Origin of the sequence: Stenotrophomonas sp. TWI1409, assembly GCF_039673015.1 — a bacterium.
In the GTDB taxonomy this organism is placed as follows: Bacteria; Pseudomonadota; Gammaproteobacteria; order Xanthomonadales; family Xanthomonadaceae; genus Stenotrophomonas; species Stenotrophomonas maltophilia_A.
The window spans coordinates 1-51202 of the sequence record NZ_JBDJKU010000030.1 but is presented as its reverse complement, the minus strand read 5'-3'; the positions used below and the strand labels follow the sequence as shown (position 1 = coordinate 51202).

Below are 51202 nucleotides of genomic sequence, written 5' to 3'. Positions count from 1 at the left end.
GTCCGGTTGCGGTGGCGTGAGCGCCATGGATGGCGCGACCGAGCCTCCATGGACGGATTCACGGCGTCCCCCGCAACCGGACCCACCCCGCCATCCCTCAGTAAACCCGCTGTTGCTCCGGCTCTTGCTGTAGCTCTGGCCTCTGCGGGTGCAGGGCGCCGCCCTGCCGAACTAAACTACCCGCCGTTGTCCCTGCAGGATTGCCCATGTTCGATACCTCGCCCCAGCTCGATTGCGCCGGCCGCATCCTGCGCCTCGACCGTGCCCGGGTCATGGGCATCGTCAATGTCACCCCGGACTCGTTCTCCGATGGCGGCGCGCACGACACCACCGAGGCCGCGGTCGCACATGGCCTGAAACTGGTCGAGGACGGCGCGGACCTGCTCGATATCGGTGGCGAATCCACCCGCCCCGGCGCCGCGCCGGTATCGGTCGAGGACGAGCTGCGCCGGGTGCTTCCGGTGATCGAGCAGCTGGCCGCCCGTACGCAGGTTCCGATTAGTATCGATACCTTCAAGCCGGAGGTGATGCGTGCGGCCGTGGCCGCCGGCGCGGGCATGATCAATGACATCTTCGGCCTGCGCCAGGACGGGGCGCTGGACGCCGCCGCTGCAACCGGCGTGCCGGTGGTGCTGATGCACATGCAGGGCGAGCCGGGCCACATGCAGGCTGACCCACACTACGATGACGTGGTCGCCGAGGTGCACGGTTTCCTGGTGCAGCGCCTGTTCGCTGCAGAAATGGCCGGCATCGCGAAGAAGAACCTGCTGGTCGACCTCGGTTTCGGCTTCGGCAAGACCACGGCCCACAACATGACCCTGCTGGCGCGCTCGGAACGCTTCCTGGAACTGGGCGTGCCGATGCTGGCTGGCTTGTCGCGCAAGCGCAGCCTGGGCGAACTGACCGGCCGCGACACGCCGTCCGAACGCGTGGCCGCGTCGGTGGCCGCGCACCTGATTGCGGTGCAGCGTGGTGCGCGCATCGTGCGCGTGCATGACGTGGCGGCCACCGTCGATGCGCTGAAGATCTGGCAAGCGGTCGAGGCGGTGCCGACGCCGCGCGCCGACGCCACGCCGACGATCCGCTGGCCGGACGAAGACTGATGGGCATCGACCGGCGGCCGCTGGCGATCGCCGTGATGGGGCCGACCGCCAGTGGCAAGACCGCCACCGCGATCGCTCTGGCACAGCAGCTGGATGGCGAAATCGTCAGCGTCGATTCGGCGCTGGTGTACCGCCACCTGGATATCGGTTCGGCCAAGCCCGATGCGGCAGAGCGTGCGCAGGCGCCGCACCATCTGCTGGACCTGCGCGATCCCTGGCAGACCTACTCGGCAGCCGAATTCGCCGCCGATGCCGGCCGGGTCGTGGCCGACATCGTGGCACGTGGCAAGATGCCGATCCTGGCCGGTGGCACTGGCCTGTACTTCCGCGCCCTGTTACAGGGCCTGTCGCCGATGCCCGAGGCCGATCCGGCGACGCGCGAAGCGCTCAGCGCCGAGGCGGCCGAGCGTGGCTGGGCGGCGCTGCACGCAGAGTTGGCCAAGGTCGATCCAGCAGCAGCGGCACGCATCCATGCCACCGACCCGCAGCGCATCCAGCGGGCGCTGGAGGTCTATCGCCTGACCGGCACCCCCATCACTGAATGGCAGCGCCGGCCGGGCGTGGCGCCGTTGCCGGTGCGCACCCTCAAGCTGATCCTGGCGCCGCGTGACCGCGCGGTGCTGCACCAGCGCATCGAGGCGCGCTTCGACGCCATGCTGGCGCAGGGCTTCCTCGACGAGGTGCGGGCGTTGCGCGCGATGCCGGAAATGGCTGCCGTGGAGGCGCCGCTGGACCTGCCGGCAGTGCGCGCGGTCGGCTATCGGCAGGCCTGGGAATACCTGGAGGGGGAGGGCGATGCCGCCCGCTTCCGTGACAAGGCGATCTTCGCCACCCGCCAGCTGGCCAAGCGCCAGCTGACCTGGCTGCGCGGCGAGCTTGATGCGCGCTGGTTCGACCCCCATATCGACCACGAGCGCCTGGCCGGCGCGGTGTCGACCTTCGTCGCACGCTGAACCCCCGCCAGCCGTGTAACATCATCGGTCGGCGGGCGGCTCGGGGGCCGTGGCAACCGTCGGCAACCCAATAAGAACAATAATCAGGAGTGTGCAATGTCCAAGGGGCAATCGCTGCAGGATCCTTTCTTGAATGCACTGCGGCGCGAACGCGTGCCGGTTTCGGTGTACCTGGTGAACGGCATCAAGCTGCAGGGCACGATCGAGTCGTTCGACCAGTTCGTGGTCCTGCTGCGCAACACGGTCAGTCAGATGGTCTACAAGCACGCCATTTCCACGGTCGTTCCGGCACGCAACGTGAAGGTCGGTCCGGGCGGTGGTTATGTGCAGTCGGGTGAAGGTGGTCAGGCAGGTGATGAAGCAGACGAATAATACCGGAGCGGTGAATGTTTGACCGCTCGAAGAAGGGCGAACACGCCCTGTTGATCCAGCCCCATTTCGGCAAGCTGGAAGACGATGTGCTTGAAGAGTTCGGTGATCTGGCCCGCTCGGCTGGGGCCAGCATCGCCGCGACGATCACCGCACGCCTGGATCGTCCGAATCCGTCGACCCTGATCGGCAGCGGCAAGCTGGACGAGATCAAGGCCGCGGCCGATGCCAGCGGTGCCGACCTGATCCTGGTCAACCATGCGTTGAGCCCGGGCCAGGAGCGCAACCTGGAACGCTTCCTCGAGCGCCGGGTGATCGACCGTACCGGCCTGATCCTGGACATCTTCGCCCAGCGTGCGCACAGCCACGAAGGCAAGCTGCAGGTCGAGCTGGCGCAGCTGCGTCACCTGGCCACGCGGCTGGTGCGCGGCTGGACCCACCTGGAGCGCCAGCGCGGTGGTTCGATCGGCCTGCGTGGCCCGGGTGAAACCCAGCTGGAAACCGACCGCCGCCTGTTGCAGAAGCGTGTCGAGCAGCTGCAGAAGCGGCTGGAAAAGGTCGAGGTGCAGCGCACCCAGATGCGCCGTGCGCGCGTGCGCAGCGAGCTGCCGCGCGTGGCCCTGGTCGGCTACACCAACGCCGGCAAGTCGACCCTGTTCAACGCCATGACCGGCGCCGAGGCGTACGCCGCCGACCAGCTGTTCGCGACGCTGGACCCGACCGTGCGCCGCATCGCGGTGCCGGGCGGCAACGTGGTGCTGGCCGACACCGTCGGCTTCGTCCGTGATCTGCCGCATGACCTGGTCGCTGCGTTCCGCTCGACCCTGTCCGAGGCGCGCGAGGCCGATTTCCTGCTGCACGTGGTCGACGCCGCCGATCCGCACCGCGAGGAGCGCATCGCCCAGGTGGACGAGGTACTGACCGCGGTCGGTGCCGGTGACCTGCCGCAGTTGCTGGTGTTCAACAAGATTGACCGGATCGAGGGCGCCGACGTTCGCCACGATGGCCAGGACGGTATCCCGGATGAGTCGCGTCGCGAGCGGGTGTGGATTTCCGCGCGTGACGGGCAGGGCCTGGAGCTGCTGCAGGCAGTGCTGGGCAAGCGCCTGGGCCTGCAGCATGTCACCGGCGAACTGCGCCTGCCGCCGGATGCCGGCCGCCTGCGTGCGCGCCTGCACCAGCTGGAAGTGATCCGCAGCGAGCAGGCCGACGAAGACGGCTGGCTGCTGCAGGTCGACCTGCCGATCGCAGAAGCCGAAAAGCTGGCTGCCAGTGCCGACGGCGCGCCGATCCGGGCGCTGCTGCCGGAGAAACTGCCGGAGTGGTGAGGTAGCGGCCCATGCCCGGTGGTGCCGGCCGCTGGCCGGCAGCGCAACCGTGCCGGAGGGGCGCGACATCCAGCTGTCATCTGCGGTACAACGTGCAGGTTCTTCACCCCACCGTCATGCCGATGTCCATTCCCACCGACGCTGAACTCAATGCCCAGTCCGCCGCGCTCGGGCAGCGCCTGCAGCAGGCTTCGCTGCAGCTGGTGACCGCTGAAAGCTGCAGTGGTGGCTGGATCGCCAAGTGCATGACTGATATCGCCGGTTCCTCGGCGTTCTTCGACTGCGGCATGGTGGTCTACAGCTACGAGGCCAAGCAGCGCCTGCTGGGCGTGCGTGCGCAGACCCTGGAGCAGTTCGGCGCGGTCAGCCGCGAAACCGTGCTGGAAATGGTGTCCGGCGCGCTGGTCAATTCCGGCGCCGGTATCGCCGTGGCGGTGACCGGCATTGCCGGACCCGGCGGTGGCAGCCCGGACAAGCCCGTCGGCAGTGTCTGGATCGGCTGGAAGCGCCGCGGTGGCTACGCCCGTGCCGAGCTGTTCCAGTTCGATGGCGACCGCGAAGCCATCCGCCGGCAAACCGTGGCGGCGGCATTGCGCGGTATCGACGCCCAGCTGTGACATGCTGATCCGGTAATCGTCCGGAGCACGCATGATGTGGGAAACGCTGGGCACGGTCCGTGACCTGGGCCGACTGCAGGAAATCGCCGTCGTCCTGATCCGCTATGGCTTCGGCGATGTGGTGCGGCGCATCGGCCTGGCCAGCACGCTGGAGCGGGCAGGGCGCCTGCTGCACTGGAACGAGGAGCGGCAGGAACTGTTGCGGATGACCGCGCCGGTGCGCGTGCGCAGCGCGATGCAGGATCTCGGCCCGACCTTCGTCAAGCTCGGCCAGGTGCTGGCGACGCGCGTCGACCTGCTGCCGCCGGAATGGATCGCCGAGCTCTCTGAACTGCAGAACGCAGTACCGGCGCTGCCGTACGCGGATATCCGTGAGCAGCTCGAGGCCGATCTTGGCGCATCGCCTTCAGAAGTGTTCGCCTTCCTTGATGAAACCCCGATGGCCGCCGCCTCGCTGGCGCAGGCCCATCGCGCGCGCCTGCATGACGGTCGCGAGGTGGTGCTGAAGGTGCGTCGCCCCGGCATCCGCGATGTGGTCGAAGCGGACCTGCGGCTGCTGGCCCGCCTGGCCGAAATCGTTGAAGCCCGGCTTCCGGACCTGCGTCGTTACCGCCCGGCCGAGGTGGTGCAGCAGTTCACGGTGTCGCTGCGCCGCGAGCTGGATTTCGCCGCCGAGTGCCGCAATGCCGAGCGCATCGCGCGCAACTTCAAGGGCCGCGACGACATCCTGATTCCCGACGTGCACTGGCAGTGGACCTGCGAAAGCCTGAACGTGCAGGACTTCGTCGACGGCATTCCAGGGCGTGATCTGGCCGGCGTCGATGCGGCGGGGCTGGACCGGCGCGAACTGGCGCGACGCGGTGCGGACATCGTGCTGAAGATGGTGCTGGAGGACGGCAGCTTCCACGCCGATCCGCATCCCGGCAACATCATCTACCTGCGCGACGGCCGTATCGGCGTGATCGATTTCGGCATGGTCGGTGCGCTGTCCGAAGTGCGTCGTTTCCAGGTTGCGCAGCTGCTGCACGGGCTGGTCGAGCAGGACCCGCAGGGTGTGGCCGACGTGCTGCTGGACTGGGCCGGCGGCGTGGAAGTGGACGAGAACCGGCTGCAGCACGACATCAGCCAGTTCGTCGACCAGTACCGTGGCGTGCCGCTGAAGGACCTGCGCATCGGTCTGATGCTGGGCGACATCACCCAGCTGCTGCGCAGCTACAGCCTGACCCTGCCGGCCGACCTGGCGCTGATGATCAAGGCGTTCCTGACACTGGAAGGGATGGGGCGGCAGCTGGACCCGGATTTCGACATGGCCAGCGCCGCGCGCCCGTTCCTGGAACGGGTGGTACTGCAGCGCTATGCGCCCAAGGCCCTGCTCAAGCGCGGCCGCCGCAGCTTGCTGGGCCTGGTCGACTTCGCCGGTGAACTGCCCCGCGACCTGCGCAAGCTGGTCCAGGCCGCCCGCCGTGGGCGCCTGCAGCTGAAGGTGGAAACCACGGCGCTGCAGGGCTTCGGCGAGCAGGTGAACCGTGCGGCGAACCGGCTGGTGATGGGCATCGTCACTGCTGCCCTGATCATCGGCTCATCCATCGTGATGCACAGTGTAGGTGGCGTCTCCAGCCGCTGGCTGCTGGCGCTGGGCGTATGCGGCTTCATCGGCGCCGGCTTCTGCGGCGTCTGGATCCTGTTTTCGATCTGGAGAAGCGGCAAACACACATAGTGTGCTTGCCGCAGCGGTTCCCAACGGGAACCGCGGAATCGCTGCGCGATTCCTGTAGAGCCGACCGCTGGTCGGCTGCTTTTGCTCCGCCTTTGTCTCTGCCAGCCAGGCCAAGCCCAGCGACGATCGCCGAGCACGGCTCGGCACCACAGATGCCGCCGTGTCGCCCCCGGCACTTGCAGTCCTGCTCATTAGTAGTAATACTACTAACCATGGACCTGACCGACACCCAGCAGGCGATCCTGCAGTTGATCGCCGAGCGTATCGAGAGCGAAGGCGCGCCGCCGTCGCAGACTGAAATCGCACGTGCGTTCGGCTTCAAGGGCGTGCGCGCGGCCCAGTACCACCTGGAGGCCCTGGAGCAGGCCGGTGCGATCCGTCGCATCCCGGGCCAGGCCCGCGGCATCCGCCTGGTACAGGCGCCACCGGTCGAGAAGCTGGCCGAGCCGGGCCTGCCCGACAGCGTCCTGCGCCTGCCGGTATTGGGCCGTGTCGCAGCCGGCCTGCCGATCGGTGCCGATATCGGCTCGGACGACTTCGTGGTGCTGGACCGGGTGTTCTTCTCGCCGGCACCGGATTACCTGTTGAAGGTGCAGGGCGATTCGATGATCGACGAGGGCATCTTCGACGGTGACCTGATCGGCGTGCACCGCACCCGCGATGCTCATTCCGGACAGATCGTCGTGGCCCGCATCGATGACGAGATCACCGTCAAGCTGCTGAAGATCGCCAAGGATCGTATCCGCCTGCTGCCGCGCAATCCCGACTACAAGCCGATCGAGGTGCTGCCTGACCAGGACTTCTCGATTGAGGGCCTCTATTGCGGCCTGTTGCGACCCAACCGTTGACCCGTTCCATAGCGCATTACCCCGCGGTCTTTTGTGGCGATTCTCTGGTTCCACTGAGGTTGGTACGGATGTCCGATAATTCTTTTCAGAGCGCCGGGCAGAATCTCAGCCTGTGCGATACGTCCGACTTAAAGTGAACCCATGGCAAAGAAGACCCCCAAAGACAGCACCTCCAACGACACGACCTCTGCAAGGACCAATCCGATGGACGAGAACAAGAAGCGCGCCCTCGCTGCAGCTCTGGGCCAGATCGAAAAGCAGTTCGGCAAGGGCTCGGTGATGCGCATGGGCGACCGCGTGGTCGAGCCCGTCGAAGCCATCCCGACCGGTTCGCTGATGCTCGACATCGCGCTGGGCATTGGCGGTCTGCCGAAGGGCCGTGTCGTTGAAATCTACGGGCCGGAATCCTCGGGCAAGACCACGCTGACCCTGCAGGCCATCGCTGAATGCCAGAAGATGGGCGGCACCGCGGCCTTCATCGACGCCGAGCACGCGCTGGACCCGATCTACGCCGCCAAGCTGGGCGTGAACGTGGACGACCTGCTGCTGTCGCAGCCGGATACCGGCGAGCAGGCGCTGGAAATCGCCGACATGCTGGTCCGTTCGGGTTCGGTGGACATCCTGGTGATCGACTCGGTCGCCGCGCTGACCCCGAAGGCCGAAATCGAAGGCGAGATGGGCGACCAGCTGCCGGGCCTGCAGGCCCGCCTGATGAGCCAGGCGCTGCGCAAGCTGACCGGCAACATCAAGCGCTCCAACACCCTGGTGGTCTTCATCAACCAGCTGCGCATGAAGATCGGCGTGATGATGCCGGGCCAGAGCCCGGAAACCACCACCGGCGGCAACGCGCTGAAGTTCTACGCTTCGGTGCGCCTGGACATCCGCCGTATCGGCGCGATCAAGAAGGGCGACGAGATCATTGGCAACCAGACCAAGATCAAGGTCGTCAAGAACAAGCTGGCGCCTCCGTTCAAGCAGGTCATCACCGAGATCCTGTACGGCGAAGGCATCAGCCGCGAGGGCGAGCTGATCGACATGGGTGTGGACGCCAAGCTGGTCGAGAAGGCCGGCGCCTGGTACAGCTACGGTGAGGAGCGCATCGGCCAGGGCAAGGACAACGCCCGTGGCTACCTGCGCGACAACCCGACGGTCGCTGCCAAGCTTGAAGCCGAGCTGCGCGAGAAGTTCCAGCCGACCGAAGCCAGCCGTGAGGAAGGCGACGACGAAGGCGACGACGAATAAGGCTTGCTGTGGGGCAGGGCGGCGCCGTCAGTGACGTCGCCCTGTCCCGCAGGTTCGAATCGCCCAGGGATGGGCAGGGCGCCACGGATGGCGCCACCCTTGGAGCACCGATGTCCGACGCCGACGACATTCCCACCGGCCGCAAGCGCCGGCCGCGCGAGCAGACGCCCGTGCAACGCGCTCTGGGCCTGCTGGTCCGCCGCGAGCACTCGCGCAAGGAGCTCACCCGCAAGCTGACCTCACGCGGTATCGAAGACGAAGCCGCGCAGGCGGCTGTGGCCAAGTTGACAGAGGCCGGCTGGCAGGACGACACCCGTTTCGCCGAGAACCTGGTGCGGATGCGCGCCAACACCGGTTATGGGCCGATCCATGTCCGCGCCGAGCTGGGCACTCACGGCCTGGACAGTGCCGCGATTGCCGCGGCGATGGACAGCTACGAAGGCGACTGGCAGGAAAATGCCCGTGATCTGGTCCGCCGACGCTTTGGCGAGGCCGGTCCGCAGGACCTGACGCAGCGGCGCAAGGCCGCCGATCTGCTGGCCCGACGGGGCTTCGACGGCGACAGCATCCGCCGTGCGACCCGCTACGACCCGGATGACTGAGACTGGCGGCGCCGGGCCTGATACCCTTTAGGTTTTCGGCGGTCCCTCGCGACCCTGGCCAACGCGGCCGGTGGTCCGGGCCCGCCGGCCCGCAGACTGCCAGCCCCCAATGAACGCATCCGCCAAATTCACGACTTCCCAGATCCGCAGCGACTTCCTTGAATTCTTCAAGGGCAAAGGCCACACCATCGTGCCGTCGGCGCCGCTGGTGCCGGGCAATGATCCGACCCTGCTGTTCACCAACTCCGGCATGGTGCAGTTCAAGGACGTGTTCCTTGGCGCGGAGAAGCGCAGCTACGTGCGCGCGGCCGACGTGCAGCGCTGCCTGCGCGCGGGCGGCAAACACAACGACCTCGACCAGGTCGGCTACACCGCACGCCACCACACTTTCTTCGAAATGCTGGGCAACTGGTCGTTCGGCGACTACTTCAAGAAGGATGCGATCGCCTGGGCCTGGGAACTACTGACCCAGGTCTGGAAGCTGCCGGCCGAGCGCCTGCTGGTCACCGTCTACCAGACCGATGACGAAGCGTACGCACTGTGGCGCGACATGGTCGGCGTGCCGGAAGAGCGCATCGTGCGCATTGGCGACAACAAGGGCGCACCGTTCGCTTCGGACAACTTCTGGCAGATGGCCGACACCGGTCCGTGCGGCCCGTGCACCGAGATCTTCTACGACCACGGCGACCATATCGCCGGCGGCCCCCCGGGCTCCCCGGATGAGGACGGCGACCGCTTCATCGAAATCTGGAACCTGGTGTTCATGCAGTTTGACCGCCAGCCCGACGGCACCCTGGTGCCGCTGCCGGCGCCGTGCGTGGATACCGGCATGGGCCTGGAGCGCCTGGCGGCGATCCTGCAGCACGTGCACACCAACTACGAGATCGACCTGTTCCAGGCGCTGATCCGCAAGGCGTCCGAGCTGACCGGCACCGCCGACCTGGAAAACAAGTCGCTGCGCGTGATCGCCGACCACATCCGTGCCTGTTCGTTCCTGATCGTCGACGGCGTGCTGCCGTCCAACGAAGGCCGCGGCTACGTGCTGCGCCGTATCATCCGCCGCGCCCTGCGCCACGGCTGGATGCTGGGTGTGCGCCAGCCGTTCTTCAGCAAGCTGGTGCCGACCCTGGTCGAGCAGATGGGCGAGGCCTATCCGGAACTGCCGGCGGCGGTCGATACCGTCACCCGTGCGCTGCAGGCCGAAGAAGAGCGTTTCGCTGAAACCCTCGACGCCGGCATGAAGATCTTCGAAGACGTTGCCGGCAAGGCCAGCAATGGCGTGATCCCCGGCGTTGATGCGTTCCGCCTGTACGACACCTATGGCTTCCCGCTCGACCTGACCCAGGACATCGCCCGCGAGCGCGACCTGACCGTCGACATCGCCGGCTTCGATGCGGCGATGGAGCAGCAGCGCGAGACCGCGCGCGCGGCCGGCAAGTTCGGTGGCGGCGTGACCCTGCCGGCCGAGCTGGTGGCGACCCTCAGCCCGACCGTGTTCCTGGGGTATGACCGCCTGCAGGCCGACGGCCTGACCGTGCTGGCCCTGCTCAAGGACGGTCGTCCGGTGCAGTCGGCCGATGCCGGTGATGCGGTCATCGTGATCACCAACCAGACCCCGTTCTACGCCGAGTCCGGCGGCCAGGTCGGCGACACCGGCGTGCTCACCGGCAACGGCGTGCGCCTGGCGGTAGAAGACACCCAGAAGTTCGCCGGCCAGTTCCATGGCCACGTCGGCACCCTGTCCGAAGGCGGCCTGAAGGTCGGTGATGTGCTGTCCGGCCAGGTCGATGGCGAGCGCCGTGGCGCCACCATCCTCAACCACTCCGCCACCCACCTGCTGCATGCCGCCCTGCGCGAAGTGCTGGGCACCCACGTGCAGCAGAAGGGCTCGCTGGTGGCGCCGGACCGCCTGCGCTTCGACTTCTCGCACTTCCAGCCGATCAGCGCGGAAGAGCTGGCCGTGATCGAGCGCAAGGTCAACCAGCAGGTGCGTGCCAACAACGCTGCCGAAGTGCACAACATGGGCATGCAGGAAGCGCTGGACTTCGGCGCGATGGCCCTGTTCGGCGAGAAGTACGGCGAACACGTGCGCGTGCTGAAGATGGGTGACTACTCCACCGAGCTGTGCGGCGGTACCCACGTCAACCGCACCGGCGACATCGGCCTGTTCAAGATCACCTCCGAGGGTGGTGTCTCCGCTGGCGTGCGCCGTATCGAAGCGGTCACCGGCCAGGGCGCCCTGGACTACGTGGACGCCGAAGAGGCTCGCCTGGCCGAAGCCGCCGACCTGCTCGGTGGCAGCGCTGCCGACGTGGTCGAGAAGATCCGTGCCCTCGGCCAGCGCCAGAAGCAGCTGGAGCGCGAACTGGACGCCGTGAAGGCCAAGGTTGCCGCCGGTGCTACCGCCGACCTGTCCGGCCAGGCGGTCGAGGTTGCCGGTGTGAAGGTGCTGGCCGCCCGTCTGGAGGGCTTCGATGCCAAGGCCCTGCGTGACGCCATGGACCGCCTGAAGCAGCAGCTGGGCGATGCGGTGATCGTGCTGGCCGGCGCCCAGGACGGCAAGGCTGCCCTGGTCGCAGGTGTGAACGGCAGCGCAATGGGCAAGGTCAAGGCCGGGGAACTGTTGTCCCATATCGCCGGTCAGATCGGGGGCAAGGGCGGCGGACGCCCGGACCTCGCCCAGGGTGGTGGCGAGGACGGGCCCGCCCTTGCCACTGCGCTGGCTGCAGTCGTCGAATGGGTCAGCCCCCGCCTGTGATGAACCTGGCCGTCCCCCTCCTTGTAGGAGCGGGACGGCTGACGGTACCATTGCGAATCTTTTCCCTTTGTCGTGGTAGCGCTTCTTGACGGAGCGTCAAGCCGGTGGGGGATACCCTTCCACACGGTTCCATGGAGACTTACAAAAATGTTGATCCTGACTCGCCGCGTCGGCGAAACCCTGATGATCGGAGACTCGGTGAGCGTCACCGTGCTTGGCGTCAAGGGTAACCAGGTGCGTATCGGCATCACCGCGCCGAAGGACGTCGCTGTGCATCGCGAAGAGATCTATCAGCGCATCCAGCGCGGTGACGAAGCCGGTGGCACCGGTAGCGAAAATTCTGCCGAATAACGCTTTACCTTCGCACTCGATTAACGTTATGATTCACGCCCCGCTGAGGTGCAACGCACCAGACGCGGAGAAAACCCCGGAGTGATGCCCGAGTGGCCGAAGGGGCTCCCCTGCTAAGGGAGTATAGGGTCAAAAGCTCTATCGAGGGTTCGAATCCCTCTCACTCCGCCAGATACAAAGAAGCGCCTGCAGATCCTCGATCTGCAGGCGTTTTTCTTTATCCGACACTCGAAAGTACAGCCGGCGTGGAGCTGGCTATCCTGGCTGATCCGTACGGGTGGCAGGCACTGGCGCGGGCGTCGCCGCTGGTGCCGGAGCGGGCGCACCGGGCAGCTGTGGCGGTTCAAGATAGCGAGTTGAGGTTTCCCGCCACAGCAAGGCAAGCGTGCAGTCGTTGGCACGTTCCCTGCACATTCTTTCGGCCTTCCGCTGCGCGGCGTCCGCGGTCTTCTCACCCAGTGCAAAGCCCAACGCAATCGTGCCGGTCGCTATGGCCGAATAGCCTTCGCTGCTGGTGCTGGCGGACTGACCGCAATTGCGCGATCGCGCTGCGCAGTAGTGCAGCGACTGCTGCATCGCAGTGGTGAGGGAAGATTGGTTCATCGAATAGCCGTAGCGGCCATCCTTGTCGTAGGTGATCGCAGACGCAGCACTTGCGCCTGATGAAACGGACAACAACAGCGCCAGTGAAACCGCATGCTTCCAGTTCATCACGCTCTCCTTTTCTGCCGATGGTGAATCAACCGGGGAGCGTGGCGCAACCACGCAGGGGGGGCGATGGACGACGCCTGCAGGCCGTCTGCCTGCAGGCGTGTACCGATGCATCCGGTTGTCAGAGCTTCACCGTCACACCCACCTGGAAGCCCCGCCCGGGCAACGGTGCGATGTACTTCAACGGCGAATTGTGCGGCCGTGCTTCTTCATTGAGCAGGTTGCTGCCGTTGACGAACACCTCCACGCCGGCGATGTAGCTGTTGCGCACCGGCAGTTCGCGGCTGACCTGCAGGTCGACCATGTTGAACGCATCCAGTGGCACTTCCTCGCTGACATTGCGGCCGAGGTACTTCTGGGTGTCGTAGTAGGTGCTGGACAGCTGCGCCTTCCAGCCCTCGCGCTGCCATTGCAGGTTGGCACCGTAGCGGTTGGTCGGCATGTTCGGCAGGTACTCGCCGTCATTGTGGGCACGCAGCGAATCGGGGCGGTCGGCCTTGTTCTTCACCAGGTCGGCGAAGGCGGACACATTCAACGTGCCGAAGCGGCCCAGGTCCAATGCCTGCGAAGCATCGATCTCGAAGCCCTTCACCGTGGTGTCGGTCTGCTTCCAGTACTTCAGTGGCAGGCGGTTGGCGGTCTGCAGGCCGGAGTAGCCGAGGTAGAGATAATTCTCGTACTTCATCCGGTACGCGGTGGCGGAGAGCTCGAAACCGCCGAGATGGAACAGGCCGGTCAGTTCCAGGTTCTTCGCGCGTTCCGGTTCCAGATTCTGGTTGCCTTCTTCCTGGGTCATCACCGAGTAGTGTGCGTTGCTGGCATACAGCTCGTTGATCTCCGGGGCACGTTGCGAAGACGAGTAGCGCACCTTGGCCGCGAACATCGGCCCCAGCTCGACATACGAACCCAGGCTGTAGCTGTTGAGCCGGTAGTCGCGGTCCTGCAGTTTGGTGTTGGCGGCATTGCGCGCGGTCTTGAAGCGGCTTGGTTGCAGGTCATGGTCAACGCGCTCGTGGCGCACGCCAGCGTCGAAACTGGCCCAGCCGAAGTCGAGCGTTTCCTTCAGGAACACCGCATTGCTGCGGGTGTCCACGTCCGGCAGGTAGCGCTGAGAACCACTGCCGGTGACATCACGCGACTGATGGCTGAAACCGAGCAGGCCGCTGAGCGGGCCGATGCGTTGATGGCTGAGCAGCAGCTCGGCCTGGGTGCTCTCGAAATCGTAGTCGTTGGCCTTGGTGGCGCCCAGCCGCTCGCCTGAGGTGTTGTCCAGCTTGGAAACGCGGAGTTCCGCGCGCTCGAACCACGGTAGTGGATCACGCAGCAGGGCTTCCAGCGCGTAGCGCTGTTGCTTGATCACCACGCCCACCGGCAGGCCATCGGCATAGTTGGAACCGAACGACAGGTTCTGCATCGAGAAGCCTGGAACGCCGTACTCGCTGTCCTTGGCATCAATGCTGACACCGACGTAACCGCGGTCGAAGAACAGCGTCGAACCGAAGGCCACCTGCGAATTGCGTGCATAGCTGTTGCCCAGCCGGTGGTGGTAATCGGGAGTCACATCGTTGTTGATCTGCTTCTGCACGTATGAAGGCGTGCCTGCGACGTAGGCCGGGTTGACCGGATTGACGTAGGTACGGCGCTGCCAGACCGATGTCGGATTGTTGGTGTAGAACGAGAAATCACCATCGGCCCAGTCCGGGTTCTCGGTCATGAACTGGTCGATGTATGGCTGCGAGGCCTTGTTGTAGATCTGCTGGACGCGCGCCTCTTTCTGGCAGGCGTCGGCCAGTGCCGAGTTGACGCCCCCGCCTGCCGGGAACAGCCCGGTGTTGCAGACGCTGGCCTTGCTGTTGCCGGGGATGTCGTAGTGCGAGATGCGCTGCCGCGACACCTGCAGATTGGTGGAGATGTTGCGCTGATTGTTGAAGTTCATGCGGAAGCCCTGCGCGTCGGCCGCGTTGAAGCCCTTGCGCAGGACCAGTTCCATCGACTGATCCCTGTCTTCCATGCTGCGCGAGATCAGGCCCGAGTCGATCTCCACGCTGCCGCCGATCGCATTGCCCCCATAGCGCACGGTGTCGGAGGACTTGTTGACGGTGACGCTGCGCACGAACAGCGGATCGAACGGGATGTTGATGTCACCGCTGATCGCGTTCATGCCCAGAATCGATTGGCCGTCCTGCAGGATCTGCACACGGTTGCCGCTGAGGCTGCGGATGACCGGAGCGCCCGCGTTTGGCCCGAAGGCGCTGCTCTGCACACCGGAGACGTGTTCGAGCAGGCCGCCGAGGGTGCGGTTCTGCGCCTGCGGATTGTCGACGGTGACCCGGCTGTCGATGCGCGAGGGTTGGGAGGCCTGGACCTGGAGGGTGGGGAGGGTGGGTTCGTCCGCGGCCTGGGCGGTGTGGACGACGAACAGAATGGCTGCAGCAAGGAGATGGCGGCGCATGACACGATCCGTGAAGTTGATGTGAAATGTTATAACGTAACTATTTGTATCGACAAGGGCGGATTGGGCCTTGCCACCAGGGCTGGATATGAGAACGGTTCTCATATGAGAATGGCGGGTGATTTTTCACGGGCGCACCATGCACAGCCTCACCCTCGCCGACCTGGACCGCTTGGGCCGCAGCAGTGGTTTCCGCTATCGGCTGCCAGCACTCGCGTCCGCCGCCGATTCGGGCGCGCTGTGCGTGGTCGAGGGCAGGGTGGAACAGCGCTGCTTGCGCCCTGGCATCAGCCTGGCGCTGTCGGACGTGGTCGCGCATCAGCCGTTCGAGGCGACTTCGGAGGCACCCCCGCCGTTCGCTGCGATCGTGATGCTGGAAGGTCGTGCCGGAGCACGCCTGGAAGGGCAGGCTGTGATCGGCATGAACCGCGGCGCCGGCGCGATGGTGTTGGCCGATGCCACGCCGATGACTGCGATTCATCCGGCCGGTCAACGGATGCGCAGTCTGAATGTCTCGCTGGATGCACCGGCCGAGATGGACGATCCGGTGATCAGCGAACTGCTGTTGCAGGCTCATCGCCATGGTCGCCGGCGGCTGCACAGCTGGCAGGTACCCGCGCATCTTGAACATGCCGCCGAACAGTTGCTGTCGGGGACCTGGCAGGGCGCAATGCATGCGCTGCTGTGCGAGGGTGTGGGCCTGCAGATGCTGGCGATGGCGTTGGGTGCGCCTGCCCAGGAGGCATCGCCGGACCAGCGTGTTTCAGCACGTGATCGCCGCATGCTGCAACGGGTGATCGACTGCCTGCAGGCATCACCTGCGGCTGACCACAGCCTGGAGGATCTGGCGCGCCTGGCCTGCATGAGCCCGAGCAGCCTGCGGCTGAAGTTCCAGCAGGTGCACCGGTGTTCGGTGTTCGCCTGGCTGCGCGAGCGGCGCCTGCAGCTGGCCTGCGAGCAGCTGCGGCAGGGCTGCAGCGTGCAGCAGGCCGCACATTTCGTCGGCTACCGGCACGCCACCAATTTCGCGACCGCATTCCGCGCGCGCTACGGCATCGCGCCCAGCGAGCTTCGCTGAGTCCGGACCACCGTCGGCAGTGCGCATACGCCTGCTGCGTCCGCGCATACGTACGCTCACGCTCAAATGACAATAATTCTCATCCAGCCTTTCCTTCCCGCTGGATCTCCCATGCCTGCCTGTTTCCGCCCGTGTGCCCTGGCTAGCGCCATCGGCACGACCCTGGCGCTGTTCAACGCTGCCCACGCCGCCGAACGCACTCCGTCCGTAACGCCTTCCCAGCTTCCAACCGTGCAGGTCACGGCCGACCTCGATGGCAGCACGGAAACGTCGCGTTCCTACACCACCGACTCGATGGGCACGGCGACCGGACTGTCGCTGACCTCGCGGCAGACCCCGCAATCCGTCAGCGTGGTCACCCGCCAGCAGATCGAGGACCGTGGCCTGCTCAGCACCGCCGATGCCTTGGCGACCGCACCTGGCATCTCGGTCACGCGCAGCGACGCCAACCGCTACTCGTTCTCCGCACGCGGCTTCGACATCGACAACTACCAGTTCGATGGCGTGGTGATGCCGGTGCTGTCGCCGTGGAATTTCGGCGAGAACAACCTGGACATGGTGGTGTATGACCGCATCGAGATCGTGCGCGGCGCCAACGGCCTGATGACCGGCGCCGGCAATCCTTCGGCGGCAGTGAACTACGTGCGCAAGCGCCCGCTGCGCGAGTTCGCTGCCAGTGGTGGCATCAGCCTCGGCAGCTGGGACGCACGGCGCGCGTGGGCGGATGTGTCCAGCCCGCTGAGCCGGGAAGGGCGTGTGCGTGGTCGCCTGGTGGCCGCGCAGGCAGAGGGCGACAGCTACACCGCTGGCCTGGACAGTACGGCGAAGACGCTCTACGGCGTGGTCAGCGTGGACTTGGGCGAGGACACCGGGTTGATCGCCGGCATCTCCTACCAAGGCAACGACAACCGTGGCTTCGGCAGCGGCTTCGCGCTGTTCAACGCCGATGGCACGCGCACCCGTTTCGACCGCTCGGTATCAGCCACCGCGCCGTGGGCACGGATGACCACCGACACCCGCAATGGCTTCTTCGACTTCAACCATCGTTTCGGCAACGACTGGCAGGCGCGCGTGTCCTACAGCCGCTCGCATACCGACATGGAAATGAAGCATCTCTATCGCGGTGGCTACCCCGATCCGGTTACCGGCGCCATGCCCAATGGCAACAGCTTCACCCGCTACGACGGTCCGGTGCGCCGCGAAGCGATCAGTGCCAGCCTGTCCGGTCCGTTCCAGCTGTTCGGCCGCCAGCACACTGCGTCCATCGGCTGGTCGCGCTCACGCGATGAAATCGCGCTGGGGCAGTACCGCGCGCTGGCGCCGCTGCCGCCGCTGGCCAGCTATCTGGACTGGCACGGGCCGGGCACGCCGGAGCCGACGTGGGCCAGCAGCGAGACCCAGGCCGATGACCTGGACAACCATCAGAGCGGTGCCTACGCGGTGGCGCGGCTGTCGCTGGCCGATCCGCTGCACGTGATCGTCGGTGGCCGCATGAGCAACTGGGAGACCGACCAGGTCTACTTTGGCACCAAGCGGAAGTACCGCTACCGCAACGAGTTCGTACCGTATGCCGGCGTGGTCTGGGATTTCAACGGCTACAGCAGCGTGTACGCCAGCTACACCGGCATCTTCAAGCCGCAGAACAACCGCAACGAATCCGGGCAGATCCTCGATCCGGTCAGTGGCCGCAGCTATGAGCTGGGCCTCAAGGGCAGCTGGCTGCAGGAGCGTTTGAATGCTTCGGCCGCGCTGTTCCGCACCCAGCAGGACAACCTGGCCGAAGCCACCGGCGGGCTGGTCGAAGGCAGCACACAAGCGGCCTATCGTGCGGTGAAGGGCGCAACGGTGGACGGCCTGGAACTGGAACTGGCCGGCGAGCCGCTGCCGGGCTGGAGCCTGGGCACCAGCTTCACCACCTTCATCGCGCAGGACGCGCAGGGCCGGGCGATCAATACCGCCAAGCCGCGCAGCCTGTTCAAGCTGTTCACCACCTGGCGGCTGCCGGGTGCCTGGGACCGGCTGACGATCGGCGGTGGCGTTGACTGGCAGAACCGCATGTACCAGACCGCCACCGCGCCCGGAAATCGCCGGGTGCCCGTGGAGCAGCCCAGCTACGCACTGGTCAACCTGATGGCGCGCTACCAGTTCAGTTCCAACGTGTCGGCGGCGGTCAACATCAACAATCTGTTCGACCGCCACTATTACTCGCAGATCGGCTTCTACAACCAGGGCTGGTACGGTGCACCGCGAAACGTGATGTTCACGCTGAAGGTCGGCTACTGAGGATGACGTCGCGCCTTTCAGGGGTCCAATGGATCCATCGGGTCGATGCGAAGTGATTCGGGCGCTGGCACGAACGTGATCGCGTACGGCGAAATGCGTGAACCGACCTTGCCGGGAACGTAGCCCAGCTCACGGCGGTTGCGGTCACTGAACCCGCTGCTGGCGACCGAATCGATATGCGACGGACTGCTGACCACCAGTGCCGGTTGCCGCGGCGGTGCCTGCAGGGCCGCCAGCAGCCGGGCTGCATTGCGCAGGTTGGTGGTGGTGTGGCGGGCATACGGTTCGATGATGATCGCATCTGCGGGAATGCCGAAGCGCGCGATCAGCGCTTCGCGCATCTGCACCGCTTCGACGCTTCGGGTGCCGCGTGGATGCACGGCGCCACCGGAGACGATGATGAAAGGTGCATCGCCCGCCGCATAGCGCTGCGCAGCGGCTTTCAGGCGCAGCTTGCTGCCAGCGCTGAGTGGGGTGGTCAGCTCGTCCGGTCCCTGGCCCAGCACGATGATCGCTGTGTACGGATGCGCATTCCAATCGAACTGCCGCGCGCGCGCGAATGGCGCGGCGTTCATTCCCGCGTTGAGGGGCTCGAAGCGGATCGCATCGAGGCGGTCATTGGCATCAAGCAGGCCCACCGCCACGGCGATGCTGCGATCGAATGCGGTGTAGGCCGCGCCGGCGTCCACTTCGCTCATCTGCATGGCAATGGCAACATCTCCGGCCAGTCGCGTGCTGCCTGCCGCGCCGACGGGGCCGTCGATGGCGTCGTAGCGGGGCGGCTGGCCCTGGCCATAGACGGAGAGAATGTTGTTGAGGCCCGCCAGCTCTCTTTCGATGGCATCGGCGCGCGCCGGAACCGTGGTGGCCAGCAGATCGGCCTGCGCCGGCGTCCAGCGCGCGGCCTCGAGTGTGCAGGCCGCCGTCCGGCAGCCAGTCATGCGCTGCGTGCGTTCGACCATGAGGGCGCGCGCAGGGGCGGGCAGTGCGTCGTGCTTCAGCTGCACGAGGGTTGGAAACAAGCGCCCGGCCAGTGCCGCGCTGTCGCGGTCGTCAGCGGCCGCTGCAAGCGGTAGCACAGCCGTGGCCAGCAGGGCGAGGGACAAGCTCAATCGTCGGTGCATCACCAGCTCCTGCTGACCATCAGGCGGACGTTGCGGCCGAACAGCGGCCGTCCATAGATTGCCTCGGCCGAACCCTGTCCGGCCAGGGCGTCGGTGCGGGTGTTGCCCTCGGTGAGCCCCTTTTCATTGGTCAGGTTGTCGCCCACCAGCTGTGCGCCCCAGTTGCCGCGCTTCCATGAAACGCCCAGGCCCAGGGTCTGGTAGGCAGGCAGCGCTGTCTGGTTGAACAGATCGACGTAGGACTTGCCGACTACGTCATAGCGCAGCCAGGTCTCGAACTGGTCCTGGCCGTGCTGGAAACTGAAAGTCGGTCGCAGGTTGCCGTAGAGCTTGGGTTCGCGAACGATCTGCTTGCCATTGACCGCCGCCGGATCGGCACCGGAATCGTTCTGCAGGCTGTCGTACTGCGGATCGCTGACCGTGATCGAACCGGCGATGCTGAACCAGTCCAGCGGCCGGAACAGGCCATCCAGTTCGATGCCCTTGGAGACGGCGGTACCGATGAAGGGCACCGACTGGTCATTGCGGCCGGTCGTCGGATTGAAGGCAACGAAGGACGCGTTGAGTGGATCGAACTTCGTGTAGAACGCGGTCAGGTACAGGTAGGACCGGCCAAAAGCCGCCTTCAGGCCCAGCTCGTACTGGTCCAGCTGGGTCTGCACGATGGTCGGATCGATCGAGCGCGCCACCGACGAGTTGGGAACGATCTCCATGTGCGACACGCGGGCGTAGGCGCCCACTGCAGGGGTGAAGTCGAAGTTCGCACCGACCGTCCAGTTGGTGGCGGACGGATTCAGGCGATGGTTCTGGACGACGCCGGTGAAACGGCGTGTGGTGTTGTCGGCCAGTGTGCTGCGATCGCCGAGGTCGACCTGGGCGGTCTGCTCCGCATAGCCTTCGTAGCGGTAGCGTTCATGGCGGATGCCGGCATCAAGCTTGAAGCGATCCGTCAGTGCCCACGTGTCATTGGCGTAGACCGCGAACATGCGGGCATCGACCTTGCCGCGATTGAGGGTGGTGGTATAGCGCAGCGTGCCCTTGTCGGTGACATATCCCAGCGGCGCGCCATCGTTGCCGTAGGCCACCAGATCCAGCAGGCGTGGCTTGCCGCGCATCTCCATCAGCATGTCCTGGTACAGGCTGAAGGACGTGGTGCCGAAGAAGGCGGTGTACGCACCGATGTTCAGATCGTGGCTGCCCCAGGCCGTTTCAAACAGCCGAGTCGCGCTGAAGTCGGCTTGCCCGGAGTAGAAGTCCGAATCTGCGGCACGGTACTGCGCCGAGATCACCAGGCCAGAGTCGGCGTAGGGATCGTAGGCGCTGGCGCCGTTGCTGCCGGCCAGCGCGTAGCCCATCCGCGCGACGCCGGCACCGAAGGCGCTGCGGGCCGCACCCAGATAGCCGTTGGCGAAAGTGCGTGCGTCGACCGGGTTGGTGGTCGAGTACAGCGCGTCGAACGTATTGCGGCCCTTGGTGTAGCCGGTTTTCAGCGAGATCGTCCAATCGCTGGCGGTGTTCTCGTACTGGAAGCCGATGTTGCCGAAGCGCATGTGGCGGCCATCGGCCAGGTCGCGGTTCATGCCCTGCAGGACACCGCCGCCATCGAGGTACTTCAGGTTGACGCTGCGCAGTGACGGCGAGTTCAGCGTACCGTCGAAGTAGTCGATGTAGGGATCCAGCGACACGCTGGGATTGCGAGGGTCGGCGACCGGGATCGGCAGGTAGAACGTATTGTGGTCGTCAACGAAGGTGCCGCTGACCTTGAACCAACTGGTGTCGTCGAAGTAGTGCTTGATGTTGCCACGGATCTGCCCGCCCTTGTCGTTCGGGAAGCCGTTGTCGCGGTACCCATCGTTCTGGCGCAGGAAGCCACCGACGGCGTAGAAGGTGTCCTTGCCCAGCGCGCCGGACTGGTACATCTCGCCGCGGTACAGCCCGGTATCGCCGATGGTCAGCTGCGCCTTGCCGTGGGTCTCTTCCGAGCCCTCGGCCAGGATGTTGTTGACGATGGCGCCGCCGCTGCTGGCATAGATCGGCGCCGGCCCGCCGCGCACGATCTCCACCCGCTGGTTCATCACGTCGAACCGGTTCATGCCGTCGCCGGAATTGAAGAAGTGGCCATCCAGCTCCTGGTAGAGCGGCAGGCCGTCCTGCTGGAAGGCGATGAAGCCACGATCGGTGGGAATGCCGCGCAGCCGTGTGATGTTCTGCACCTCGCCGCCGGTGGCCTCGACATGGATGCCGGGAACCGAGCCGAGCAGGTCGGCGTAGCTTTTCGGTGCGAGCTTCTGCACGTCTTCGCGGCTGAGTGAATTGACGGCGAAGGACGCATCGAAGCGACGCTGGGTGCGTGCCGCGCCGGTGACCACCACCGCATCAAGTGTTGCGGCATCGGCGCTGTCCTTGTTCTGGACGGGGGCGTCCTGCGCAGACGCGCTGCCGTGCAGGGAGATCAGGGCCAGGGAGATGCCCAGGACCAGGGGGCTGATGTTCATCGGAGGGCGGCCATGCAGGGAAGGGGGACCGCTGCACGGTAGGTCCGGGCGATGACGGAATTGTTTACTTCAGCGGAAATAAACAATTAAGCGATGGCGTCGGCGCCCAGCTGATGGATCGGCAGCAGCGCCGCGCCCACCGATACCGCGGATCCTCCCAGCCGTGACACATGCACCTGTGGCAGGCGCAGGCTGTCCAGCGCACTGCTCCAGCGTGCCGGTTGCTGCAGGTGTTGCCCCAACACTTCCAGCACCTGCCTCGGCAGTGAGCCGGACAGGATCACGGCGCCAGGATCGAGCCATGCCACACCGGTATTGGCCGCCACGCCCAGCTGGTTGCCCGCACGTTCTGCCCAGGCATTGATGATGCCGGCATGGGTTTCCAGGCAGGACTCCAGTTCGAACAGTGAAGGAATGCCGGCGCCGGCGTCGCGCAGCGTGGCCAGCAGGTCGATGCCCGAGGGGCGCGGCGCGTCCATGCGGAACAGGCGACCGATATCCCCGGCATTGCCGAACTCACCGCGCATCACATCACGTCGATGGATCACGCCACCGCCCACGCCGTGGCCGACATACAGCAACAGCGCCGACGCGCAGTCGCGGATCAGTCCGCTGTCGTAGTACTCCGCCAGCGCCGCCAGGGTCGCATCGTTCTCCACCCAGACCGGGAAACCGAAGTAGTCTTCGAAGAACTGGTCGTTGTCGATATCGCGCCAACCGTGCAGCCAGTCCACCGCGTGCCTGCGTGCCGGCCCGGTTTCGACCACGGGCCCGGGAACCGCCACGCCGAGGCCCAGGAAGCGCGCGCGCATGAGCCCGGTGCGGCTGGTAAGGCTGCGCAGGCGCTGGTCCACTGCGTGCACGAAGTCGTAGGGATCTGCGCTGTCGAATGCGGTTGCATCGCGGGCGATGACCTGGCCGGCAAAATCCACCAGCGCGATCTCCAGCCAACCGGGATGTACCGTGGCACCGGCGGCATAGCCGCCCCGCTCGGACAGCGCCAGTGGCACCGAGGGTCGGCCGCGCTGGCCATCGGACAGTTGCCCCTGTTCCTCGATCACCTCCAGCATCAGCAGTTCACGCGCCAGGCGGGTCAACGCGCCGTTGTGCATGCCCAGCTGGTGGGCAATGGTGATGCGGGGAACGGCGCCCATCGTGCGCAACAGCCAGATGATGCGCTTGTGGTCGGCATCCAGCGCGATCAGCGGTTTGCGGCGCAACCGCGATGTGGGAGCCAGGTTCATGGGTGCAGGCCCTCGGTACGTGGCAGCGCGACCGGCCAGGCCAATGCGGCCAGCGACAGCAGACTGCCGACGGCAACCAGCGAGACCAGTGCGGCAGAGGTGCCCGGATCACCGGCCTGTATGCCGGGCAGCAGCTGGCCCAGCAGCAATGAGGAGGCGGCAATGGACAGTTTCATGGTTCCAGTGAGCAGCGCAAAACAGCTAAGGTCATCCTCGCGCCCGCTGCGGGCGGCATGGCGACGGGCGATCAGCGCGGTGCGCCGCCACAGCACCAGGCCGACACTGGCTACCGCCGCCCCATGGACAGCGGCACACGCAATCGCTACAGGCAGGGAGGGCTTGGCCTGGTAAACGCAGACGGCAGCGATGACCAGCACCGACATCAGCGCGATCAGGCCTGTCTCGCTGCACAGCGGGGGGCGCAGGCGCAGATCGAGCCAAGGCGCGACCACCATGCCAGCCACCATCGCGAAGGTCAGTGCTGCCCCATGTTCGGCGAAGGGGAACAGACGCCCGGCCAGGCCAACCAACGCGGTCTCCGCCGCCGCGGCCAGCAGAACCGGCAGCAGTGCCGGCAGCGGCAGGGCGCCGGCAACGGGCCTGCTGGTTGTGGCGGGCTGTGCGGGCGTGGCGACGCAGGCCAGGGGAAGCGCGGCGGCCGCGATCAGGATGCCGATGATCATGCAGATCAGCAGCGCGCTGCCACTGCCTGCGGATGCAGGTGCACCGACCACGCCGAACAGTGCTGCAGCGATGCACAGCTTGGAGATCGGTACCACTACCGCGCGAGCGGAAACGTAGCGCATGGCCTCGTTCTCGTCGCGGGGCAACAGCGAAGTCAATGCATTCTGGGCCACGTCGTAAACCGCGTAGCAGGTACGGAACAAGAGCGAGGCGGCCAGCAGCGGCAGGAAGGCGGGCTCGGTCGCGGTGCTGGGGCTGAACAGCAGGCAGGCGCTGGCGGCGGTGCCGAGCCCGCCGATCAACTGCAGGCGCAAGGCGAGGCGACGCTGGTCGTGCAGGCGGGTGAACACGGCGGCCAGCAGCAGGTCGAGCACGCTGCTGTAGGCCAGGGAGATCGCCAGCAGTTGGCCGGTGTGGGCAGCCGACAGCCCCAGCCGCGCGTGCAGGTAGTAGCCGAGTGACAGGTCCACGAACGACCAGACCAGAGTGCGGGCGAAGTGGCCGGCGGCATAGAGCTGCCGCAGCGATGGCTGCGCGTTCAACGCTGTTTTTGGGGGAGGAGGCCGGAGATCCGGGATCGTTCTACTACCCCTGTGTGACAGCGGTCTGACATGGTGCGAGGTCGGCCATTCAGCGAGTGGCTTGCAGCGCACGCCGTGGGCGAGCAGCATTGACCGTGCTGCGCGCCACAACGCCTCACGCAGAGCCTTCTTCGCCGAATGGAGCAACGTATGAAGCTGTTGTCCGCTGTGTTGTTGTCTGCGCTTTCATTCCCCGCCGTTCCGGCGCTGGCAGTGGAGGCGTCTCCTTCACCGCTGTTGGGGCGCTGGTCGCTGGATATCGCTACGTCTGCGTTGCCCGAGGCGCAGCGCCCGAAGCAGGTGGTGCTGGAGTTCAAGGACGCCGGTGCGGGGCGTTGGAGTTCACATGTGGACATCGTCCTGCACGATGGCAAGACCATGAAATCCGACGGCACGCTGGCGCTGGATGGTACGCCGGGCGCCCTGTCCGGCACCTATGGCGCGGACAAGGCCAACCTGAAACTGCCGGCGCCGAACACCCTGGTGATGCAGCTGGTGGACCACGGCACGCCGGCCTCCACCCGTATCTATACTGTGGCGGCTGACCGCTCGACGATGACCGAGACCAAGGCGTTCTACAGCCACGATGGTACGCCGATCCTGCAGACCAATCTGTTCAAGCGGATGCCCTAGCGTTGCCACCGGCACCACGCCCGCAGAACGGGCGTGGTGAATGCTGCAGCCTTACACCGCGGCCGGGTCGCGCTTGCCGGTGTCGATGCCGTACTTGTCGATGGCGTCCTGCATCCGCGCGCGCTCGATGCGGCCTTCGTCGGCCAGCGACTTCAGGGCGGCCAGCACGATGAAGTGGCGATCCACTTCGAAGAACGTGCGCAGCGACTCACGCGTGTCGGAGCGGCCGAAGCCATCGGTACCGAGTGCGGTGAAGCGGCGGTCGTTGATGAAGGGACGGATCTGGTCGCCGACGATCTTCATGTAGTCGGTGGCCACCACCACCGGGCCTTCATGGCCCCGCAGGCACTGCTGCAGGTAGGGCACGCGGGGCTCCTCGGCCGGATGCAGCAGGTTCCAGCGCTCGGCGGCCAGGCCATCGCGGCGCAGTTCGGTCAGGCTGGTCGCGCTCCACACATCGCTGGCGATGCCGAAGTCCTGCTGCAGCAGTTCTGCCGCGGCTTCCACTTCGCGCAGGATCGAACCGCTGCCCATCAGCTGCACGCGTGGCTGCGAGTCGCTGTCGGCGGCCGCCGGGTGCAGCAGGTACAGGCCCTTCAGGATGCCGGCCTCGGCGCCCTCGGGCAGCGCCGGCTGCGGATAGTTCTCGTTGAGTACGGTGATGTAGTAGTAGATGTCTTCCTGCTCGACGTACATGCGGCGCAGGCCGTCGTGGATGATCACCGCCAGCTCGTAGTTGTAGGTCGGGTCGTAGGATACGCAGCTCGGGATGACCGACGACAGCACGTGGCTGTGGCCGTCGTCATGCTGCAGGCCTTCGCCCATCAGCGTGGTGCGGCCGGAGGTGGCACCCAGCAGGAATCCACGGGTGCGCGCATCGGCGGCGGCCCAGGCCAGGTCACCGACGCGCTGCAGGCCGAACATCGAGTAGAAGATGTAGAACGGGATCGTCGCCAGGCCGTGGTTGCTGTAGGCGGTGCCGGCGGCGATCCACGAGCAGATCGCGCCGGATTCGTTGATGCCTTCCTGCAGGATCTGGCCGTCCTTGGCTTCCTTGTAATAGCTCAGCTGGCCGGCATCCTGCGGGGTATACAGCTGGCCCAGGTAGGAGTGGATGCCGATCTGGCGGAACAGGCCTTCCATGCCGAAGGTGCGCGATTCATCGGGCACGATCGGAATCACCAGCTTGCCCAGTTCCGGGTCCTTCAGCAGGCTGGTGAGAATGCGCACGAAGCCCATGGTGGTGGACTGTCCGCGATCGCCGCTGCCCTGCAGCTGGGTGTTGAAGATCGACAGCGGCGGCAGCGGCAGCGGATCGACCTTGGCCAGGCGCGCGGGTAGTTGCCCGCCCTGGATGCGGCGGCGCTCGGCGAAGTAGATGGCTTCGGCGCTGCCCGGTTCCGGGCGCAGATAGGGCATCTCTTCCAGCTGTTCGTCGCTGACCGGCAGGTTGAAGCGGTCACGGAAGGCGCGCACCGCGTCGGCGCTCATTTTCTTCAGCTGGTGGTTGATGTTCTGGCCTTCACCGGCTTCACCCATGCCGAAACCCTTGACCGTCTTGGCCAGGATCACCGTCGGCCGGCCGCTGGTGTTCACCGCCTGCTGGTAGGCGGCGAACACCTTCTGCGGATCATGGCCACCACGTGCCAGCGCCCAGATGTCGTCGTCGCTCATGTGCGCGACCAGCTCCAGCAGCTCGGGGTAGCGGCCGAAGAAATGCTCGCGCACGTAGGCACCGTTCTGCGACTTGAAGGTCTGGTAGTCGCCGTCCACGCATTCCATCATGCGCTGGCGCAGCAGGCCGCTGTGGTCGCGGGCGAGCAGGTCGTCCCAGCCGCTGCCCCAGATCAGCTTGATCACGTTCCAGCCGGCCGCGCGGAAGGTGCCTTCCAGTTCCTGGATGACCTTGGCGTTGCCGCGCACCGGACCGTCCAGGCGCTGCAGGTTGCAGTTGACCACGAACACGATGTTGTCCAGCCGCTCGCGACCGGCCAGGGAAATTGCCGCCAGCGATTCGGGCTGATCCATCTCGCCGTCGCCGAGGAAGGCCCAGACCTTGCGGCCCTGGTGTTCTTTCAGGCCGCGATACTCGAGGTAACGCATGTAGCGCGCCTGGTAGGCGGCGGTCAGCGGGCCCAGCCCCATCGACACGGTGGGGAACTGCCAGAACTCCGGCATCAATCGCGGGTGTGGATACGAGGACAGGCCTTCGCGCCCGGCTTCACGGCGGAAGTTGTCCATGCGCGCCGGATCGATGCGGCCTTCCACGTACGCGCGGCCATAGATGCCCGGCGCGGAGTGGCCCTGGATGTAGATCATGTCGCCGTCGAAGGTGTCGGTACGGCCACGGAAGAAATGATCGAAGCCCACGTCGTACAGTACTGCCGCCGACTGGTAGGTGGCGATGTGGCCACCGACGTTGGAATGCTTGCCGGCACGCAGCACCATCACCATCGCGTTCCAGCGGATCATCGCGTTCAGGCGGCGCTCGATGGCCAGGTCACCCGGGTAGGCCGGCTGGCGCTCGGGCGGGATGGTGTTGACGTAGGCGGTCCAGGCACGGGTATGCAGGTCGCCGTGCTGCTGTGCATCCAGCTCGCTGAGCTGGTCGATCAGGTAGTGCGCGCGCGGCCGGCCACCGGTCTGCATCACCGCTTCCAGTGATTCACGCCACTCGCGGGTTTCCAGCGGATCGGTGTCGAAGGGAATGAGCGCTTGGTTCATGACTGTCTCCAGAGGGCGCCGGTCGGACTTCTGCCTGGGCGACAACACCGGCAGGGCGCACAGCACTGGAGCGGGGTCGCAACGGCGGGGCCGTGACGCGAAGGGCGACCGTGGCGGCCGCCGAGAAGACAAGCGTAGGCCCGGCCCCCCGGCTTCGATAGGCGGGCAGGGCTTGGGTCTCTGGCAAGCAAGGGTTGGCACGGGGCGCCGTATCATGGCCGGGCGCGCCGGGTGCGGCCGCTGATCAGGCCGGGGACAGGCCCGGGAAGAACATCGGGATGACCGCCACACCAACCCCCAGCAGGCACCAGGCCACGATCGGCAGCCAGCCTGAGAGCTGCTGGCAGCGTTCCGGCAAGCGGCGTCCTCCGATCCACAGCAGCAGGGTGAGCAGGCCCAGCGCGTAGGCGAGGGCGACGACCACCGGATGCACGTGGACGACACGGCTGGGCGGCCACATCTGCTGCTGGTAGGCGGTGGTGTGGGCGACCAGCAGCAGGAACAGCAGGCTGCTGAGGGTGTTGATGGCGGTGCGGGCGTTCATTGCGGGGCACTCCTTGTGCCGGCTGCCGGAAACTGCAAGGGCGGCATTCTAGCGGCTGCCTGCCGGCAGTTGAAACGCCACTGTCATCGATGGCCGTCACCCTGCGGGGCTTTCCAGCCTTGGGGTGGTTGGCCGGCCGTGAACAGCGTGAGGATCTGGGAGAAGAGCTATGCGCTGCGGCGGCGGCTGCTGCGCGGCTTCTTCCTGCGCCGGGGTTCTGCCAGTGAAGATGCCGAGGATCTGGCGCAGGAGGTTTACCTGCGGCTGCTGCGCAGCACCGGTGAGCATGCCGACGCGGTCGAGAACCCGGAAGCCTACCTGTTCACCGTGGCCGCCAATCTTGCACGGGAGCACGCGCGCGCGCGTTCGTCGCTGCCGCCGCTGGAGGACGTCGACCTCCTGGCCGAAGTGTTGAAGAGCGAAGAAGACATCGAAGGCGAATTCGAGCGCGCGCAGCGCTGGAGCGATATCCGCAGCACCATCGCACGGCTGCCGGCGACCACGCGGCGGGTGATGGAGCTGCATTATCGCGACGGGCTGGACTGCCCGGCAATCAGCCAGCAGCTGCAGGTCTCGGTGCACATGGTGCGCAAGCATATCGGCAAGGGGCTGGACGCCTGCAGGAAGGCGCTGGGCGCCAGGGAGCTCACATGAAACGGAATCCATCGGGTGCGGCCGACGACGTGATCGCCAGCGAGGCCATGGACTGGTTCCAGCGCAATCGCGAGGGCGTGCTGGGCGAAGCCGAGCGGGTTGCGTTGCTGGACTGGATGAAGCGCTCGCCGGAGCATGTGCGCGCCTATATGCACGCGCTCGCACTGCACCGGCAGGTTGGTGAGGCGCTGCAATCGGCATTGGCTGAAGAGGCCTCGGTGCCGCCACAGCAGGCCGCTGACAAGGTCGTGCCGCTGTTCGGGCACGCACAGGCCCCGCTGCGCAGTGCGCCGCACAGCCGTCGCACGCGTTGGTGGGTGGCGGCTGCCGCAGCCTGTATCGCCCTGCTCGGCGTGGGCCTGGTACCGCAGCTGATGCCTACCGAGCAGCTTTACAGCGCCGGACATGGAGAAATTCGCGACCTGGTGCTGCCCGACCAGACCCAGGTGCGGCTCAACGCGGACAGCCGCCTGCGGGTGCGCATGGGCGGGTTCAGCCGCAGGGTGGAGCTGCTGCAGGGCGAGGCCACGTTCGACATCGCCCAGGACCGACGGCCGTTCGAGGTGCAGGTGAACGGACTGCAGATCCGCGATATCGGCACGGTGTTCGACGTGTCGCGAAGGCTGCAGGGCACCCGCATCGGAGTGGTTTCCGGCGAGGTGGAAGTGTGGAGCCACGGTGCGGATGCGCGGCGTCTTGCACAACTGGGTAAAGGCCAGGTGGTGCAGGTCGACGCGCGCAGCCATGCGGTCGAGTCGTTGGATGTGCCGTTGTCGATGCTGCTGGACTGGCAGCAACGCAAGGTCTCTTTCCTGGACGAGCGGCTGGATGAGGTGGCCGCCGCTTTCAACCGCCACAACCAGGTGCAGGTGCGGGTGCTGGATGAAGGTGCGGCGTCGGCGCGGTTGTCCGGCAGCCTGGACGCGCATCGCATCGGTGCGCTGCAGGCCTTCCTCGAGCGCGACCCGCGCTTCGTGGTGCGGCGCGAAGGCGACACCGTGCGGGTTGGCAGTCGCTGAGGTCGACATGGCCGTGGGTTGTCAGAAAAAATTCATCAAATCCGCGTTCTCCACTTCGGTGGATGCGGGCTCTTACTTGGGAGAAGCCGCTGCCGAGTCACGCAGCGGCACCTGCTGCCTTCTCTCTTCCAAGGACCCGTGATGCGCAACACGCTCTACCTGTCGATCATCCTCGCCCTGTCTCCCTGCAGCGTGCCGCTGGCGGCTGCGGCCACTGCCGATGGCCTCGAGGCCCGCGTTTCGGCGCCGATCGCGGCGCAGCCGCTGGCGCGCGCGCTGGAGCAGTTGTCGCGCAGTTCCGGCGTGCAGTTCCTGTATTCGGGCAGTGGTGAAGTGCACATGGCCGGGGCGGTGCCGCGCGGTGCCACCGTCAAGCAGGCGCTGGACGCGCTGCTGGCAGGGACCGGCCTGGGCTACACCGTGGTGGATGGCAACGTCATCGCCATTGATCCTGCGCCGGCACACAACGATCCGAAGCCGGCCGCGCCGAAGCCGCGCGAGGCCGAAGCGGTGGTGGCGCCGACCCTGGGCACGGTGAAGGTGATTGCTGCGCATGAGGTGATCGACCAGAAGAAGACCTCGCCGGTGATCAAGGATTCGGTGGTCTACGACGAGATGGACAGCTACGGCGACGAGACACTGGCCGAGAGCCTGATGGCCGCGCCGGGCCTGAGTGCCGTGGAGGATGCCGGTGAGCCCCGTTACGTGACGGTGCGTGGCGTGCAGGCCAACCTCAACTACACCACCATCGACGGCATCGCGATTGCCAGCGTGGGTGGCAGTGGCTCGGGTGAGCGCATGAACAACCTGCAGCTGATTCCCAGCGACATCGGCACCCGCACCGACATCTACAAGAGCTTCAGCGCAGAGCAGGCGCCGGATGCGATCGGCGGCGTGATCGACATCATCAGCCGCAGTGCCTTCGACCGGTCCGGCAGGTACGTGTTCGCCGATGTGGCTGGTATCTACTCCACGGCCGAGACCAATGTCGAGCGCAGTGCCGGTGGCAACCACGAGACCCTGGGGCATTTCGGCAAGAGCGCCAAGATGGTGTTCTCCAACCAGTTCGGTGCCGACCAGGAATTCGGCCTTGTTGCGGTAGCGCGCTATGAGCAGCGTTCGCGCAACAGCGTCAAGCGCTGGGTGGAGTCGAACTACTACTACAACGACGCCGGCAAGTACCTCACCGACGGCACCACCGGGCCGGACGAGGCCAAGGGCTGGAACGGACTGCGTGCGCCGGGCAACTTCAGCACCGGCACCTACACCAACTTCATCACCAACTTCGGTGGCTCGGCCAAGCTGGAATGGAAGCAATCGGACGATCCTTTCTACGCATCGTTGCTGCTGTACTCGTACCGGTTCTACGAGAACTCGACGATGAACAAGACCGATCTGTACGGCAACGCCAAGTTTCCGATCCGAAACCAGACCGAAGACAGTGGCACCACCCAGATCAACAGCATCTACATCAAGAACCGCCACGACCGCTGGGACCGCAGCAACCGTGGCGCCATCGCCAGCTTCAACTGGGATATCGGTGATCGCTCGCGGCTGACCCTGCGCGGTGGCCACACCGAAGAGACCTTCCACAACAACCAGGTCTACTGGGGTGTGCGCGCCTACCCAAGCAACCTGTTCGTCGACTACGAGAACGACAGCCACGGCTTCCCGAACGCAGTGGCGGTTTCCGATTCCAGCCTGCTGACCAGCTCGGCGTTCAAACTCAACCCGGCACAGGCCTATGTCTCGCCGCGCGACGCCAAGGAGAGCATCGACAACCTGCGTGCCGACTTCAGCTACAACATCGACGCCGATGCGCGTGGCTTCGGCCTGGCCGCCGGCGCCGAATACCGCCATCTGAAGATCTGGCAGGACATCGACTTCGACTACTTCAAGAGCAGTGCCACGCTCAACGATTACCTGTATCCGGGTTCGACGCTGCTGGGCAGCGTGCCGGGCTTCCCGCTGATCGACAACCGCAAGTGGAACGAGGAACTGCTGCCGAAACTGGGCAACAACAATGCGGCGTATCCAAATGCCAACTTCACCAGCGACTACAAGTACGTGGAGGACATCACCAATGCCTACGTGTCCGCACACTACGCCTGGGACCGACTGCTGCTGATCGGCGGCCTGCGCTACGACCACACCCGCTTCGATGCCTACAGCCCATTCAGCGATGATGGCGGCACTACGTATACCTCTGCCTTCCGCAATACGAGCGGTGGCTACAACAACCTGCTGCCTTCATTGAATGCGACGTTCAAGTTGAGCGAGGACCAGCGCCTGCGCTTCTCCGCCAGCCGAACGCTGGGCCGGCCGACACCCAGCAACATCGCCCAGGCCACCAGCACCAGCTGTGGTGATGACGAGGAGGGCAGGGGCTTCTGCACCATCAAGCAGGGCAACGCCAACCTGCAGCCGCGCCGTTCCACCAACATCGACCTGGCGTGGGACCTGTACTTCAACGGCAACAACGGCCTGGTCTCGGTGGCACTGTTCGACAAGGTGATCAAGGACGACATCTACACCCTGACCACCTTCGAGAACGTGGGTGACACGCGCTACCGGGTCACCCAGCCGATGAACACCGATGAGTCCAGGCTGCGCGGCGTCGAGTTCGCGGTCGCCAATCGCAACCTGCAGTGGGGCCGTCAGCGCTTCGACATGTACTTCAACGCCACGCGGCTGGAAGGCCAGACCAACTACCGCATCAGTGATGGCACCGAACGCCGCCTGGACCGCCTGCTGTACCAGCCGGACTGGTCGCTCAATGGGTCGGTGATCTGGCGCATGCCGTGGAAGAGCGCACAGCTGCGCCTGTCCGGTACCTACCGCAGCCGGATGCTGGTCGACTTCGGTGATACCCAGTGGCTGGACTCGTACTACGACCCATACATGACCTTCAACTTGGCCTTCAGCCACAAGGTCAGCAGGCACGTGACGCTGAAGTACGAGGCCAAGAACCTGTTCAACACGCAGCCGACCTACAGCACCGGCCCGAACGGGCGCTTCCGTACCGAGATCGACGACTACGGCCGCTTCTTCTATTTCCACATCATCTACAACTGAGGGCGCAGCCGTGGATACGATCAATCGCAGGCGATTCCTGGCCCTGGCCGGCCTGTCTGCTGCCGGCGCGTGGATGGGCACGGCGCACGCGCTGGCCGCACAGACCGATGCCGCCGCGCTGAACCCGCGCAACCTGCTGGCGTCGCCGCGGTTCGCCAGCACGCCGTTCACCCTGGGCGTGGCCTCGGGTGATCCTTCGGCCGATGGCATGGTGCTGTGGACACGGCTGGCGACCGAGCCGCTGGTGTTCGGCGGTGGCATGCCGACCCGGCCGATGGTGGTCGAATGGCAGCTGGCGGCGGACGAGGGCATGCGCAGGGTGGTACGCCAGGGTTCGGCGATGGCGCATCCCGAACTCGGCCACGCTGTGCACGTGGAGCTGGGTGGGTTGGCGCCCGCACGGCCTTACTGGTACCGCTTCACCGTAGGCGGCCACGCCAGTGCGGTCGGTTGCACCCGCACGCTGCCCGCAGCCACGGCCGCAGTGGATCGCGTGCGTTTTGCGGTGGCCGGTTGCCAGCACTACGAAGAAGGCCACTACACCGCGTGGCGGCGCATTGCCGAGGAACCGCTGGATTTCGTCTTCCACTACGGTGATTACATCTACGAAGGCGAAAGCCAGCCGGGCCTGCGGAAAATGAACGGCCAGTCGTTCACCAACCTGCGCAATCATGTCGGGCCGCAGACCTACACGCTGGACGACTACCGTCGCCGCTACGCCCAGTACAAGAGCGATGCCGACCTGCAGGCCGCGCATGCGTCGGCGCCGTGGTTCGTCACCTTCGATGACCACGAAGTGGACAACAACTGGGCCAGCGCCGAAGACCAGGACGATACGCCCAGCGAAGTGTTCCTGCTGCGCCGCGCACAGGCGTTCCAGGCCTACTACGAGAACATGCCACTGCGCCGATCGGCATTCCCGCGCGATGGCCACATGCAGATGTACCGGCGTGCACGCTACGGCACGCTGATGGACCTGCACCTGCTCGACACCCGCCAGTACCGCAGCAAGCAGGTGAACATGGCGCTGCGTGAGGAGGTGGAATCGCCGGAGCGCAGCATTGTGGGGGCGAAGCAGGAGCGCTGGCTGTTCGACGGCCTGGCCGATGCCGCGCCGCGCTGGCACACCATCGCCCACCAGGTGGCACTGGGCAACTACATGCGCGAGAAGGACGGCGTGGTGCAGTCGTCCGATGACCAGTGGTCGGGTTATCTGGACAGCCGCCGGCGCCTGCTCGATCACATCCAGAAGGTCGGATTCGGCAACGTGGTGACGGCGTGTGGCGACGCGCACCGGCATTACGCCAGCGACCTGGTGCAGGACCATCGTGATTCGGGCGTGGTCTCCAGTGAGTTCCTCGCCACTTCGATCACGTCCGGCTCCGACGGACAGGGCGTGGATGCGTACGCAAGGAATCAGCTCGCGCACAGCCCTTATCTGAAGGCGACCACCGACAAGCGTGGCTATGTGCTGTGCGATGTCACCCGTGATGCATGGATCGGCGACATGAAGACGCTGGATACCGTGATGCAGCCGAACGGAACGGTGCAGAGCTGGAAGCGCTACGCGGTCGAGCACGGTCGGCCGGGGCTGCAGGAGGCCTGATCAGCCAGCACCACTGTAGAGTCGAGCCATGCTCGACTGCTTTTCGATCGTTCTTCGATCATTGACCGGAAAAAGAAGTCGAGCATGGCTCGACTCTACAAGGGCGGAGCGGCTCAATCGTGCTCGAAGCGCAGTGGTTCGCTGCCCATCGCCGGGTCACTGGTGCCAGGACGCCCATCCTCGGCGCGGCCCGCCAGGCGCAGCACACTCTCACCTGCGCTGACCTGCAGGTCATACCAGCCGGCGGTAGGCGTTGCATCCCACGCCAACGAAGTCTCTGCATGCGCCGGCAGTGCCAGCGTCTGCTCGGGCATGTGCCCGGCATAGGCACCGGCATGCACGCGCAGCTGCTGTGCGGTATCGCTGAGATTGCGCAGGTGCAGCCGCAGCTGGCCGTCGGCGCGCTCGACCGACGCCTGCACGATGGGCCCTTTGGCAGCACCCTGAAAGTGACGGTGGAAGCCGTTCGGGCCAAGCAGCCACAGGTCGTAACGCCCCTGTGCATCCAGCGCCCAGCGTTCGCGCAGCGGCGTGCCCGGTACCAGCGTATAGCGGCGTGGCACCGCACCCAGCCGCAGTCGGTCGTACACATGCAGCACCGCCGCTGCACCTTCGCAGGACAACGTCAGATCCAGGCCCGATGCGTCGACCGCAGCAATCGATGCCTGCGGCCGGTAGGGCAGGGCGCGTGCCGGGCGTACGCCGCTTTCCTGTTTCGCCGGCTTCAGTCCCTCCGGCAACGCCGGCACGGTGCGCCCCGGCAGGGCGGCGGCACGTGCGGCCGCCGCGCTCACGTCGGGCAGGCCGCGTACGAACGGACGGGTATCGCGCTGGGCGAAGTCGAAGGCGTTGCTCAGGTCTCCGCAGACCGCACGGCGCCAGGGTGAGATATCCGGTGCGGCCACGCCGAAGCGGCGTTCGATCAGCCGTATGACCGAGGTGTGGTCGTACACCTGCGAATCGACCCAGCCACCGCGGCTCCAGGGCGAGATCACGTACAGCGGCACGCGCGGGCCCAGCCCATAGGGGCGGCCGCGCAGCTCGGCGGCGTCGTACTTCTCGTCACCCGGCGCCGGATGACGGTGGTACTCGCCTTCGGTACTGATCGAAGACGCACCCGCCCAGCCACCGTTTTCCAGTGAAGGCGGTGCCGGTGGTGGCATGTGGTCGAAGAAGCCGTCGTTCTCATCGAACATCAGCAGCAGGGCGGTGCGGCTCCACACCTCCGGATCGGCGGTCAGTGCATCCAGCACGCGTGCGGTATAGGCCGCGCCCTGGGCCGGGCTGGAGGGGCCGGGATGCTCGCTGCCGGCCGCGTCGGCGATGATGAAGCTGACCCGCGGCAGGCGCCCGTCGACCACGTCCTGGCGCAGTTGTGCCAGCCCACGCGAGCTGACCCCACGCGCGCGCAGCTGCGGGTCATGCCCCGGCGCAGCGCGGTAGGCCTGGCGGAACGCCTCGAAGCCGGCCAGCGGGTTGTCGGTGAAGTTGTCGGCCATGTCCTGGTAGATCTGCCAGGAGACGCCCGCCTTCTGCAGGCGTTCGACATAGCTGGTCCAGCGATACGACGCCGGATGCCCGCCGTGCTCGGGGAAGTTGTCGTGCGAGTTGGCGATCACCGGGCCGCCAGCACGCGCGTGTGCATCATTGTGACCGGTCCACAGGAACACCCGGTTCGGGTTGGTTCCGGCCTGCATCGCGCAGTGGTAGGCGTCGCAGATGGTGAAGGCATCGGCCAGTGCGAACTGGAAGGGCAGGTCGCTGCGCTGGAAGTAGCCCATCGAGTGGTTCTGCTTGGCCTTCGGCCATTGCCCCATGCGGCCGTGGTCCCAGGCGCGCTGTGCGTCCGGCCAGGTGTGTGGTGTGCCCTCCACCCGCATGTAGCCGAAGTGCGCGGCGGTATCCAGCGGGAACGGTGCGATCGCGCGCGTGCCGCTGGCATCGGGTTGCAGCCACAGGCTGCGCGTGCGGCCGCCGGTCTGCAGTGCCGGCGCGGGAGCCACGAAGCGATCGCCGAAACCCCGTACGCCCGGCAGCGTGCCGAAGTAGTGGTCGAACGAGCGGTTCTCCTGCATGAACACCACGATGTGCTGCAGGTCTTCGAGGCTGCGCGTCTGCGCGGCGGGGGCGATCGCTGCGGCCCGGGCGATGCTGGGCAGCAGCGGGGAAAGGCCGGCGGCAACGCCGGCCTGCAACAACCGGCGTCGGCCGATATCAGTCACGGGCTCACTCACAGGTCCACACGGAAGGAGATGCCGACAGTGCGCGGGGCGCCGATGAAGGCATTGTCGCGGCCGTCCACCCCTGCAAGATACCGCTTGTCGGTGAGGTTGCTCACCACCAGGTTGGCACCCATGCCCTTCAGGCGCGGCGACAGGCCCTGCAGGTCGAAGCCGATATTGGCGTTGAACACGGTGGCCGAGGGCAGCTTGTTGACGTTGGCGGCATCGAGGTAGCGCGTGCCCAGGTAGCGACCGGACAGGCCGAAGTTCCAGTTTTCGCCCTGCCAGTCGGCCGACAGCACCAGGGTCTGCTCGGGCTGGCCGATCACCTTGGCACCGTCGACGATGCCAAGCTGGGTATCACGTGCGGCATCGCCACTGCCCAGGTACTTGGAGCGGTTGTAGGTATAGGCGGCGTTGAGACGCCAGCCGTTGTCCCAGCCATAGCCGAACGCCGCCTCCAGGCCGTTGCTTTCCACGCCACCGAAGTTCTCGTAGACACCGTCGGTCTCGCCCAGGTAGTCGATGCCGCTGACGAAACCGGCCGGCAGATAGACGATGCGGTTGTCGAACTTGATGTTGTACAGGGTGACCGACGCGGTCAGCGGCCAGCGGCTGATGCGCATGCCGACTTCGATGTTGTCGGCGGTCTCCGGCTCGACGTTGCGGAAGCGCTGCGGGTCGGTCTCGCCGAGCACGCCGGAGGGAATGGCGGCGAAGTTCTGCGAGAAGCCAGCGAACAGCTCCATGCCTTCCACACCGGGCGCCCAGGTGAAGCCGGTGGACAGCAGCGGATCGGACTTGGAATCGGATTTGACGTGCTCGCTGGCACCGATCACGCGGCGGCGCGACTGGTCGACGAAGAACTGCTTCACGCCCAGGCGTGCGCTGAACGGCCCGAAGCGGGCCACGTCCTCGACGTAGTACATCTGTTCGTCAACCTTGTACTTGTCCTCGAACTGCACCCAGTACGGCTGATGGTCGAAGGCGATGTCCTGGCCTACGTTGAGCAGGCGATGCCAGTCGCGGCGCGCCGAGCGGTCCAGCTTTTCCACCCACAGACCGCCACGGATCGTGTTGTCGACCGCACCGAAGGTCTGCCGCCATTCGACGTCGGCGGTCACGCCCATGCGGTCGTTGTCGTAGTGGGTGTGGCGGTAGGACTGCGCGCCCAGCACGTTGCCCGCGTAGCAGTTCGGATCGTACTCGGCAGTGAAGCCCAGCCGTGGGGTGCAGCTGGCCAGGCGCTGCGCGGCGCTGCCATCGGGATTGACGAAGAAAATCTGGCCGCGGTTACTGCCGCCGTACACGGTCTTTCCACCGATGTACTCCGACTCCGGGCGACCGGCACCATCATCGCTGACCTGCGCCAGGTAGGGGGGCAGCCAGTCGCCACGACCTTCCATGCGGTGCCCGTAAGCCGCCACCGAGGCCTTGAAGCCGTTGCCGCCGTCGAAGGCCGCGCGCAGGTAGCCGAAGGTGTTCTCGCGCAGCGCACGCGAGCCGGAACGGTAGTTCTGGTCCAGGTACGGAATGCCGGTGAGGGTGCCGACCAGGTTGTCGCGGTCCGGATTGGTGGCGAAGCCCTTCGGCGAGACGCTGGTGTACTCCGGCTCGTCGGCATCGTTGTAGGACAGGTAGCCGGTCAGCGTCCAGCGATCCAGCTCGGTGATGAACTTGCCGGCGATGTGGTCATTGCTGGTCTTGCCGCTGCCATCGATCCAGTCGTGCACACGTGCGGAAGAAGCGCTGACCCAGGCGCGGGTATGGCCGCCGAGCAGGCCGGTGTCGTAGCGCACGTAGTACTTGCGCGCCTCGTTGTCACCGGCACCGACCACGAAGCGCAGGCGGCTGTCCTGCAGTGGGTCGCTGGTGAGGAAATTGAGCGTGCCACCCAGCGCCTCGTTCGAGCGCGAGGAGATGTCGGCAGTGCCCTGGCTGACTTCCACTGTTTCCAGGTCCAGGGTATCGATGTAGCGGTTGGCCAGCGAACCGCCACCGTAGCCCGAGCCGCCATTGGGCAGGCCGTCGATGGTGGTGCCGATCTGCTGGGTGTCACGGTTGGTGACGAAGCCGCGCATGCTGATCTGCGTGCCCCACACCGACGAACCGGTGGCATCGGCCTCGCTGACCACCACGCCGGGCACTTCGTTGAGCGCGTCGTTGACGCTGCTCATCACGGTCTGCCGGTTCAGTGTTTCCGCGCGCACCGAAGTCTTCGCGTAGCTGGTGGCCTGACCAATCACCTGTACCTGGTCGAGGGTACGCGCATCGCTGCTGCGCGCTTCGCCCGTATCGCCCTGCGGTGCTTCTGCGAGGGCGTCCAGGGCGGGGGCGATCAGCAGGGCCAGCAGCGAGACACGGGGAAAACGCGCAATCGTTCGCATCGAAACCGGACCTTCAGAGGGAGGAAACCCCGGAGTGTCGGCAGCGCCAATGACATCGGCATGACGTGGCAGCGCAGGAACGATGGCACTGTGGGGGCGGTCACGGCCTTCGGGTATGCTCGGCGCTTCAATGGACCTGAGGTGGTGACGATGCAGAAGCGATCGAAGATCTGGCTGGGAGGTGCAGCCCTGGTGCTGCTGGCAGGGTGCAACCGGACGCCCTCGGATGGAGAGGTGGCGCCGCCTGCGCCAGCCACGGCGGACGAGGCCGCAGCACCGGCCGCCGCCCCAGCGGGTTCAACGGCCGCCGCCGATGGCACCGCACTCACCGACCGCGATGGCAAGCCGGTGCCTCTGGTGCCGTTCGACACCGGCAGCGTACCGCTGAGCGACACCACGCTGGGTGAGCTGCCGTTCTTCAGCCTGCCGCAGGGCTACGCGCCGCAGAACGCCCCGCACCCGCGCGCCTGGGCGCGCTTCCCGTTCCGGATGGGCGAGGGTGTGCATTGGGCGGAAGGTCCGAGCTGGTCGGCACGCATCGTGACCGACAGTGAGGCGGCCCCCGACAAGGCGTTCTCCGCGCTGGAAGTGCAGCGCAACTTCGACGGCGTGATCACCGCCGCCGGCGGCCGCAAGGTCTTTGAAGGCACGCTGCTGCGCGACATCTACTACGGCCCGCAACTGGAAGGCGAGATCGGGGGTGGCTTCATCGATGCGGTGAACGGTGAGCAGGACGCACCCACCACCGTCTACGTGCTGCGCCAGGTCAACCGCACCGTGTGGGTGCAGCTGGCGGTGGACAGCAACGGCGCCGGTCTGGTGGTCGTGGATGACGTCCCGTTCAAGGCCACTGCGCAGTGGTCGGACAGTTTCCCGCACCTGTCCCTGCCCGCCGGCTATCGCGAGCGCAACACGCCCGAGCAGCGTGATTTCGATGCCTTTCCGTTCTGGACCGGAGATCACTTCGAACCGGTCGAGGGCCGCACCTTCGCTGCCGATTTCGACAAGGGCGAGCGCGAATACTCGATGCATGAAGTACGCCGCAACCTTGAGGCGATGATGGCCCAGGTCAACGGCACCAAGGTGTTCGAGGGGCGCATCCCGCACGAGGCGGCCGAGGGCGTGTCGAAGCAGGTGCAGTCGTCCTACGGCAACGCGGCCAGCTACAGCTGGGACAACTACGACACCGTGGTCTATCGCGTCGATCTGGCTGACGGCCGCCAGGTGTGGGTGCATGCTCGCCTCGAATACCTCAGCGCAGGCTGGGTCGTGGTCGAGCGCAAGGGTTTCACCCAGACCGCGGCGCTGCTGCCGGCCGATGCGTTGAAGAAGAAGCTGGACAGCGACGGCCGCGTGGCGATCCAGGTCAACTTCGCCACCGACAAGGCGCAGATCCTGCCGATGTCCGAACCGCAACTGGCGCAGGTGCTGGACCTGCTGCGTGCCGACCCGTCGCTGAAACTGTCGATTGAAGGCCACACCGACAACAGTGGCGCGGCCGCGCACAACCGCAGCTTGTCCGAGGATCGTGCGCGGTCGGTGGTGGCGGCGTTGACCGCCAAGGGCATCGCCGCCGACCGCCTGCAGGCGGCCGGCTTCGGTGCCGACAGGCCGGTAGCCGACAATGGCAGCGAGGAAGGCAAGGCGCGCAATCGCCGGGTCGAGCTGGTCAAGCGCTGAACCACGCCCTCCTCAGTACCGCGCGTCCTTGGGTTTCGGGTCGCGCGGCCAGTCCTTGGCCTTGTTGGCGAAGTCCGGCCGCGGCTGGTTGATGAAGTAGCTGGCGATGTCCACCGCATCCTGGTCGGGCATCACCTGCTGCCCCAGTGGCGGCTCGCGGGTCACCGCCGGCGGCATGTTGTGCTTGACGAAACCGGCCGCCTTGTACAGGCGCGCCATGCCGGCGCCGATGTTGAAGCTGTGGTCGCCCCACAGCGGCGGGAAGGCGATATCACCGCTGGCGTCGCGCCGGCCTTCGCCGTTGTCGCCATGGCAGGCGGCACACTGCACGGCGTACAGCGCCTGGCCACGGATCGGGTCCGGGGTCAGCGTGCTGTCGATGGGGCCCTCGCTGGGGGCGGCCACCTTTGCACCGTCTGGCACGGGACTGCTCAGCCACGCCATGTAGTCGAGCATCGCGCGCATCTGCGGTGAGTCCTTCGGTAGCGGCTTGCCGTTCATTGAGCGCTGCAGGCAGCCATTGATGCGCTCGGTCAGCCCGATCACCTTGCCCGGGCGCGGCATGTAACGCGGATAGGCGCCGCCGCCCGTATTGAAGTAGTGGTTGCCGAACGGTCGCTTGCCCTCGGCCATGTGGCACGAATTGCAGTTCAGATCGTTGCCGACGTTGTCCGGCAGCAGGCGCGCGGTCTCGTTGAGGAGGCGGCGGCCAAGCATCACCGATTCGGCATTGCCGAGCCCGGCGATCTCCTCGGCGCTGGGTGCGTGGTAGTGCCCGACCACCTTGCCCTGCGCATCGAGGATATCGATCGTGCTGGCTACGGCAGCATCCAGGTCCGGGTACAGATGGCGATAGGCGAGGGTGCCGGCGCCGGCCAGCAGCACGAGGGTGACCACGCTGCCGACCAGCAGGCGGGAGCGTTTGCGCGAACGTTTCATCGTGCGGCCTCCTGCGGAACGTAGTGCACCGGCTTGTCACGCACCACCCGGCGCATGCGCGCCACGTCGACCTCGCTCACCGCGCTGGCCTGGTTGCCCCAGCTGCTGCGGATGAAGGTCAGGATCTGTGCCAGCTGTGCATTCGGCAGCTGCTCGAAACCGGGCATGGTGAAGGCCATGCGGTCGTGCGGGGTATGCGGCGTGCGGCCGCCGATCAGGGTTACCTGTACCAGCGAGCTGGGATCATCGGCGAACACGATCGAGTTGCCGGCCAGCGCCGGGTAGACCCGTGGCATGCCGCGGCCGTCGGCGCGATGGCAGGCCTGGCAATGCTCGGCATAGGCCAGCGAGCCGGCCACGCGATAGTCGCCACTGCGTAGTGCGGCGGTGGAGGTGTCGGTACCCGGTGACCACTGTGCACTGCGGCCCTCACGTGCCGGCAGCTGTTTCAGGTAGCGGGCCATCGCCAGCAGGTCGGCGTCGGACAGGTACTGGGTGCTGTGCTCGACCACGTCGGCCATGCCGCCGAAGGCCGCGGAGCGATCGGTGCGTCCGGTGCGCAGGAAGTCGACGATCTCGCCCTCGTTCCAGCTGGCCAGACCGGTTGATTCATTGCGCAGGTTCTTCGCATACCAGCCTTCCAGCACCGAGCCGGACAGGAACTCGCGGCTGCCATCATCGGCCATCGCCTTTTCCTGGAACGCGAGGCCACGTGGCGTGTGGCAGGCGCCGCAGTGGGCCAGGCCTTCCACCAGTTCGGCGCCGCGCTGCTGGCTGGCATCCAGCGACGGATCCGGGTTGAACGTACGCGGGCGTGCGAACAGCAGCTGCCACCAGGCCAGTGGCCAGCGCATGTTGGCCGGCCACGGAATCGTGCTGTCGGCGTTGCCCTGCTTCACCGGCTGCACCGAGCCCATGAAGTAGGCGTACAGCGCCTTGATCTCGGCATCGCTGGCGATCACGTATGAGGCATACGGCATTGCCGGATACAACGGCTGCCCATCGTGACGGATGCCGCGACGGACCGCGCGCTCGAAGTCGGCGTAGTCGTAGGCGCCAATGCCGGTGTCCGGATCGGGCGTGATGTTGGTCGAGTAGATCGTGCCCATCGGCGTCTGCATACCGAGGCCACCGGCGAACGGCTTGCCGCCCGGCGCAGTGTGGCAGGCGGCGCAGTCGGCGGCGCGCGACAGGTACTGTCCCTGCGCGATCAGCGTCGGATCGTGGATGTCGACCTGCGCCGTCTGTCGCGGTGCGAACCAGTAGGGCGTGGTGCGGGCGATGCCGTAGGCGGCGGCAAACGTGGCGGCCAGGGCAATGGCGAGCTTGAGCGAGGTGCGCATGGCGGCACTGTGGGCAATCCCGCGCGCGCGTTCATTGATCCGGATCAATGACTGAACGGATACAGCTTGTACACCAAGCTGAATCGTTCCTGCGTTGTCATCAAGCCGTCATCCGCGCGCGATAGATGGCCGGTCTATGGAGGCGTTAACGTCCCAGCCTGTCTGATTCACCCCTATGACGTGATATGAAGCGCCTGCTGCTGCTGTTGCTGGCGTGCGCCGGCCTGTGGCTGGCTGCATGCTCCTCCTCCATCAATGCCTCGTCCACCTCGCTCGCCGACAGGCTGATCGCGCCAGGTGGCGTATCGACCCTGCTCGATCGCCCGCGTATTGCCGCGGCCATCGCCGAACTGCCCAACCGCCATGGCTTCGCGCCGGGCCGCGATGGCGTGCCGATCTTCTGGCGTGTGTTCGATCCCGGCGACTACGGCGCGCGTTATCACTACCTGCCGCAGCGCCACGAGAACGGCCTGCCGCTGGATACCGGCCTGAGCCTGGCAGTACCGCAACCGTTCCGCGCGCAGGCCCCGCGCGGCACCGTGGTGCTGCTGCACGGTTGGATGATGAACGGCGATTCGATGCTGCCGTGGTCGCTGCAGCTGGCCGAATCCGGCTATCGCGTGATCACCCTGGACCTGCGCAACCATGGACAGTCCGGTGCAGGTCCGTCCGGATACGGCACCTATGAATCCGACGATGTGGTGGATGTAATCGGCGAGCTGCGTGCACGTGGTGAAGTAACCGGCCCGCTGTACCTGTTCGGCGTGTCCTATGGCGCCGCCACAGCGGTGTTCACCGCCGACAAGCTGGGCGACCAGGTGGAAGGCGTGGTGGCGATGGAATCGTTCGCCAATGCCGGTGTGGCGATCCGCACGATGATTCCGCACCTGATGGGACTGCGGCCGGAAGGCCTGAAGGCGCAGGCGGTGGCGTCGTACGCGCGCTGGCGCTACGGCGGTCAGGACATCAACCAGGTGATCGCCGCCGCCAGCCGCCGCATCGACGTCGATCTGGACCGCGTGGATGTAGCGCGCGCGCTGGCCGATACCCGCGCCTGCGTGCTGCTGCTGCACGGGCAGGGCGACCAGCACATTCCGGTCAGCCAGGGCCGCGAACTGGCCCAGGCCAACCCGCGCGCACACTACATCGAGATGCGCGGCGAGGACCACATCACCCTGCCGCTGCGGCTGGACCTGCTGGCCGGCGTGGTCGATGACTGGATGGCGCGCGACCAGCACCACCCGCAGAGCGCGTGCCCCGCACCGCAGCTGCCGGCCCAGGCCGAGTGGCTGACACGCAGCTGAGAAAAGGGGACGGAGGGGATTAAGTCGTTTCCCGCACAGCTGGGCCAGAAACGACTTAATCCCCTCCGTCCCTTTTTTTCTGTCAGGCCACCCGTCTTGCCAGCGAGCGCGCAGACGCCGCGACGCCCAGCAGCAGCGCGGCCACGCACAGGAAGGCGAAGCCGAGGCTGGTAGCGTGTGCGAGTGCGCCGATCGCTGCCGGTCCGGCGAGGATGCCGGCGTAGCCCAGCGTGGTGACCGCAGTGATGGCGATGCTCTCCGGCATCACCCGCTGTTGGCCGGCCATCGAGAACAGCGCCGGCACGATGTTGGCGCAGCCCAGCCCAACCAGTATGTAACCGGCCAGCGCCACCGGAAACGATGGCACCAGCGTGGCCAGGGTGAAACCCGCAGCAGCGGTGATGCCGCCGAAGACCAGGGTGCGGGTCCGGCCGAGGCGCTCGACGATGCCGTCGCCGAACAGGCGCATCGCGGTCATCGCCAGGGTGAACAGTGCAAAGCCGGCACCGGCCTGGTCACGTGGCACCTGCCGCACTTCGGCGAGGAACACCGCGCTCCAGTCCAGCATCGAGCCCTCGGCGAGGAACACCACGAAGGCCAGCACGCCGATGAACAGCACCACGCCATGCGGCAGTGCCAGCAGGGGGCCTTCATGCAGGATCCGTTGTGGGCGCCAGTGCGGTGCCGACAGCACTGCCACCAGCAGCAGAGCGGCCACCGAAACCAACGCGGCCAGCCACAGCGGCGTACCCAGGATCAGCATGCCGGTCATGCAGCCGGCGCCGACGAAGCCGCCGATGCTGTAGAAGGCATGGAATCCGGACATCATCGCGCGCCCGGCGTCGCGCTCGACCGCGACCGCCTGCATGTTCATCGCACAATCCAGTGCACCGACGCCGGCGCCGAACACGAACAGGGCGGCGCCCAGCGCTACCGGAGAGGGCGCCAGCACCAGCAAGGGCAGGGCGCACAGCATCGTCGCGCAGGTGATCACCATCACCCGGCGGCATCCCAGCCGCCCGGTCAGCGCACCTGCCAGTGGCATCGCCAGCAGTGAGCCGAGCCCGAGGCACAGCAGCACTGCGCCGAGGCTGGCGTCGGACAGCCCGGCCTTGGCCTTGGCGTAGGGCACCATCGGTGCCCAGGCGGCGGTGGCGAATCCGGGAATGAAGAAGGCAGCGCGGGTGGCGTGCTGCTGGGCACGTGGGGATGAAGGCGTCATGCGCGATACGAAGCTCCAAGGATCATCCATGAAAACGTTTTCAAGCGGGATCGGCAAGTGCCATGCATGACATCCAGCGACGCATACGATTGCAGTGACCCGAATGCGTCACCGCTGATTAACGCCAAAGACGGACAGTGGCGACACGGCCGGCATTCCGCCGGCCGCTGCCGGAGATCCGTACATGAGCACGACACCGACCATCCTCCTCGTCCATGGTTTCTGGGGCGGGGCCGCACACTGGGCCAAAGTGATCCTGGAGCTGCATCGCAACGGCCATGACCGCGTGCAGGCGGTGGAACTGCCACTCACCTCGCTGGCCGACGATGCCGGCCGCACCCAGAAAATGATCCGGCAGATCGACGGGCCGGTGCTGCTGGTCGGCCACTCCTACGGTGGTGCGGTGATCAGCCAGGCCGGCAACGAGGCCAACGTGAAGGGCCTGGTCTATATCGCAGCGTTCGCCCCGGATGCCGGCGAGAGCCCCGGTGGCATCACCCAGCAGCATCTGCCGGAAGCGGCACCGAACCTCGCGCCGGACAGTGATGGCTACCTGTGGCTGCGCGCCGACAAGTTCCATGAGAGCTTCTGCCAGGACCTGAGCGACGATGAGGGCCGGGTGATGGCGGTGACCCAGAAGGCGCCGCTGGCCAGCACTTTCGGTGATGCGGTGAGCGACCCGGCGTGGAAGCACAGGCCGAGCTGGTACCAGCTGTCCCGCCACGACCGCATGATCGCGCCGGAGAACCAGAGGGCAATGGCCACGCGCATGCAGCCCAAGCGACTGCTGGAGCTGGATGCCAGCCATGCCTCGCTGGCCTCGCAGCCGAAGGACGTGACCGCACTGATCCTGGAGGCCTGCGCCGCCATCGGCGGCTGAGCCTGCGGCAGCGCGCCGCACCACAGCACATCGCACGACAGCCGGGGCGCAGGGGAGTACACTCCTGCGCCTGCGGCCATCCGGCCGCGTCCCCGTCTTCCCTCCAGCCGCCGCCAGAGGATCCCACCCGATCGTGGAGGTCCCGCCGTGCTGTCTGTGCCTGATGCCCGTATTCCGTCCCCCTTGCCGCGTCGCCGTGCGTTGCCGCAGGCGCTTGCCCAGGGCCTGCTGATCACCGCACTGGCCAGCAGCGGCATCGCAGCCGCGCAGTCCGCCGCCGAGCCGGACAAGGCCGCCGAGGCCCCGGCGTCGCAGACCCTGCAGACCGTGCAGGTCACCGCCAACCTGCTCGGCACCATCACCGAGGGCAGCGGCGCGTACACGCCCGGCACCATCGCCACCGCCACCCGCCTGGTGCTGACCCCGCGGCAGACCCCACAGACCATCAGCGTCATTACCCGCGCTCAGATGGACGACTTTGGCCTGAACGACATCGATGACGTGATGCGGGTGACCCCCGGCATCAGCATCGTGACCTACGACAGCGAGCGCACCGAGTACTACGCGCGCGGCTTCGCCGTGCAGAACTTCCAGTACGACGGCATCCCGATGTCGCGTGACTCGGCCTATTCGGCGGGCAACACGCTCAGCGATACCGCGATCTATGACCGCATCGAAGTGCTCAAGGGCGCGACCGGCCTGCTCACCGGCATGGGCGATCCGGGCGCGACCATCAACCTGGTGCGCAAGAAGCCGGGCAAGGAGTTCGCCGGCAGTGCGACGCTGGGTGTGGGCCGCTGGGATGACTATCGTGCCGAGATCGATGTTGGTGGCCCGTTGACCGCCGATGGACGCGTGCGCGGTCGTGCGGTGGGCGCCTGGCAGGACAAGCATTCCAATCTCGACTTCTACCAGCGCACCAGCAAGGTGGGCTACGCAGTGCTGGAAGCCGATCTGGGCGAGCGCACGCTGCTGACCGTGGGTGGCGATACGATGGACAGCGACCCGAAGGGCTCGACCTGGGGTGGCATCCCTCTTCTGGACAGTGCCGGCAACTTCAATGACATGCCGCGTTCGTTCAACAACGGCACGCGCTGGAGTGGCTGGCGCCAGTATGTGCGCACCGGCTTCGCCACGCTCGAGCACACCTTCGCCAACGACTGGGTGGCCAAGCTGCAGCTCAACCACCAGGTCAACGGCTATGACGCGGCACTGGCCGGTGCCGCCGCCGGCAATCCCGATCCGTTGACCGGCGAGGGCGTCAGCCTGTGGCTCGGCAAGTACGTTGGCAAGACCGTCAGCAATGCGGCCGACTTCTACCTGAGCGGTCATTTCGGCCTGTTCGGCCGCGAGCATGAGCTGGTCGTCGGTGGCAGCGCCTCGCGCAAGCGCTGGACCAACACCGGCTACGGCCCGCAGGCGGGGTTCCCGGATACCGTGCCGGACTACAGAACCTGGAATGGCGACATTCCCGAGCCGGAGTGGCAGCGCAGCTACAGCAACAACGAAGTGACGCGTGAGAACGGCCTGTACGTGGTCGGCCGCTTCGACGTGGCCGATCCACTGAAGGTGATCGTCGGCAGCCGCCTGGCCAGCTACCGCTCGCCGCAGACGCGCGAAACCGGCGTGTTCGTACCGTATGCCGGCGTGGTCTACGACCTTGGCGAGCACTATTCGGTGTATGCCAGCTACAGCACCATCTTCAAACCGCATAGCGAACGCGACGAGCAGGGCAAGGCACTGGATCCGCTGGAAGGCCGCAGCTACGAGATGGGCCTGAAGGCCGAGTTCCTCGATGGGCGCTTCAACGCCAGTGCGGCGCTGTTCCAGCTCGACCAGGACAACTTCGCCCAGCCCACCGGCGGCAAGACACCGGACGGGCAGGATGCCTATCGCGCCCTGATGGGCGTGCGTACCAAGGGTTACGAGCTGGAAATGTCGGGCCAGCTGGCCGAGGGCTGGCAGGTGCAGGGTGGGTTCTCGCACAAGATCGCCCGCCAGGCCGGTGCCAAGGTGACCACACTGGAGCCGGAAAACCAGTTCGGCCTGCACACCAGCTACCGCCTGCGCGGCGACTGGAAGGGGCTGACGCTGGGCGGTGGCGCGCGCTGGCAGGATTCCACTTTCGGTGAGATCACCAACCCGGCCACGCAGGCCAAGGTGGTGCATCGCACCCAACCCTACTGGCTGCTCGATGCAATGGCGCGCTATGAATTCAACGATCGCCTGTCGGCCACGCTCAACGTCAACAACCTGCTGGACAAGCGGTACTACACGATCTTCAGCTGGTACAGCACCTATACTTGGGGTGAGCCGCGCAACGTGCGCCTGGCGATGACGTACAAGTTCTGACGCCGGTGGTGCTGTAGAGCCGAGCCCGCGCTCGGCTGGCTGTCAAACCGCAGCCGAGCATGGCTCGGCTCTACAAATACGCCCGCGATGCTTTTCGGCATCGCGGGCGTTGTCATTACAGCGGCAGGTCGAACACCAGCACTTCGGCGTCGTTGCCGTTCTCCAGGGTCAGCTGCGCTTCGTCGCTGACCTGCAGTGCATCACCGGCTTCCAGGGTGATGCCATTGACCTGCAGCTGGCCTCGGGCCACCTGCACATAGGCGCCACGGCCGTTGCCGAGGGCGTGGTGCAGCTTCTGGCCGCCATCGAGGATGGTGGCGAAGATGCGGGCATCCTGGTGGATGCGCAGCGAACCATCGGCACCGTCCGGCGAAGCGATCAGGCGCAGCTGGCCGCGCTTGGTTTCCGGTGCGAAGTGGGTCTCTTCGTACGACGGAGTAATGTTCTCCGCGTCCGGGAAGATCCAGATCTGCAGGAAGTGCACGGTCTCGTCGGCCGAGTGGTTGAATTCACTATGGCTGACACCGCTGCCGGCGCTCATGCGCTGCACGTCGCCATAACGCAGCACCGAGCCGGTGCCCATCGAGTCCTTGTGCTCCAGCGCGCCGCCCAGCACATAGGAAACGATCTCCATGTTGCTGTGGCTGTGGGTGCCGAAGCCCTGGCCGCCCATCACCTTGTCTTCGTTGATCACCCGCAGCGGTCCGAAGCTGACGTAGCGGGGGTCGTAGTAGTTGGCGAAGGAGAAGGTATGGCGCGAGGACAGCCAGCCATGCTCGGCCAGGCCACGGGTAGCGCTCTTGCGGATCTGCAGCACGATGGAATCTCCTTGTTCGATGGTTTCGATGGGGCGGGGGGGGGCCGGTAGCCGCTGTGTTTCCCCGTTGGAGAGAAGTATCCGCTTGCGCCCGGGGTTTGAAAAACGGATAGTTTTGACAGTCATCATCGAAAAATTCGAATGCTCAAGCTCAGCCTCGATGCCCTGCAGATCCTGGACGCCATCGACCGCCGCGGCTCGTTCGCCGGCGCCGGCAAGGCTCTGCACAAAGTGCCTTCGACCATCTCCTACACCGTGGCCAAGCTGGAGGAGGACCTGGGCGTACAACTGTTCGACCGGGTCGGCCCGCGCGCCGAGCCGACCGAGGCTGGCCGCGCGCTGCTGGACGAAGGACGGCACCTGCTGCGCGCGGCCCGGGAGCTGGAACTGCGGGTGCGCCGGGTGGCGTCGGGCTGGGAGACCGAACTGACCCTGGCGGTGGACTCGGTGTTCCCGACCTGGCTGCTCGGCCCGGACATCGCCGCGTTTCGTGAGGCCGAGGCACCGACCCGGCTGCGGTTGATCGGCGAAGCCCTGTCCGGTACCTGGGAGGCGTTGCTGGACCGCCGTGCCGACCTGCTGGTCGGTGCGCCGGGCGAGGGTCCCAGCGGCGGCGGTTACGTGGTCGAGCCGCTGGGCACGGTGGAGTTCGTGTTCGCGGTCGCCCCCGATCATCCATTGGCCGCAGTGCCGGGTGTGCTCGGCCGCGAGCAGCTGGTCGAACACTGCGCGATCGCGGTCTCCGATTCGGCGCGGCGGTTGCTGCCGCGCACGGTCGGCCTGTTGATGGGGCAGGAGATGCTGACGGTGCCGGACATGGCCAGCAAGCTGAAGCTGCAGTGCGAAGGCGTGGGCTTCGGTTTCCTGCCCGAGCCGTGCGCGCGCGCGGCGGTGGCGCGTGGCCAGCTGGTGATCCGCGAGGTGGAGGAGCACAAGCCGGAAGAGACCTTCTGGCTGGCTTGGCGCACCGGCGAGGATGGCGCCGCACTGCGCTGGTGGCGAGAGCGCCTGCGCAGGCCGGAGCTGCTGTCACAGTGGTGGCAGTCAATGGCCAGGGGGTAGGGGTACGGCAGGGCTGCGCCCTGCACCCGCTACGAGCTGGAGCAACAGCAACAGCAGAAGCTGGTTCCCTGTGGGGAGGCGGGGTGGGTCCGGTTGCGGGGGACGCTGCAAGTCCCCCTCCGGGGCCCGGCCCAGCCGCTGGCGGCTGTGCGTTCGGGCGCTTGCGAAGCAATGCTTCGCAAGCAAAGCGCCCTCACCC

Annotated in this window: 37 protein-coding genes and 1 tRNA gene; 24 read left to right on the top strand and 14 right to left on the bottom strand. The window is 66.2% G+C overall.

The genetic code is table 11. The annotated features are described in order from the left end of the window. The first annotated feature begins 206 nt into the window (after window positions 1-206). From folP to ABE423_RS11680, 12 genes are all read left to right on the top strand, one after another. Entirely contained in the window at window positions 207-1103 is an 897-nt protein-coding gene (gene folP / locus ABE423_RS11735) for a dihydropteroate synthase (protein ID WP_180838533.1), read from the top strand. After that, on the top strand, window positions 1103-2056 hold the full coding sequence (gene miaA, locus ABE423_RS11730) for a tRNA (adenosine(37)-N6)-dimethylallyltransferase MiaA (protein ID WP_180838532.1): 954 nt from the start codon (window positions 1103-1105) through the stop codon (window positions 2054-2056). The genes folP and miaA overlap by 1 nt, the downstream gene beginning before the upstream one ends. 96 nt (window positions 2057-2152) lie before the next feature. Next, on the top strand, window positions 2153-2428 hold the full coding sequence (hfq, locus tag ABE423_RS11725; protein ID WP_004152891.1) for an RNA chaperone Hfq: 276 nt from the start codon (window positions 2153-2155) through the stop codon (window positions 2426-2428). A gap of 14 nt (window positions 2429-2442) precedes the next feature. Beyond that, on the top strand, window positions 2443-3753 hold the full coding sequence (hflX, locus tag ABE423_RS11720; protein ID WP_032128411.1) for a ribosome rescue GTPase HflX: 1311 nt from the start codon (window positions 2443-2445) through the stop codon (window positions 3751-3753). A 122-nt stretch (window positions 3754-3875) separates the two neighbouring features. After that, complete coding sequence (locus ABE423_RS11715; RefSeq protein ID WP_010484249.1) at window positions 3876-4370, top strand: nicotinamide-nucleotide amidohydrolase family protein; 495 nt, start codon at window positions 3876-3878, stop codon at window positions 4368-4370. A 34-nt stretch (window positions 4371-4404) separates the two neighbouring features. Then, complete coding sequence (gene ubiB, locus ABE423_RS11710; RefSeq protein ID WP_110714292.1) at window positions 4405-6087, top strand: 2-polyprenylphenol 6-hydroxylase; 1683 nt, start codon at window positions 4405-4407, stop codon at window positions 6085-6087. 212 nt (window positions 6088-6299) lie between these two features. Further along, window positions 6300-6935 (top strand): transcriptional repressor LexA, encoded by a 636-nt coding sequence (gene lexA / locus ABE423_RS11705; protein WP_032128412.1) that lies wholly within the window; start codon window positions 6300-6302, stop codon window positions 6933-6935. A 204-nt stretch (window positions 6936-7139) separates the two neighbouring features. Then, window positions 7140-8177 (top strand): recombinase RecA, encoded by a 1038-nt coding sequence (recA, locus tag ABE423_RS11700; protein ID WP_010484252.1) that lies wholly within the window; start codon window positions 7140-7142, stop codon window positions 8175-8177. Window positions 8178-8287: 110 nt separating this feature from the next. Beyond that, entirely contained in the window at window positions 8288-8779 is a 492-nt protein-coding gene (gene recX / locus ABE423_RS11695; protein WP_125895284.1) for a recombination regulator RecX, read from the top strand. Window positions 8780-8888: 109 nt separating this feature from the next. Beyond that, a complete protein-coding gene (gene alaS / locus ABE423_RS11690; RefSeq protein WP_125895286.1) occupies window positions 8889-11537 on the top strand; it encodes an alanine--tRNA ligase in 2649 nt (882 codons plus the stop codon). A 147-nt stretch (window positions 11538-11684) separates the two neighbouring features. Beyond that, on the top strand, window positions 11685-11888 hold the full coding sequence (gene csrA, locus ABE423_RS11685) for a carbon storage regulator CsrA (RefSeq protein ID WP_004152909.1): 204 nt from the start codon (window positions 11685-11687) through the stop codon (window positions 11886-11888). Between the two features lie 78 nt (window positions 11889-11966). After that, window positions 11967-12059: transfer RNA gene (locus ABE423_RS11680), tRNA-Ser, on the top strand. An 84-nt stretch (window positions 12060-12143) separates the two neighbouring features. Here the strand turns inward: ABE423_RS11680 and ABE423_RS11675 are convergent. Together ABE423_RS11675 and ABE423_RS11670 are read right to left on the bottom strand one after the other, a co-directional pair. After that, entirely contained in the window at window positions 12144-12599 is a 456-nt protein-coding gene (locus tag ABE423_RS11675) for a DUF4189 domain-containing protein (protein ID WP_180838531.1), read from the bottom strand. Between the two features lie 121 nt (window positions 12600-12720). Then, window positions 12721-15051, bottom strand: a complete 2331-nt coding sequence (locus ABE423_RS11670) for a TonB-dependent receptor (protein ID WP_180838530.1) — start codon at window positions 15049-15051, stop codon at window positions 12721-12723. 139 nt (window positions 15052-15190) lie between these two features. Here ABE423_RS11670 and ABE423_RS11665 point away from each other — a divergent pair, with 139 nt between their 5' ends. After that, window positions 15191-16129 carry an AraC family transcriptional regulator gene (locus ABE423_RS11665; protein WP_049422688.1) on the top strand — a complete coding sequence of 313 codons (939 nt, stop codon included), beginning with the start codon at window positions 15191-15193 and terminating at the stop codon, window positions 16127-16129. A gap of 111 nt (window positions 16130-16240) precedes the next feature. Continuing rightward, window positions 16241-18412 (top strand): TonB-dependent siderophore receptor, encoded by a 2172-nt coding sequence (locus ABE423_RS11660; RefSeq protein WP_346486114.1) that lies wholly within the window; start codon window positions 16241-16243, stop codon window positions 18410-18412. Between the two features lie 17 nt (window positions 18413-18429). Here ABE423_RS11660 and ABE423_RS11655 read toward each other — a convergent pair whose 3' ends face one another. The 4 genes from ABE423_RS11655 to ABE423_RS11640 form a co-directional block, all read right to left on the bottom strand. Beyond that, window positions 18430-19536: a YdcF family protein gene (locus ABE423_RS11655; RefSeq protein WP_346486112.1), complete on the bottom strand. Its 1107-nt coding sequence runs from the start codon at window positions 19534-19536 to the stop codon at window positions 18430-18432. Then, on the bottom strand, window positions 19536-22031 hold the full coding sequence (locus tag ABE423_RS11650) for a TonB-dependent receptor (RefSeq protein WP_180838527.1): 2496 nt from the start codon (window positions 22029-22031) through the stop codon (window positions 19536-19538). The genes ABE423_RS11655 and ABE423_RS11650 overlap by 1 nt, the downstream gene beginning before the upstream one ends. 86 nt (window positions 22032-22117) lie before the next feature. Further along, window positions 22118-23275 carry an ROK family protein gene (locus ABE423_RS11645; protein ID WP_346486109.1) on the bottom strand — a complete coding sequence of 386 codons (1158 nt, stop codon included), beginning with the start codon at window positions 23273-23275 and terminating at the stop codon, window positions 22118-22120. Beyond that, complete coding sequence (locus ABE423_RS11640) at window positions 23272-24501, bottom strand: MFS transporter (protein ID WP_180838526.1); 1230 nt, start codon at window positions 24499-24501, stop codon at window positions 23272-23274. The genes ABE423_RS11645 and ABE423_RS11640 overlap by 4 nt, the downstream gene beginning before the upstream one ends. A gap of 189 nt (window positions 24502-24690) precedes the next feature. Between ABE423_RS11640 and ABE423_RS11635 the strand changes: the two genes are divergently transcribed. Next, window positions 24691-25173, top strand: a complete 483-nt coding sequence (locus ABE423_RS11635) for a LuxR family transcriptional regulator (protein WP_125895297.1) — start codon at window positions 24691-24693, stop codon at window positions 25171-25173. A gap of 51 nt (window positions 25174-25224) precedes the next feature. Here the strand turns inward: ABE423_RS11635 and aceE are convergent, their stop codons facing one another. Together aceE and ABE423_RS11625 are read right to left on the bottom strand one after the other, a co-directional pair. Beyond that, window positions 25225-27897: a pyruvate dehydrogenase (acetyl-transferring), homodimeric type gene (aceE, locus tag ABE423_RS11630; protein WP_125895298.1), complete on the bottom strand. Its 2673-nt coding sequence runs from the start codon at window positions 27895-27897 to the stop codon at window positions 25225-25227. A 244-nt stretch (window positions 27898-28141) separates the two neighbouring features. Beyond that, window positions 28142-28441, bottom strand: coding sequence for a hypothetical protein (locus tag ABE423_RS11625; RefSeq protein ID WP_032128423.1), 300 nt, complete (start codon window positions 28439-28441; stop codon window positions 28142-28144). Window positions 28442-28579: 138 nt separating this feature from the next. Here ABE423_RS11625 and ABE423_RS11620 point away from each other — a divergent pair, with 138 nt between their 5' ends. From ABE423_RS11620 to ABE423_RS11605, 4 genes are all read left to right on the top strand, one after another. Continuing rightward, the gene (locus ABE423_RS11620) at window positions 28580-29095 is read left to right on the top strand and encodes a sigma-70 family RNA polymerase sigma factor (protein WP_032128424.1); all 516 of its coding nucleotides are present in this window, start codon (window positions 28580-28582) and stop codon (window positions 29093-29095) included. After that, window positions 29092-30114, top strand: a complete 1023-nt coding sequence (locus tag ABE423_RS11615) for a FecR domain-containing protein (protein ID WP_125895299.1) — start codon at window positions 29092-29094, stop codon at window positions 30112-30114. Before ABE423_RS11620 ends, ABE423_RS11615 begins: the two co-directional genes overlap by 4 nt. Before the next feature lie 141 nt (window positions 30115-30255). Next, a complete protein-coding gene (locus ABE423_RS11610) occupies window positions 30256-33189 on the top strand; it encodes a TonB-dependent receptor (RefSeq protein WP_346486105.1) in 2934 nt (977 codons plus the stop codon). Window positions 33190-33199: 10 nt separating this feature from the next. Then, complete coding sequence (locus ABE423_RS11605; protein WP_125895301.1) at window positions 33200-34795, top strand: alkaline phosphatase D family protein; 1596 nt, start codon at window positions 33200-33202, stop codon at window positions 34793-34795. A gap of 113 nt (window positions 34796-34908) precedes the next feature. Here the strand turns inward: ABE423_RS11605 and ABE423_RS11600 are convergent, their stop codons facing one another. After that, entirely contained in the window at window positions 34909-37017 is a 2109-nt protein-coding gene (locus tag ABE423_RS11600) for a phospholipase C, phosphocholine-specific (RefSeq protein ID WP_125895302.1), read from the bottom strand. An 8-nt stretch (window positions 37018-37025) separates the two neighbouring features. Then, window positions 37026-39404 carry a TonB-dependent receptor gene (locus ABE423_RS11595; protein WP_121503741.1) on the bottom strand — a complete coding sequence of 793 codons (2379 nt, stop codon included), beginning with the start codon at window positions 39402-39404 and terminating at the stop codon, window positions 37026-37028. A 150-nt stretch (window positions 39405-39554) separates the two neighbouring features. On the opposite strand from ABE423_RS11595, the gene ABE423_RS11590 reads away from it, so the two are divergent. Beyond that, window positions 39555-41084 carry an OmpA family protein gene (locus ABE423_RS11590; protein WP_346486102.1) on the top strand — a complete coding sequence of 510 codons (1530 nt, stop codon included), beginning with the start codon at window positions 39555-39557 and terminating at the stop codon, window positions 41082-41084. 12 nt (window positions 41085-41096) lie between these two features. On the opposite strand, the gene ABE423_RS11585 is transcribed toward ABE423_RS11590, so the two are convergent. Continuing rightward, entirely contained in the window at window positions 41097-42023 is a 927-nt protein-coding gene (locus tag ABE423_RS11585) for a c-type cytochrome (RefSeq protein WP_032128430.1), read from the bottom strand. After that, window positions 42020-43366, bottom strand: a complete 1347-nt coding sequence (locus tag ABE423_RS11580; RefSeq protein ID WP_125895304.1) for a cytochrome c — start codon at window positions 43364-43366, stop codon at window positions 42020-42022. Before ABE423_RS11580 ends, ABE423_RS11585 begins: the two co-directional genes overlap by 4 nt. 185 nt (window positions 43367-43551) lie before the next feature. Here ABE423_RS11580 and ABE423_RS11575 point away from each other — a divergent pair, with 185 nt between their 5' ends. Beyond that, a complete protein-coding gene (locus ABE423_RS11575) occupies window positions 43552-44670 on the top strand; it encodes an alpha/beta fold hydrolase (protein WP_346486100.1) in 1119 nt (372 codons plus the stop codon). Between the two features lie 82 nt (window positions 44671-44752). On the opposite strand, the gene ABE423_RS11570 is transcribed toward ABE423_RS11575, so the two are convergent. Continuing rightward, entirely contained in the window at window positions 44753-45892 is a 1140-nt protein-coding gene (locus ABE423_RS11570) for an MFS transporter (RefSeq protein WP_049400460.1), read from the bottom strand. A 184-nt stretch (window positions 45893-46076) separates the two neighbouring features. Here ABE423_RS11570 and ABE423_RS11565 point away from each other — a divergent pair, with 184 nt between their 5' ends. Both ABE423_RS11565 and ABE423_RS11560 read left to right on the top strand, forming a co-directional pair. Then, window positions 46077-46772 carry an alpha/beta hydrolase gene (locus ABE423_RS11565; protein ID WP_125895305.1) on the top strand — a complete coding sequence of 232 codons (696 nt, stop codon included), beginning with the start codon at window positions 46077-46079 and terminating at the stop codon, window positions 46770-46772. 147 nt (window positions 46773-46919) lie between these two features. Beyond that, window positions 46920-49124, top strand: a complete 2205-nt coding sequence (locus ABE423_RS11560; protein WP_346486097.1) for a TonB-dependent siderophore receptor — start codon at window positions 46920-46922, stop codon at window positions 49122-49124. 115 nt (window positions 49125-49239) lie between these two features. Here ABE423_RS11560 and ABE423_RS11555 read toward each other — a convergent pair whose 3' ends face one another. Continuing rightward, window positions 49240-49941 carry a pirin family protein gene (locus tag ABE423_RS11555; RefSeq protein ID WP_180838738.1) on the bottom strand — a complete coding sequence of 234 codons (702 nt, stop codon included), beginning with the start codon at window positions 49939-49941 and terminating at the stop codon, window positions 49240-49242. Window positions 49942-50082: 141 nt separating this feature from the next. Here ABE423_RS11555 and ABE423_RS11550 point away from each other — a divergent pair, with 141 nt between their 5' ends. Next, the gene (locus ABE423_RS11550) at window positions 50083-51003 is read left to right on the top strand and encodes a LysR family transcriptional regulator (RefSeq protein WP_049400457.1); all 921 of its coding nucleotides are present in this window, start codon (window positions 50083-50085) and stop codon (window positions 51001-51003) included. The last annotated feature ends 199 nt before the right edge of the window (window positions 51004-51202 follow it).

What these genes read in the sequence shown, in the direction of transcription:
- folP (WP_180838533.1), top strand. Translation starts at nt 207, where the DNA reads ATGTTCGATACCTCGCCCCAGCTCGATTGCGCCGGCCGCATCCTGCGC.
- miaA (WP_180838532.1), top strand. Translation starts at nt 1,103, where the DNA reads ATGGGCATCGACCGGCGGCCGCTGGCGATCGCCGTGATGGGGCCGACC.
- hfq (WP_004152891.1), top strand. Translation starts at nt 2,153, where the DNA reads ATGTCCAAGGGGCAATCGCTGCAGGATCCTTTCTTGAATGCACTGCGG.
- hflX (WP_032128411.1), top strand. Translation starts at nt 2,443, where the DNA reads ATGTTTGACCGCTCGAAGAAGGGCGAACACGCCCTGTTGATCCAGCCC.
- ABE423_RS11715 (WP_010484249.1), top strand. Translation starts at nt 3,876, where the DNA reads ATGTCCATTCCCACCGACGCTGAACTCAATGCCCAGTCCGCCGCGCTC.
- ubiB (WP_110714292.1), top strand. Translation starts at nt 4,405, where the DNA reads ATGTGGGAAACGCTGGGCACGGTCCGTGACCTGGGCCGACTGCAGGAA.
- lexA (WP_032128412.1), top strand. Translation starts at nt 6,300, where the DNA reads ATGGACCTGACCGACACCCAGCAGGCGATCCTGCAGTTGATCGCCGAG.
- recA (WP_010484252.1), top strand. Translation starts at nt 7,140, where the DNA reads ATGGACGAGAACAAGAAGCGCGCCCTCGCTGCAGCTCTGGGCCAGATC.
- recX (WP_125895284.1), top strand. Translation starts at nt 8,288, where the DNA reads ATGTCCGACGCCGACGACATTCCCACCGGCCGCAAGCGCCGGCCGCGC.
- alaS (WP_125895286.1), top strand. Translation starts at nt 8,889, where the DNA reads ATGAACGCATCCGCCAAATTCACGACTTCCCAGATCCGCAGCGACTTC.
- csrA (WP_004152909.1), top strand. Translation starts at nt 11,685, where the DNA reads ATGTTGATCCTGACTCGCCGCGTCGGCGAAACCCTGATGATCGGAGAC.
- ABE423_RS11675 (WP_180838531.1), bottom strand. Translation starts at nt 12,599, where the DNA reads ATGAACTGGAAGCATGCGGTTTCACTGGCGCTGTTGTTGTCCGTTTCA.
- ABE423_RS11670 (WP_180838530.1), bottom strand. Translation starts at nt 15,051, where the DNA reads ATGCGCCGCCATCTCCTTGCTGCAGCCATTCTGTTCGTCGTCCACACC.
- ABE423_RS11665 (WP_049422688.1), top strand. Translation starts at nt 15,191, where the DNA reads ATGCACAGCCTCACCCTCGCCGACCTGGACCGCTTGGGCCGCAGCAGT.
- ABE423_RS11660 (WP_346486114.1), top strand. Translation starts at nt 16,241, where the DNA reads ATGCCTGCCTGTTTCCGCCCGTGTGCCCTGGCTAGCGCCATCGGCACG.
- ABE423_RS11655 (WP_346486112.1), bottom strand. Translation starts at nt 19,536, where the DNA reads ATGCACCGACGATTGAGCTTGTCCCTCGCCCTGCTGGCCACGGCTGTG.
- ABE423_RS11650 (WP_180838527.1), bottom strand. Translation starts at nt 22,031, where the DNA reads ATGAACATCAGCCCCCTGGTCCTGGGCATCTCCCTGGCCCTGATCTCC.
- ABE423_RS11645 (WP_346486109.1), bottom strand. Translation starts at nt 23,275, where the DNA reads ATGAACCTGGCTCCCACATCGCGGTTGCGCCGCAAACCGCTGATCGCG.
- ABE423_RS11635 (WP_125895297.1), top strand. Translation starts at nt 24,691, where the DNA reads ATGAAGCTGTTGTCCGCTGTGTTGTTGTCTGCGCTTTCATTCCCCGCC.
- aceE (WP_125895298.1), bottom strand. Translation starts at nt 27,897, where the DNA reads ATGAACCAAGCGCTCATTCCCTTCGACACCGATCCGCTGGAAACCCGC.
- ABE423_RS11625 (WP_032128423.1), bottom strand. Translation starts at nt 28,441, where the DNA reads ATGAACGCCCGCACCGCCATCAACACCCTCAGCAGCCTGCTGTTCCTG.
- ABE423_RS11615 (WP_125895299.1), top strand. Translation starts at nt 29,092, where the DNA reads ATGAAACGGAATCCATCGGGTGCGGCCGACGACGTGATCGCCAGCGAG.
- ABE423_RS11610 (WP_346486105.1), top strand. Translation starts at nt 30,256, where the DNA reads ATGCGCAACACGCTCTACCTGTCGATCATCCTCGCCCTGTCTCCCTGC.
- ABE423_RS11595 (WP_121503741.1), bottom strand. Translation starts at nt 39,404, where the DNA reads ATGCGAACGATTGCGCGTTTTCCCCGTGTCTCGCTGCTGGCCCTGCTG.
- ABE423_RS11590 (WP_346486102.1), top strand. Translation starts at nt 39,555, where the DNA reads ATGCAGAAGCGATCGAAGATCTGGCTGGGAGGTGCAGCCCTGGTGCTG.
- ABE423_RS11585 (WP_032128430.1), bottom strand. Translation starts at nt 42,023, where the DNA reads ATGAAACGTTCGCGCAAACGCTCCCGCCTGCTGGTCGGCAGCGTGGTC.
- ABE423_RS11580 (WP_125895304.1), bottom strand. Translation starts at nt 43,366, where the DNA reads ATGCGCACCTCGCTCAAGCTCGCCATTGCCCTGGCCGCCACGTTTGCC.
- ABE423_RS11575 (WP_346486100.1), top strand. Translation starts at nt 43,552, where the DNA reads ATGAAGCGCCTGCTGCTGCTGTTGCTGGCGTGCGCCGGCCTGTGGCTG.
- ABE423_RS11570 (WP_049400460.1), bottom strand. Translation starts at nt 45,892, where the DNA reads ATGACGCCTTCATCCCCACGTGCCCAGCAGCACGCCACCCGCGCTGCC.
- ABE423_RS11565 (WP_125895305.1), top strand. Translation starts at nt 46,077, where the DNA reads ATGAGCACGACACCGACCATCCTCCTCGTCCATGGTTTCTGGGGCGGG.
- ABE423_RS11550 (WP_049400457.1), top strand. Translation starts at nt 50,083, where the DNA reads ATGCTCAAGCTCAGCCTCGATGCCCTGCAGATCCTGGACGCCATCGAC.